At 53.5% G+C, this 57,671-nt stretch carries 51 protein-coding genes and 3 riboswitches (1 of these 54 running past the window's edge); of the genes, 23 read left to right on the plus strand and 28 right to left on the minus strand.

The window, feature by feature from the left end; genetic code table 11:
* A partial coding sequence (locus BN3772_RS14560) for an alpha/beta hydrolase (RefSeq protein WP_052380511.1) occupies positions 1 to 1,856 on the plus strand: 1,856 nt, incomplete at its 5' end.
* 69 nt (positions 1,857 to 1,925) lie between these two features.
* Here BN3772_RS14560 and BN3772_RS14565 read toward each other — a convergent pair.
* The gene (locus BN3772_RS14565; protein WP_042200293.1) at positions 1,926 to 2,981 is read right to left on the minus strand and encodes a lactonase family protein; all 1,056 of its coding nucleotides are present in this window, start codon (positions 2,979 to 2,981) and stop codon (positions 1,926 to 1,928) included.
* 245 nt (positions 2,982 to 3,226) lie between these two features.
* On the opposite strand from BN3772_RS14565, the gene BN3772_RS14570 reads away from it, so the two are divergent.
* The 3 genes from BN3772_RS14570 (at position 3,227) to BN3772_RS14580 (ending at position 5,479) form a co-directional block, all read left to right on the plus strand.
* Entirely contained in the window at positions 3,227 to 3,487 is a 261-nt protein-coding gene (locus BN3772_RS14570; RefSeq protein WP_042172355.1) for a GlsB/YeaQ/YmgE family stress response membrane protein, read from the plus strand.
* A gap of 201 nt (positions 3,488 to 3,688) precedes the next feature.
* Entirely contained in the window at positions 3,689 to 4,195 is a 507-nt protein-coding gene (locus BN3772_RS14575; protein WP_042200295.1) for a CcdC family protein, read from the plus strand.
* A gap of 321 nt (positions 4,196 to 4,516) precedes the next feature.
* Complete coding sequence (locus BN3772_RS14580; RefSeq protein WP_042200296.1) at positions 4,517 to 5,479, plus strand: L-lactate dehydrogenase; 963 nt, start codon at positions 4,517 to 4,519, stop codon at positions 5,477 to 5,479.
* Positions 5,480 to 5,559: 80 nt separating this feature from the next.
* On the opposite strand, the gene BN3772_RS14585 is transcribed toward BN3772_RS14580, so the two are convergent.
* Positions 5,560 to 7,590 (minus strand): methyl-accepting chemotaxis protein, encoded by a 2,031-nt coding sequence (locus tag BN3772_RS14585; protein ID WP_244444750.1) that lies wholly within the window; start codon positions 7,588 to 7,590, stop codon positions 5,560 to 5,562.
* 257 nt (positions 7,591 to 7,847) lie between these two features.
* On the opposite strand from BN3772_RS14585, the gene BN3772_RS14590 reads away from it, so the two are divergent.
* Positions 7,848 to 8,822, plus strand: coding sequence for a cation diffusion facilitator family transporter (locus BN3772_RS14590; protein WP_042200298.1), 975 nt, complete (start codon positions 7,848 to 7,850; stop codon positions 8,820 to 8,822).
* Between the two features lie 90 nt (positions 8,823 to 8,912).
* On the opposite strand, the gene BN3772_RS14595 is transcribed toward BN3772_RS14590, so the two are convergent.
* The 8 genes from BN3772_RS14595 to BN3772_RS14630 all read right to left on the minus strand — a co-directional run bounded on the left by BN3772_RS14595 (position 8,913) and on the right by BN3772_RS14630 (position 15,715).
* The gene (locus BN3772_RS14595) at positions 8,913 to 9,272 is read right to left on the minus strand and encodes an ArsR/SmtB family transcription factor (RefSeq protein ID WP_042200299.1); all 360 of its coding nucleotides are present in this window, start codon (positions 9,270 to 9,272) and stop codon (positions 8,913 to 8,915) included.
* A 119-nt stretch (positions 9,273 to 9,391) separates the two neighbouring features.
* A complete protein-coding gene (locus BN3772_RS14600) occupies positions 9,392 to 10,132 on the minus strand; it encodes an ABC transporter permease (protein WP_042200300.1) in 741 nt (246 codons plus the stop codon).
* A gap of 2 nt (positions 10,133 to 10,134) precedes the next feature.
* Positions 10,135 to 10,851 (minus strand): ABC transporter permease, encoded by a 717-nt coding sequence (locus tag BN3772_RS14605; RefSeq protein WP_042200302.1) that lies wholly within the window; start codon positions 10,849 to 10,851, stop codon positions 10,135 to 10,137.
* Positions 10,848 to 11,759 (minus strand): ABC transporter ATP-binding protein, encoded by a 912-nt coding sequence (locus BN3772_RS14610; protein ID WP_042200304.1) that lies wholly within the window; start codon positions 11,757 to 11,759, stop codon positions 10,848 to 10,850. Before BN3772_RS14610 ends, BN3772_RS14605 begins: the two co-directional genes overlap by 4 nt.
* Before the next feature lie 61 nt (positions 11,760 to 11,820).
* Positions 11,821 to 13,260 (minus strand): sensor histidine kinase, encoded by a 1,440-nt coding sequence (locus BN3772_RS14615; RefSeq protein WP_042200305.1) that lies wholly within the window; start codon positions 13,258 to 13,260, stop codon positions 11,821 to 11,823.
* The gene (locus BN3772_RS14620) at positions 13,257 to 13,931 is read right to left on the minus strand and encodes a response regulator transcription factor (protein ID WP_042200306.1); all 675 of its coding nucleotides are present in this window, start codon (positions 13,929 to 13,931) and stop codon (positions 13,257 to 13,259) included. Before BN3772_RS14620 ends, BN3772_RS14615 begins: the two co-directional genes overlap by 4 nt.
* 100 nt (positions 13,932 to 14,031) lie before the next feature.
* The gene (locus BN3772_RS14625) at positions 14,032 to 15,069 is read right to left on the minus strand and encodes an EAL domain-containing protein (protein ID WP_042200308.1); all 1,038 of its coding nucleotides are present in this window, start codon (positions 15,067 to 15,069) and stop codon (positions 14,032 to 14,034) included.
* A gap of 208 nt (positions 15,070 to 15,277) precedes the next feature.
* Positions 15,278 to 15,715, minus strand: a complete 438-nt coding sequence (locus BN3772_RS14630) for a pyridoxamine 5'-phosphate oxidase family protein (protein ID WP_042200309.1) — start codon at positions 15,713 to 15,715, stop codon at positions 15,278 to 15,280.
* Between the two features lie 237 nt (positions 15,716 to 15,952).
* On the opposite strand from BN3772_RS14630, the gene BN3772_RS14635 reads away from it, so the two are divergent.
* From BN3772_RS14635 to BN3772_RS14650, 4 genes are all read left to right on the plus strand, one after another.
* Positions 15,953 to 17,410 carry a hypothetical protein gene (locus BN3772_RS14635; protein WP_042200311.1) on the plus strand — a complete coding sequence of 486 codons (1,458 nt, stop codon included), beginning with the start codon at positions 15,953 to 15,955 and terminating at the stop codon, positions 17,408 to 17,410.
* Positions 17,411 to 17,481: 71 nt separating this feature from the next.
* A riboswitch (TPP riboswitch) is annotated at positions 17,482 to 17,592 on the plus strand.
* A 129-nt stretch (positions 17,593 to 17,721) separates the two neighbouring features.
* Positions 17,722 to 18,786, plus strand: coding sequence for an ABC transporter substrate-binding protein (locus BN3772_RS14640; RefSeq protein ID WP_042200312.1), 1,065 nt, complete (start codon positions 17,722 to 17,724; stop codon positions 18,784 to 18,786).
* 56 nt (positions 18,787 to 18,842) lie between these two features.
* The gene (locus BN3772_RS14645) at positions 18,843 to 19,133 is read left to right on the plus strand and encodes a thiamine-binding protein (RefSeq protein ID WP_042200314.1); all 291 of its coding nucleotides are present in this window, start codon (positions 18,843 to 18,845) and stop codon (positions 19,131 to 19,133) included.
* The gene (locus BN3772_RS14650) at positions 19,130 to 19,891 is read left to right on the plus strand and encodes an ABC transporter permease (protein WP_042200316.1); all 762 of its coding nucleotides are present in this window, start codon (positions 19,130 to 19,132) and stop codon (positions 19,889 to 19,891) included. The genes BN3772_RS14645 and BN3772_RS14650 overlap by 4 nt, the downstream gene beginning before the upstream one ends.
* A 1,181-nt stretch (positions 19,892 to 21,072) precedes the next feature.
* Here the strand turns inward: BN3772_RS14650 and BN3772_RS31275 are convergent.
* A complete protein-coding gene (locus tag BN3772_RS31275; protein WP_167336674.1) occupies positions 21,073 to 21,633 on the minus strand; it encodes a hypothetical protein in 561 nt (186 codons plus the stop codon).
* On the opposite strand from BN3772_RS31275, the gene BN3772_RS14655 reads away from it, so the two are divergent.
* On the plus strand, positions 21,578 to 22,354 hold the full coding sequence (locus BN3772_RS14655) for an ABC transporter ATP-binding protein (RefSeq protein WP_052380522.1): 777 nt from the start codon (positions 21,578 to 21,580) through the stop codon (positions 22,352 to 22,354). The two genes, BN3772_RS31275 and BN3772_RS14655, sit on opposite strands and share 56 nt — an antisense overlap.
* Before the next feature lie 96 nt (positions 22,355 to 22,450).
* Positions 22,451 to 22,606, plus strand: coding sequence for a hypothetical protein (locus tag BN3772_RS30670; protein ID WP_157643599.1), 156 nt, complete (start codon positions 22,451 to 22,453; stop codon positions 22,604 to 22,606).
* A 321-nt stretch (positions 22,607 to 22,927) separates the two neighbouring features.
* Here the strand turns inward: BN3772_RS30670 and nfsA are convergent, their stop codons facing one another.
* The 4 genes from nfsA to BN3772_RS14675 all read right to left on the minus strand — a co-directional run bounded on the left by nfsA (position 22,928) and on the right by BN3772_RS14675 (position 26,899).
* Positions 22,928 to 23,707: an oxygen-insensitive NADPH nitroreductase gene (gene nfsA, locus BN3772_RS14660; protein WP_042200318.1), complete on the minus strand. Its 780-nt coding sequence runs from the start codon at positions 23,705 to 23,707 to the stop codon at positions 22,928 to 22,930.
* Between the two features lie 30 nt (positions 23,708 to 23,737).
* Positions 23,738 to 26,191 carry a heavy metal translocating P-type ATPase gene (locus tag BN3772_RS14665; protein ID WP_042200320.1) on the minus strand — a complete coding sequence of 818 codons (2,454 nt, stop codon included), beginning with the start codon at positions 26,189 to 26,191 and terminating at the stop codon, positions 23,738 to 23,740.
* Positions 26,192 to 26,308: 117 nt separating this feature from the next.
* Positions 26,309 to 26,509, minus strand: coding sequence for a copper ion binding protein (locus tag BN3772_RS14670; protein ID WP_042172318.1), 201 nt, complete (start codon positions 26,507 to 26,509; stop codon positions 26,309 to 26,311).
* Between the two features lie 48 nt (positions 26,510 to 26,557).
* Positions 26,558 to 26,899, minus strand: a complete 342-nt coding sequence (locus BN3772_RS14675) for a metal-sensitive transcriptional regulator (RefSeq protein ID WP_042200321.1) — start codon at positions 26,897 to 26,899, stop codon at positions 26,558 to 26,560.
* 174 nt (positions 26,900 to 27,073) lie between these two features.
* Here BN3772_RS14675 and BN3772_RS14680 point away from each other — a divergent pair, with 174 nt between their 5' ends.
* The 6 genes from BN3772_RS14680 to BN3772_RS14705 all read left to right on the plus strand — a co-directional run bounded on the left by BN3772_RS14680 (position 27,074) and on the right by BN3772_RS14705 (position 33,414).
* Positions 27,074 to 27,661, plus strand: a complete 588-nt coding sequence (locus BN3772_RS14680) for a DUF5317 domain-containing protein (protein ID WP_042200322.1) — start codon at positions 27,074 to 27,076, stop codon at positions 27,659 to 27,661.
* Between the two features lie 268 nt (positions 27,662 to 27,929).
* Positions 27,930 to 29,768, plus strand: coding sequence for a bifunctional diguanylate cyclase/phosphohydrolase (locus BN3772_RS14685; protein ID WP_042200325.1), 1,839 nt, complete (start codon positions 27,930 to 27,932; stop codon positions 29,766 to 29,768).
* Positions 29,769 to 29,961: 193 nt separating this feature from the next.
* Positions 29,962 to 31,482, plus strand: a complete 1,521-nt coding sequence (locus BN3772_RS14690) for an MDR family MFS transporter (RefSeq protein WP_042200327.1) — start codon at positions 29,962 to 29,964, stop codon at positions 31,480 to 31,482.
* Between the two features lie 6 nt (positions 31,483 to 31,488).
* Complete coding sequence (locus tag BN3772_RS14695; protein WP_042200328.1) at positions 31,489 to 32,049, plus strand: PadR family transcriptional regulator; 561 nt, start codon at positions 31,489 to 31,491, stop codon at positions 32,047 to 32,049.
* 105 nt (positions 32,050 to 32,154) lie between these two features.
* Positions 32,155 to 32,385, plus strand: coding sequence for a hypothetical protein (locus BN3772_RS14700; RefSeq protein WP_042200329.1), 231 nt, complete (start codon positions 32,155 to 32,157; stop codon positions 32,383 to 32,385).
* Between the two features lie 51 nt (positions 32,386 to 32,436).
* Complete coding sequence (locus BN3772_RS14705; RefSeq protein ID WP_042200330.1) at positions 32,437 to 33,414, plus strand: aldo/keto reductase; 978 nt, start codon at positions 32,437 to 32,439, stop codon at positions 33,412 to 33,414.
* Between the two features lie 91 nt (positions 33,415 to 33,505).
* Here BN3772_RS14705 and BN3772_RS14710 read toward each other — a convergent pair whose 3' ends face one another.
* From BN3772_RS14710 to BN3772_RS14725, 4 genes are all read right to left on the minus strand, one after another.
* On the minus strand, positions 33,506 to 34,327 hold the full coding sequence (locus BN3772_RS14710; RefSeq protein ID WP_042200331.1) for a TasA family protein: 822 nt from the start codon (positions 34,325 to 34,327) through the stop codon (positions 33,506 to 33,508).
* Between the two features lie 90 nt (positions 34,328 to 34,417).
* Complete coding sequence (locus BN3772_RS14715) at positions 34,418 to 34,927, minus strand: TasA family protein (RefSeq protein WP_052380512.1); 510 nt, start codon at positions 34,925 to 34,927, stop codon at positions 34,418 to 34,420.
* Positions 34,928 to 35,020: 93 nt separating this feature from the next.
* A complete protein-coding gene (sipW, locus tag BN3772_RS14720; RefSeq protein ID WP_052380513.1) occupies positions 35,021 to 35,620 on the minus strand; it encodes a signal peptidase I SipW in 600 nt (199 codons plus the stop codon).
* A gap of 13 nt (positions 35,621 to 35,633) precedes the next feature.
* Positions 35,634 to 36,617, minus strand: coding sequence for a hypothetical protein (locus BN3772_RS14725; RefSeq protein WP_042200335.1), 984 nt, complete (start codon positions 36,615 to 36,617; stop codon positions 35,634 to 35,636).
* Between the two features lie 417 nt (positions 36,618 to 37,034).
* Here BN3772_RS14725 and BN3772_RS14730 point away from each other — a divergent pair, with 417 nt between their 5' ends.
* A complete protein-coding gene (locus BN3772_RS14730; RefSeq protein WP_042172297.1) occupies positions 37,035 to 37,376 on the plus strand; it encodes a helix-turn-helix domain-containing protein in 342 nt (113 codons plus the stop codon).
* A 209-nt stretch (positions 37,377 to 37,585) separates the two neighbouring features.
* Here the strand turns inward: BN3772_RS14730 and BN3772_RS14735 are convergent, their stop codons facing one another.
* A complete protein-coding gene (locus BN3772_RS14735) occupies positions 37,586 to 37,738 on the minus strand; it encodes an anti-repressor SinI family protein (RefSeq protein WP_081947430.1) in 153 nt (50 codons plus the stop codon).
* Positions 37,739 to 37,765: 27 nt separating this feature from the next.
* Positions 37,766 to 37,851: riboswitch (cyclic di-GMP riboswitch) on the minus strand.
* A gap of 473 nt (positions 37,852 to 38,324) precedes the next feature.
* Between BN3772_RS14735 and BN3772_RS14740 the strand changes: the two genes are divergently transcribed.
* On the plus strand, positions 38,325 to 41,192 hold the full coding sequence (locus BN3772_RS14740; protein ID WP_042200337.1) for a 2-oxoglutarate dehydrogenase E1 component: 2,868 nt from the start codon (positions 38,325 to 38,327) through the stop codon (positions 41,190 to 41,192).
* Between the two features lie 55 nt (positions 41,193 to 41,247).
* A complete protein-coding gene (gene odhB, locus BN3772_RS14745) occupies positions 41,248 to 42,543 on the plus strand; it encodes a 2-oxoglutarate dehydrogenase complex dihydrolipoyllysine-residue succinyltransferase (RefSeq protein ID WP_042200338.1) in 1,296 nt (431 codons plus the stop codon).
* 441 nt (positions 42,544 to 42,984) lie between these two features.
* Here the strand turns inward: odhB and BN3772_RS14750 are convergent, their stop codons facing one another.
* The 5 genes from BN3772_RS14750 to BN3772_RS14770 all read right to left on the minus strand — a co-directional run bounded on the left by BN3772_RS14750 (position 42,985) and on the right by BN3772_RS14770 (position 48,543).
* Positions 42,985 to 43,962 carry a hypothetical protein gene (locus BN3772_RS14750; protein WP_042200340.1) on the minus strand — a complete coding sequence of 326 codons (978 nt, stop codon included), beginning with the start codon at positions 43,960 to 43,962 and terminating at the stop codon, positions 42,985 to 42,987.
* A complete protein-coding gene (locus BN3772_RS14755; protein ID WP_042200342.1) occupies positions 43,923 to 44,534 on the minus strand; it encodes an RNA polymerase sigma factor in 612 nt (203 codons plus the stop codon). Before BN3772_RS14755 ends, BN3772_RS14750 begins: the two co-directional genes overlap by 40 nt.
* Positions 44,535 to 44,834: 300 nt before the next feature.
* Positions 44,835 to 46,091 (minus strand): L-lactate MFS transporter, encoded by a 1,257-nt coding sequence (locus BN3772_RS14760; protein ID WP_086074588.1) that lies wholly within the window; start codon positions 46,089 to 46,091, stop codon positions 44,835 to 44,837.
* 122 nt (positions 46,092 to 46,213) lie between these two features.
* A complete protein-coding gene (locus tag BN3772_RS14765) occupies positions 46,214 to 46,942 on the minus strand; it encodes a LytR/AlgR family response regulator transcription factor (RefSeq protein ID WP_042200343.1) in 729 nt (242 codons plus the stop codon).
* Entirely contained in the window at positions 46,939 to 48,543 is a 1,605-nt protein-coding gene (locus tag BN3772_RS14770; protein ID WP_209443657.1) for a sensor histidine kinase, read from the minus strand. Before BN3772_RS14770 ends, BN3772_RS14765 begins: the two co-directional genes overlap by 4 nt.
* Before the next feature lie 237 nt (positions 48,544 to 48,780).
* Here BN3772_RS14770 and BN3772_RS14775 point away from each other — a divergent pair, with 237 nt between their 5' ends.
* On the plus strand, positions 48,781 to 49,365 hold the full coding sequence (locus tag BN3772_RS14775; RefSeq protein ID WP_341872574.1) for a nucleotidyltransferase family protein: 585 nt from the start codon (positions 48,781 to 48,783) through the stop codon (positions 49,363 to 49,365).
* A 158-nt stretch (positions 49,366 to 49,523) separates the two neighbouring features.
* Here the strand turns inward: BN3772_RS14775 and BN3772_RS14780 are convergent, their stop codons facing one another.
* A complete protein-coding gene (locus tag BN3772_RS14780; protein WP_042200344.1) occupies positions 49,524 to 51,041 on the minus strand; it encodes a methyl-accepting chemotaxis protein in 1,518 nt (505 codons plus the stop codon).
* A 156-nt stretch (positions 51,042 to 51,197) separates the two neighbouring features.
* Positions 51,198 to 52,640 carry an NAD(P)/FAD-dependent oxidoreductase gene (locus BN3772_RS14785; protein WP_042200345.1) on the minus strand — a complete coding sequence of 481 codons (1,443 nt, stop codon included), beginning with the start codon at positions 52,638 to 52,640 and terminating at the stop codon, positions 51,198 to 51,200.
* Positions 52,641 to 52,731: 91 nt separating this feature from the next.
* A riboswitch (purine riboswitch) is annotated at positions 52,732 to 52,831 on the minus strand.
* Positions 52,832 to 53,045: 214 nt separating this feature from the next.
* On the opposite strand from BN3772_RS14785, the gene BN3772_RS14790 reads away from it, so the two are divergent.
* Positions 53,046 to 54,140 carry a GGDEF domain-containing protein gene (locus BN3772_RS14790; RefSeq protein ID WP_042200346.1) on the plus strand — a complete coding sequence of 365 codons (1,095 nt, stop codon included), beginning with the start codon at positions 53,046 to 53,048 and terminating at the stop codon, positions 54,138 to 54,140.
* 91 nt (positions 54,141 to 54,231) lie between these two features.
* On the opposite strand, the gene BN3772_RS14795 is transcribed toward BN3772_RS14790, so the two are convergent.
* Positions 54,232 to 57,345, minus strand: a complete 3,114-nt coding sequence (locus BN3772_RS14795) for an EAL domain-containing protein (RefSeq protein WP_052380514.1) — start codon at positions 57,343 to 57,345, stop codon at positions 54,232 to 54,234.
* Positions 57,346 to 57,631: 286 nt separating this feature from the next.
* Between BN3772_RS14795 and BN3772_RS30925 the strand changes: the two genes are divergently transcribed.
* Positions 57,632 to 57,671 carry the beginning of a hypothetical protein gene (locus BN3772_RS30925; protein ID WP_167336675.1) on the plus strand. 104 nt of this gene lie beyond the right edge of the window, so the window shows 40 of its 144 coding nt (coding positions 1-40); it begins with the start codon at positions 57,632 to 57,634; the stop codon falls past the right edge of the window.

The following is a 57,671-nucleotide window of genomic DNA, read 5'->3' on the forward strand; positions in this document are numbered from 1 at the left end:
GCCTGCTGCGCAGCAGGCGGACTGTCCCGGGTATTGTGCTGGCCGCGGTTATTCTGCTGGTTCCGCTTCCGCTGTACGGTGCAGGACTCAAAGAGCCTGCCGGGGACAGCATTACGGCTGCAGCCGGAGATGTAACTCCGGTTGACGCAGCAGACCCTGCAGCGCCGGGGAGCTACAGCTTCACGCACTTTACTTACGGCAGCGGGAAAGACCTGCACCGCTCCGGATATGGCGCCGAGGTGCCCTTAATATCAGGTTCTGCTGATGCCTCTTCTTACATTAAGAGCTGGCCCAAGCTGCGTACGATTTACTGGGGATTTGATTACACTGCGCTACCGCTCAATGCCCAGGTATGGATGCCTGAAGGCGAAGGCCCGTTTCCGCTGGTGCTGATGGTTCACGGCAATCATATGATGGAGGATTATTCGGAAGAAGGGTACGCGTACCTGGGTGAGCTGCTGGCCAGCCGGGGCTTCACAGCGGTATCGCTGGATGAGAATTTCCTGAACTATTCCGCCTGGTCCGGGATTCCGGATAATGACTTCAAGGTGAGGACCTGGATGATTCTGAAGCATCTGGAGCAAATCGGGGATTATGCGGAGCAGCCGGGCAATCCCTTCTATCAGAAGGTCGATTATACCAAAACCGCACTGCTGGGCCACAGCCGCGGCGGCCAGGCGGTTGCAATGGCTGCTGATGCCTCGCGCTGGTTCAAGGATGATCCTGTCCTGGCGGTCACAGACCAGTTCACCATCTCCTCCGTCATTGCCCTGGCTCCGACCGATAAAGCCATCGATGACCAGCAGGCCCGGCTGAAGGATGTCAGCTATCTGACACTGCAGGGCGCGCGGGACGGAGATGTGCATGATTTCTACGGTGACCGGCAATATATACGCTCCAGCTACTCCAGCGGCTCGCCAGCCTTCAAAAGCTCGCTCTATATCGCCGATGCCAACCACAGCCAGTTCAATACCGACTGGGGGTTATATGACCAGACCCTGCCGGCCGGCCTGTTCTTAAGCCGGGCGCAGATTATGGACGGGGAGCAGCAGCGGCAGATAGCCAAGGCGTACGTATCTGCATTTCTTGAGACTACCCTGCATGGACAGAGTGTATACCGGGATTTATTCCGCGATTACCGCAGCGGACTGCAGTGGCTGCCGGATACGGCTTATTACAGCCGCTTCCAGAGCGGAGACTACATCCCTGTAGCGAACTTCGACGAGGACCGGAACAAAAATACGGCAGCCGGCGGAACAGCGTCGGTGGACGGCCTAAGCTGGACTGAAGAAACCGCCAAGGACCGGGAATCCAAGAGCAAAGCAACCTATGGCCTTGTGCTTGCACATGATGCCGGAGCGGAGGAAGCCGGCTCTTACAGCATCACGCTTAAAGACAGCGTTGTCCGGGAGCTTGCAGAATCAGGTGCTGCCGGATTGACCTTCTCTATGGCAAACCGGAATGCCGACAATCCAGCAGAAGAAGATGCAGAACCGCTCGTCGCTGAAGCCGCTGCCCCGGCACCTGATGTCGAGGTTGAGCTGACCGACAGCAATGATGTCCGCGCCCGCCTGCCGCTGGATGAGGTGATGGACATTCTGCCGCTCCCGCAGACAGAATTCACCCTCAGCCCCTGGCTGGAGGGGAGGATCAGCGACGGCAAATACGGCGACCTGTCGGAAGCGGTATTCCAGACCTATGAGCTGCCCTTTGAAAGCTTCCTGACAGAAGAACCCTCCCTTAACACGGAGGAGCTGACCGAGATTACCTTCTACCTGCAGGAGGAAGGCGACCGGATTATGCTGGATGATATCGGCTTCTATACCGGGCATGATGGCCCCGGCGGATTATATTAGTCTGCTCTTATTCCTATAAGAAATACTCAAGGGCCTCCCGTGCAGCTATTCTGCAGTGAGGCCCTTCTTTTATTGCGGCAGAGGAATTACGCAGACCGGTGAAGCTGCTCCCAGCTCATATCCCGTAGGAATCAGGCGCCCGCTGTCATTATCAATCCGGAAAGAGACAATATTGCCGCTGTCCTGATTGGCGGCGAGCAGCATGCCGCCGATGATGGCGAAATTGCGCGGCGTCCGTCCGCCTGACTTCACCCAGTCGCCCGGCTTCAGCAGTCCCGTAGCTGTATCTATATAGAATAAAGCGATACTGTCGTGCCCGCGGTTGGATGCATACAGGAAGCGTCCGCAGGGTGACACATGAATATCTGCAGCAGTATCATCACTGCCGGCGGTATAACTCTCCGGCAGTGCGCTGATGCTCTGCAAAAGCTTCAGATCACCCTGCTGCTCATTGTTGGCAAACACCGTAATGGTGCTGTTCAGCTCATTAATCAGATAAATCCACTGCTTCGACGGGTGAACCGCCAGATGGCGCGGTCCTGAGCCCGGCGGCAGGTCAACCTCACGGTGTGTCACCAGCTTGCCGTCCTCAAGCCGGTAGATCAGCACCTGATCTATTCCTAGATCACATACCAGCACCCGTCCGCCGGTGCTGTCAGGAATGACAGAATGCGTATGAGGCGCATCCTGCCGGTCCTGGCGTATGCCTGAGCCTTGATGCTTTACCTGGCCGGACATGTCCCTGAGAGAACCGTCGGCATTCACCGGAAAGGCATTCACATTGCCGCCGCTGTAATTAGCAACGAATATGTAATCATCCTGCGGAGAGACTGACACATAGCAGGGTGCGCCGCCGTCTGTGCCTTTGCCTCCCAGCGGCTGCAGTGCCCCTGTGCCGGCTTCAACAGCAAAAGCATGAACCTCTCCCTCATCCTGCTCGCTTACAGCATAAAGTACAGTCCCTTTTCCGTTCAGCGCCAGAAAAGACGGATTCTGGATACCTTTATGCCCGCCCAGCACCCGCATCTCTCCTGTATCCTCATTCAGGGCTCCCAGCAGAATAGCTTCTTGTTCTTTGCTATTATAAGTACCAATATAAAATAACGCTTCGTCAGGCTGTTTCATGGCCGTATCTCCTTTGCGGTAAGCAGCAGCTTATTATTTGCACTTATTCACTTATTATATACCCTCTGCAGCGGATTCCGCTCCTGCTTCTATTCCTGTTATATCAGCATAACATGGTTATATACCCCTCACACAGCCTGTGTTAAACACCCATTAATACAATATTATCCACATGGTTTAAACGCATTGCTTGAGGTTAATAGTAGACATCGAAGTTAACACAAACCTAAAGGAGCTGAAGCAAAATGAGTTTACTATGGATGCTTATTGTAGGCGGCGTAATCGGATGGCTGGCAGGACTGATTATGGGTAGAGACATTCCGGGAGGCATTATCGGCAACATAATTGCCGGTATCCTTGGTTCATGGCTTGGCGGCATGCTGCTGGGCAGCTGGGGTCCTAAAATCAGTGACTTCTACGTCTTCCCGTCCCTTATCGGTGCGATTCTGCTGATCTTCATCGTCAGCCTGATCCTTCGTTCGGTCGGCGGACGCAGCCGTTCTTAAGCTGAATGAAGCATAGCCTGGCATCTGCCAGGACACATACCTAGACAAGAACCCGCCGGGGGCAGCCCCGGCGGGTTCTTTGTATATTCTTACAGACAATCGGCTCCGGCGGAATAGACGCTGCGGCACATTCTGTTTACAAAAGTTTTTCTGCTATAATGAAGAAATAAGTGACACAAATCACAGAGAGGAACGTGGATTATGGGCAATATTAACCCTTCGCTTCTGCATATAGGCTCTACGCTGGGAGCAGTGTTTATGGCGCTGATGGTTATTTTTATCCGCATGAAGGCAAGTGCTCGTCCAGTGACTATCCGCAAAATATGGATTCCGCCGCTGGGCATGTCAACAGGCTTCGCCATGTTCGTGGTGCCTGAGGTCCGTTTTCCCTGGTGGTGGGCCGTGCTTGCCTTTCTGGTCGGCTGGTTCATTTTCGCATATCCGCTGATACGCAGCACCAAATTCGAAGAGCGGGACGGCCTGATCTACGCCCAGCGTTCCAAGAGCTTTGCTTTTATTCTGCTCGGCCTGCTGCTTGTGCGCACCGTGCTTCATGAGTTCATCAACCGGTATATCTCCGTTCCGCAGTCCGGCGGCCTGTTCTTTATTCTGGCCTTCGGGATGATTCTCCACTGGCGGGTGTTCATGTATAAGCATTACAACCTTATCTCTCCGCCGCAGGCCCGCATCCCGCAGCCGCGGAGTTAAGGCTGTACTATCTGTATATTATACCCGTACCGATGCACGCCAGAGCATTCCTTTCCCCTTAAGGGACAGGGAATGCTTTTTTAGGTTATAGAGGACCTTGCGGCACCGCAGGTGAAGCAGGAAGATAATTTTACTTCAGGTTTGTCAACTTTTATCCCTTATCCGCAGCTCACGCATACAATAGTAATATACAACCGCCCGGATTTTTCAACTTGATGTCAGGTAACTTGCGATGAGATCAGGTAAAATAAAACCATACTTAACCTCCGGCTTCTACAGGCGGGGACCGGGTATTACTTTTAGAGAGTGGGGACAAGGCAATTGAAAACAAAATCGAGAAAAGTGGCAATCGTCGGCTCCGGCAATGTAGGCTCCAGCTGTGCCTATTCCATGGTCAATCAGGCGATATGCGATGAGATCATGATGGTCGACCGCACCTATGACCGTGCGATGGCACAGGCGCTTGACCTCTCGCATTGCATGGATTTCACAGGAACCAGAACCAAGGTCTATGCCGGTACAGCCGGCGACTGCGGCAGCATGGATGTCGTCATCCTCACAGCAGGTGCTAATCCCAAGCCCGGACAGACAAGACTTGATGTGCTGGATGCCGCCGCTGTTATCACCAGAGAGATTGTCACCGAGATTATGGCCGGCGGGTTTGACGGGATTTTTGTAGTTGCTGCCAATCCGGTTGATATCGTCACATATATGGTATGGAAAATTTCCGGGCTGCCGCGCCACCGCATTATCGGAACCGGCACCTCCATCGACTCCTCCCGCCTGAAGACACTGCTCTCCGATGTGTTCTCCATCGATCCGCGCAGCGTCAACGGTTATGCGCTCGGTGAGCACGGTGAATCCCAGTTCGTCGCCTGGTCGCATGTTACGATCGGCGGCAAGCCGCTGCTGCAGATCATGGAGCAGCACCGGGATCGGTTCAGCGGGCTTGATCTCGATGATCTTGCCCGTAAGACGAAGGATGCCGGCTGGGAAATCTTCACCCGCAAGGGCTCGACCCATTTCGGCATCGGCAGTGCGCTGGCTTACATCACCCGCTCCATCCTCAATGACGAGCACAAAATCATTGCCGTCTCCGCTATCCTTGACGGGGAGTACGGCCAGACCGGGGTCTGCGCCGGCGTGCCGGCCATTATCAGCGGCGGCGGTATCCAGGAGCTGCTTGAGCTGAATCTCAATGAGCAGGAAGCTGCCAGATTCAGCTCCTCCTGCGGCATTATCCGGGCCGGTATCGACAGCCTGCAGCTGGAGGAGACCGTATAGGCTCTGCCCGGCAACAGCAAGAACCCCCTCTATTCATAGCACTGCGCTATGGCGAGGGGGTTCTTTTTTATAACATCAGCTTAAGAGTATCTGCCGACTTCTTCCTTCAGCTCAGCCATCATGGCTGTGAGGGCCTCCGCTTCAGACACCACCTTACCCATCAGCTCTTTCTGCTCTACAGAAGCCTCAGCTACCAGCTCGGCGTTCTCTGCGGAAGCCTTGGCAATGGTCAGCATATCCGTAACAGATGCCGTAATCTCTTGCGTGCCTGCAGACATCTCTTCGTTAATAGCCGATACATCCTGGATCTGCAGGGAAACCTCGCGCATGGAGGACCTTATATGCTCGAAGGAAGCTCCTACGTGGTTCATCTTGTCCATTCCGTCACCAATCTCTGTAATGCTCTTGTCCATGGACGCTGCGGCATTTGCCGTGGAAGACTGAATTTGCCGGATGAGCTCAACAATATGCACAATCGACGTATTTGTACGCTCAGCCAGCTTTTTCACTTCATTTGCAACCACGCCGAAGCCGCGCCCGTGTTCGCCCGCTCTTGCGGCCTCGATGGAGGCGTTCAGCGACAGCAGCCCGGTCTGATTGGATATTTCAGAAATGACATCCACAATCTGTCCGATCTGCCCCGACTGCTCTGTGAGGGTTGCAATCAGCTCCGAGGTCTGGCCGGCAGCAGCACTGATTACCTTCATCTGTTCAAGTGTCGACTGAATCCCCAGATAACCCTGTTCCACCTCACTGTTCACGCTCTCCGCCTGGTCAGATACATTAACCGAGGATTCAGCAATCCGCTGCAGGCCGATCGCCATCTCTTCCGTAGCCCGCGCAGACTGCTCTGAGCCCTTGAACTGCTCTTCCATCCCGTGAGCAACTTCCCTGATAACTTCGGCAATCTCTGCGGAGGTGTTGGATGAATCATTGGCATATTTCAGCAGGCCCTTGGAGGAAATCGCAACCTCAGCCACTGCTGCGTCAATCATGCCGACAATACCGGACAGAGATTCAATCATTTCGTTAATGCCCTTGCTCATCACGCCGATTTCATCGTTTGAGGTGACAGCCACCCTTTCGCTTAAGTGTCCCTCTGCAACCTTTTTCACTACCTGGGAGATAGCAGTCACCGGTTTAACCATCCGTTTAGTCAAGTAAAGCGCCAGCAATACAACAGCCAGAATTACAACTACCAGGAAGATGACGGCAATCATCTGTGCTGATTTCACCTTGGCATAGATTTCACTTTCGGGCACGTTAATCATCAGCTTCCAGCTGGTTCCCGGAACGTTCTGGTAATAAGTAATGACCTGGCTGCCGTCTTCGCCTTTATAGGTTTCGGAGCCGCTTTGTCCGGCCAGAATTTTTTTCAGTGCTGCCTTCATTTCGGCTCCGCCGGCGTATTCCGCAATATTTTTTCCGATACGCTGCGAATCATAGTGGGCATAATAGGTTCCGTCACCAGATACAACATATCCGTATCCGCTGTCAGCAACCTTAATATCCTTGCTCATCTCAATCATCACTTCGGGTGTAACCGAGAACGCTATGGCACCGGCGAACTGCTTGTCTGCTCCGGTAACCGGAACCACTATTGAAATAACATACTTGCTTAGGGGCTCAAGGTAGCTCATATCCGCCACAGCCGGCTGCAGGGTCTCTTTTGCCTTCAGAAAATAGTCCGCTGTCCCCATCTCGGCTGTCAGACCCAGCATATTGGTCAGCAGCCCGTCCTTATTAATTACGCTGTAGCCCTCAGACTGCCTGTCACTGTCCTCAATCACCTTAATGGCCGGAAATATGGTAGCCGGATTTGAAGTGTCGAATTCGGGATGCTGCGCAGCCAGCTCCTGCACCGCTGTGGTTTTGGACATCAGCCATTCATTAAGACGGGAGGTGTTCATTTCCAGAATTGTCTTCGCGTTCGTTTCACTGTCCTCTTTGGTCACCCCGCCGAAATAGGCTGTAAAAAAGAGGGTAGACCCGAGTAACGGTATGATCGATATGGCCAAAATAATCAGAGACCATTTCCGCTGCATCGAGGCTGTTTTCTGCGTTTTTGCTTTCATTTTCATTTTTGTCCAAAGCTTCACTTCTTTTTCCACCTTTAGTCCTCCCAGCAGTATTAATTATCAGCTTCCATTTGCTGTAAATCTATACTGTTATATCGGCAAGAACAGACATTTTCCATTATATATAGCATTAAAAATAAGCCCATAGACCCACATTTTGGAATATAAAAAGGAGGTTTTTTCATATTTGCGGCATGCTAATGAAAACTATTCTTGCAATTATGCCCTGGCAGGAATAATATTAATATATGAGCAGTTATTCATATGTTTGAGAAGAAAGGGGTTTACTTATGAATCAGCACCGCCACGATCACGGCCATACTGGCCATACAGACTCTCATAATCATAGTCACGGGCACCCTCACAACCACTCTCACGGACATGCCCATTCCCACGCCCCGGCAGACCGCAAAGGCCTGCTGATCGCACTAATTATTACCGGCGGGATTATGATTCTGGAATTTTTCGGGGGATTGATTACCAACAGCCTGGCGCTGCTGTCTGATTCCGGGCATATGCTCAGCGATACCGCTTCGCTGGCTTTAAGCCTGGTTGCAATGATTTTTGCCGTCAGACCGGCCTCGGCCAGGAATACCTACGGGTTCTACAGGTTCGAGATTATGGCTGCCCTGTTCAACGGCGTTACACTGTTTGTCATTGCCGGGTTCATTATGTGGGAAGCCTTCAAGCGCATCGGATCGCCTCCGGAAGTAGCGAGCGGGACTATGATGATTATCGCCGCAGTCGGTCTGCTCGCAAATCTGGTCAGTGCATGGTCGCTGATGCGTAAAAGCAAAGGCCATGAGAACATCAATATCCGCAGCGCCTATCTGCATATTGTCAGTGACGCTCTCGGTTCTGTCGGTGCCTTGCTGGCCGGACTGATCATGTCCCTGTTCTCCTGGTATCTCGCCGATCCTATCATTAGTGTGGCCGTTGCCCTCCTAATTCTGCGCAGCGCCTGGGGCGTGGTGAAGCAAGCCTTTCACATTCTGATGGAAGGCGCTCCCGATTCCGTGAATACTGATGCAGTCCGTGCCGCACTCCTTACCCTTGATGGGGTTATAGAGGTTCATGATCTTCATATCTGGAGCATCACCTCAGGCCTGAATACGCTGAGCGGCCACCTGCTGATAGAGGAGCACCGCAGCCATCAGGATATTCTGCAGCAGGCTGTAAGACTGATTGAGCAGGAGTTCAGCATCCGGCATATTACGCTGCAGGTGGAGAATTCCGCAATGCAGCACGGAGACTTGCCAGTGTAGCCTGAACTGCAGATGGGTGACTCATACTATGCACAAACAACCGTCCAGGGAGTTAATCACCCCAAGGACGGTTGTTTGTCTGCAGCCAATCTATTCGTGCCGGATATGCTCATGCGTCTGCAGGAAAATCTGCTCAACATGCGCGTCGTTCAGTGAATAAAATACGGTCTTGCCTTCTTTACGGCGTTTTACAATCCGCAGGTTGCGCAAATAACGGAGCTGATGGGAGACCGCCGACTGCCCCATATCCAGAATGGAGGACAGATCGTGCACGCACAGCTCCTGCTGCGATAAGGCGTAGATCATCCGCACCCTGGTAGGATCGCCAAGCGCCTTGAACATCTCGGCCATTTTATCCGTGGTTCCCCGGTCAGGCATTGTGAGCGCCGCTGTCTCCGGCTCCGAGCCATTGCATGTGTTGTCGCATTCTTCAAGTGCTGCCGGTTCCATGCTTCCGCCCTCCTAGTTAGCTTTCTCCGGTCTTGCCGGTCCTTAATCAGATTCTCTACGATTAATTATAGAAAAAATGTCCGGGAATGTCCATGGAGAAGGCTGGGCGGAGCGGCATTTCAAACCGCCTTACGCTGGAAATACAGCAGGCCGCCGCCCAAAAATACAATCAGGCTGACGGATACTACCAGCATCAGCGTCTGCGCCGGAAGAACGAACGCCCCGAAGCTCTCGCCTCCGAAAGGGGACATAGCCAGCAGCGGCTGGACCCATGGATAATAAGGCCCGTATGTAGCCGAATTGACTACCAGAATATTGGGGAGGGTCAGGCTTACGTTGAGCGCCAGCGGTGCGCCGAAGCTGCTCCACCCCTGGGATACACCAAGCTGCAGTGCAGCAAGGGGCAGACAGGCGAACCAGCCGCCCAGCAGGCTTGAGATTAGCAGGGGCCAGGGAACTGCGCCCTCCGCTCCGCGGTACAGCCCGATACTAAGCAAGACAATAAAAAAGACCAGTTGGACGCAAGCCAGCAGCGCCATAATAATAGTGAATTTGGCAACATAAACCGCTGTCCTTGTTACAGGAAGAGACAGCAGCATCTTCCAGCCTCCGTCACTGTGCTCGGCCCGGCAGATGAGTGCCGCAAAGAGGCCTGTAAGCACTGGAAGAAATAATAGCGCATGCATCATTGACATGACATTCAGCAGCACCTGCCAGGAGACCGGCTCCCCGTCCTGCCGGATATCAGCCAGCGCTCCTACCGGCAATGCTACTAAGGGGCTGATGCTCACCAGCAGCCAGATAAAGGACCTCGACAGCTTCAGTCTCTCCGCCGAGAGGATTCTTATAAAGCCCCGCATGTTCAATCCACATCCTTTCGCGCGAAATGAACGGCTCCCGGCAGGATCATCAGCAGGCCGAGCAGCAGACCCGATGCGATGAACAGCCAGGGTGACTCTGCTTCCCAGGCTAGAACAGGCCAGTTAAGCGGCATCCATTCAGACAGATACATGGAAAAGAGGCTGAGCAGTGACAGCGTAATTCCTGCTGCCACCGGAAAGGTCTGATTGCGGCTGGATACAGAGAGCCACAGCTGCAGGGCAATTATCGGGAGTGCCCCGGCATAGGAGGCAAAGCCCAGCCTCAGGATGTCTGCATAGGGGATGGCCTGGATGCCGAAGCCGAGCAGCAGACCCAGAGCCAGCGTACCTGCGGACAGCAGCAGACAGGAGCAGACCAGCAGCAGCAGGCAGAGCAGCAGTTTAGCCATATATACGGCGGTCCGCGAGACCGGCAGTGCCAGCAGCTGCTTCCATGAGCTCATCTGATGCTCGACATTTGCAATCAGGGAGCAGACCAGTGTTCCGCCCAGGTACAGGGCAATCGGGACGAAGCCGGCTACATTGCTGAGCAGCCCGCCCCATAAATCAGCCTGGTACTGCTCCTTGAGATAATCATAACGGAGCCCGAAATTCAGCCCCTGCATCGCCGTAAGTCCCAGCGGCCCCAGAAAGACCAGAAACCATAGGCCTTTGCCGCGGATTTTGAGCCAATCGGCCGAGAGCGCCCGCCACATCATGATATACCTCCCTCAATAACCTGCAGGAAGAACTGCTCCAATGACTGACGGTGTTCCTCTACCCTGTAGACAGCATGCCCGTTCTCCACCAGCTCCCTGACCAGCAGCGCCACCCGTGCATCACTCATCCGGGGCAGAACGATTCTGCTCTCCTGCAGTGAGCCGCCGCAGCCACTTAGCGACGACAGCTTCAGCGCAGCCTCAGGCTCAGAGACGGTCAGCCGCAGCTCACCTGCTGCCTGCTCCTGCAGATGGGCAATGGTATCCTGATAGATCATGGTGCCCTGGCGGATAATGCCGACGGTATCAGCCATTTGCTCAATCTCGCTAAGCAAATGGCTGGAGACGAGGACCGTAATACCATATTCAGCCGGAAGCCGCTTGATCAGCGAGCGGATCTCCTGAATCCCGGAAGGATCAAGCCCGTTCGTCGGCTCGTCCAGAATAAGCAGCTCCGGGCTGCCCAGCAGCGCTGCGGCTATACCGAGCCGCTGCTTCATGCCGAGCGAGAAGCCCTTGACCGGCCGCTTCTCTTCGCCGGTCAGCGAGACAATGTCCAGTACCTCGGCAATCCGGGCCTTAGGCACATCCAGTATCCGGCGGATGGCCTCCAGATTGTCAGCAGCACTCAGATGCCCGTAGTAGGACGGCGACTCTACAAGCGAGCCCACCCGGCGAAGAATTTGCAGCTTATGCTTCCGCAGCTCCTTGCCGAATATTTGAATATCACCGGAAGTGGGCTGGATCAAGCCCAGCAGCATGCGGATGGTTGTTGTTTTGCCGGCGCCGTTAGGGCCCAGAAAGCCGTAGATTTCCCCCTGGCCGATGTTCAGATCCAGCTGCTCCACGGCGGCCCGGCCGCGGTATACTTTTCTCAAGCCGTTTGTTGTGATAACTGTTGATTTCATTAGTCGTTCACCTCGGTATTCAGCATAAAGCCCCAAGGTTAAAGCCGCAGCCGCAGCAAGTTTAAATTTTGTTTAAATTTCGCTCCTGCGGCAGATAGAGTATAACTGAAGTCCCCTCCGGGGAGCTGTCCGTCTTCCAGGCAAGCCCCATAGGCTGGAGCAGTAAACCGACGATTGACAAGCCGAGTCCTGCACCAGACGCTTCGGATGTGCTGCTTAGCCCCTTCCCCCTGTCCGAAATGATGATTACGCCAGTACCTTCGCGTATTTCTGAACGGACTCCTACATACCGCCCGCTGCCCGCGTGACGCACAATGTTCTGGAAGAGGTTATCAAGAATCCGCCGGAACCAGCTCTCATCAATATTCCGGTACACCGGCTCCTCCTCCAGTTCAATTTCCACCTCAAAGCCTTCTTTCTCCCATAGCGGATACCAGGCCGCTGCGCTTTCCCGAACAATCCGCAGCACATCCTTACGTTCTGCCTTAAGCGTCATCCGGCCGCTGCTGAGCAGGTTGAAAGCCAGCAGATTATCAATCAGGCCGCTGAGGCCTTCCATCCGTTCATCCATCAGCGCAATGGATTCCCGCCCGCGCTGTGACATTTCTTCTTTACCCAGGACATGGAGATGGCTGCGTATCACGGTCAGCGGAGTCCGCAGATCATGCGACAGATTGGCCACCAGCTGCTTGCGCAGCCCTTCTTCCTCCGCCTCACGGCGGCGGCTGGCCAAAAGCTCCGCTACCATGTAATTAAAGGCTTCCTCCAGCCGGCCTATTTCATCGGCTTTGCCGGGTTCGATAGGCCGGGGAATGCCGGCACCCCCTGTGAAGCTCATTGCTGTCTGCAGACGCAGCAGACGCTTGCGGATTCTGGTAAAGAACAGCCAGGAGGCCGCAGCGAACAGTCCGAAAAAGATCAGCAGAAACAGGATATACCACGAACCCAGACTCTGAAAACGGTAGGCTTCAGTAATCTCAGCCGGGATCTGCATCACCATGAAGCCTTTGCCCGCATCCGCACGGTCGCCGACAAAAGCGACAATGGCCAGCGGCTTCCGCATCGCCGCCTCCTTCATGAAGGCGATGGCCTCAGGCGCATTCCACTGCGCAGGGATTCTGTCTGTACCCAGCTGTTCCTGAAGCTGCGGATCATCCGGGGAATGAATGAACCGGGTCTGTCCCTGACTGTCCACCCAGAACACTGCGGCCAGCGGATAGCTGCCGCTTAACTCCTTAAGCCGGCGGTCAACCGCTTCCGCCGTCTGCCCCGATAGCTCCAGCGCCTCCTGATGCCATTGCTTCTCCAGGACACTGATGTTGGAATACAGCTCATATTCCTCCGGGGGCTTATCGGCTGCCGAGATACTGAACAGGTTATAGCCCGCAAAGGTAAGCGGAATGCCGACAGGAATAAACAGCAGGGCACCCATGATGATTAGCAGATACCTTGAGAGCAAGGATTGCCGGCGCCCGTTCTGCTCCTTACTCCTGCTGCTCATGCCCTCACCCGGTAACCGATCCCCCGGACCGTCTCAATGATCTCCGGGGCAGCCGGATTAAGCTCCAGCTTCTCACGCAGATAGCGGATATGTACCATCAATGTCTTATCCCCTTCAATATAAGCCTCGCCCCAGACAGCTTCATAGATCTGTTCTTTGGTCAATATCTGCCCGAGATGGCGCAGCATAAAGGTAAAAATCTGAAACTGCTTGCCGGTGAGCAGAATCTCCCTGCCCGTTGCAGCCTCTTGAATAACATTGTTGCCCTCATAAACAATAAGATGCTTAAGGGCAAGCGCTGCCGGCTCGGCAGCGCCGGTGCGCCGTAAAAGAACCTCAATCCGGGCAGCCAGCTCATCGGGATGGAACGGCTTCGTCAAATAGTCATCCGCGAACTCCAGACCCTGCAGCTTGTCGTCTATGGAGGTGCGGGCGGACAACATCAGAACCGGCAGGCCGGGATAGGCCCGCTTCAGACGTTGTCCGACAGTGAAGCCGTCCAGCCCTGGCAGCATGACATCCAGTACAGCCAGCTGGCAGCCTGCTGCCGCTTCTATGGCACCCTCACCGCTCAGCAGCCAGCGGACTGCGTACTTTCGTTCGCGCAAATCTGCAGAAACGGCGTTTCCGATATCCCGGTCATCCTCCACATACAGCAGTGTAATGCTCATAGTACCTCCTTTTCTTATTGCAAAACATTCTAAGTTCGTAAATAATCCCCGGGCCGGCGGATAGACCGCATGTGCTCCGGGGAATATGTACATCGTATGGTTATGCGCTGAATCCGAAGTCGGCCGGCGGCTTGTCCAGCGGCTTGCCGAAGAGATAGCCCTGGGCAAGCTCGATGCCGATATCCCGGCAATACTGGAACTCCTCGCGCCGTTCTATGCCTTCAGCCAGCACGCTTGCCCCGAAGGATCCGGCACGGCTCATAATATCGCGAATCGTATTCTGCTTGCGTTCATCCTGATCACAATAGCTGATCAGATTGCGGTCAATCTTCACATAATCCGGCTGGAGGCTGGACATGACCTCCACAGTCGAGTAGCCTGCACCGACATCATCCAGCGCGACCCTCATTCCCTGTCTGCGGTATTCGGCAAAAATCGCCTGCAGATGATTCATATTGCTGATCTTCTCTGTCTCAACCACCTCGAACACGAAGTCCTCCGGGTCCTGATTCAGCCTGGCAATCGTTTCAAAGGTATGGGTAAGACAAAAATTAGGATTATAAATAGATGACGGCAAAAAATTAACGAAACGCTTGATGCCTCTGGGCAGCAGTCTCGCACTGGTCTCAATCGCTGAGATCCGGGCGGCACGGTCTAAGAAAGAATGAAAGCCGGTTTGGCGGGCAATCTCAAACAGCTCGTAGGGCTGGAATGCGCTCCCCTCAGGCAGCGGCCTCAGCAGCAGCTCAAAGCCGATAATCTCTTCGGCAAAGTTCACGATAGGCTGCATATGGCTGGTAAAATCATGATTGGAAATGATGGAAATAAGATTGTCATTGGCAAACCTTATTTCTAACTGCTCCAGGGAAACCCAGCGCTCTGCCGTCATCCTGCCTGACCTGCCGCTGATGCACAGCCTCAGGGAAGTACCGGCTTGCTTTTGCAGCAATTCAAGCAGCCTCAGCAGCTCAAAAAGCGCTTCTCTGGAAGCATACGTGATCATTCCCGTATTCTTCACTCCTGTAAACTCTACTCCTGAAGCTCTTAACGCGGAGGCAAGTACAAAGGTACACGGTTTAAACCGGATTTCCCCCTCATCCTCCACCGGCTCTATTGCAGAGCAGTCCCTACAGTCCATAGACATCCTCCCTCGCATCAAATGTCGAACCTTTAGTGAAGCCATTATATCATGATTTGCCAATTTCCAGCCATGCGGCGGCACAAAATGACATCCTTAACTGTTTCTTGCAGACACGTGCTATTCACCGCTAAAAAGCCACCCGCTGAACCGGAGTCCGCAAGTGGCTGTATTCTTCGGTCTTCTAATGAAACTCTCCCGCCAGCTGTTATCTTCCTGCTGAAACGGAGGGCTGCCAGACGCCGTGCTCTTTATTTTTACCCATATATTCAATCCTTGTCGGCTTCAGCTCAAGCACTACATAATCCGGGTCCTCCGGTCCCTTGAACCATTCCTCCAGCGATTTATTCCAGATTTTGGAGCGCAGGCCGTCGTCCTTGCTGACATCCACCCTGGCTTCAATCTCCAGCACATCCTTGCCGCCGCCCTGCTCATATCCAAGCAGCAGAAAAGCATTCGGATTATCCTTCAGCTCCTCCACCTTATGTGTCTTGCGATTGGTAGCCAGATAAATATCCAGTCCGTCATGAAATACCGCCATATAACGCACCTTAGGTTTGTTGCCGGCCTCGATCGTGCCGAAGGACCCGAACTTGTTGTCATCCAGCGCCTTGATGATAGTCTGCTCCAGCTCATTGTTATTCATGGACGAAATAGCTCCTTTCAGAAATCACGCAGATATACATTTAAATATCCGCATTCACAGTTTGGATTTAGCATAGAATTAATCGTGCTTATTATAGTGTACCCCCTTCGATGACATTGAATCCGGGACAAAGCGATGAACAGACACCGCTGTACCGGTTCTGCTTAGCGTGGCTGTCTGCAAGTTAGGGTAATACTACACATGGCGATATTCTGATAAATAAGGTGGAACCCGCTTATGAATAGGCTTGAGGCTGAAGCTTCCGAACCGATGTTACATACTGTACTGCTGCAATTTATTTTTCCTTTCTCCATTAAAAACGGTGAGGATGACAAGCTGATCCGGCAGCTTAAGCAGGACGGCTTCACACGTTTCTTTCTGGACAACAAGGAGCTTGAGGATGCTTATTACGGAGAAGGATACTGCGTTTCACATGAAAAAATGGAGCGCAGCTACCTCCCCTTCGCAGCCCATGTACTGTTTCCGCGGGAAAAGGACAAGGACTCCTTCCGGCGCTTCTCCAAGGCACACGACCTCCCCTGCAGTCTGGAAATGCCCGGCCACTCCATCGCCTTCCGTGTGCTGTCGACCGATATGTTCCTCTGCCCGTTCCAGCTGGGCTTTGTGACCATAAGGGTCCGCATTGAGGAGGATACGCTGCCGTTCAGTGTGGCGCTGGAATTCGCAGACCGGTTCCGCACCCTGGAGGACGCCAACCTGCAGGATAAGGGGACCTCCGTTCATTACAGTGACAGCTCCTATGATGAGGTCGAGGATTTTGTATTTGATTACCTGGTGCCTACCCTGAAGCCGTTTCTGGACCAGTCAGAGCTGGACGGCGCTTATTTCGAAACCCTGCCCTTCTTTGTTGATGAGCGGATGATGGTACAGGGATTTTACGGTTTGGAGCGCGGGGAGGAGCAAGAAATCGGAATGGAGCTGAAATTCCGCGCCTCCCAGCTGGATGGTCTGGACCAAAACGGCCAGCCTTATATGAGTGCCAGCAATCCCGACTATATAGCAGACTATTGCAGGGAGCATTCCTATAACCGCTGGGGTCCGGATACCTGTTACATGACCAATGAGCAGACCTTTTGCTGTCTGAGCAAGGCTAAGCCGGAGATTGCCGTCCAGCTGGCTAACCAGATGTACGGAGAGTATTACTACGGGCTGCTGCTGAGCCTTTTTCACAAAATCGTGCTGCTGAAGCTGTCCAATCTGCATTCCCGCCTGCGCATTGACCGCGACTACGATGAAATCGAGAATCTGATCTTTCTGATCAATAAGTTTTCGGCCAGATTCTATTTTATCGAGCTAATTTCGCAGTCGCAGGGCCGGGAGATTTTTTTCCAGCTGCGGAAGGTTTACGGCAATGATGCCTTATTCGGTGAAGTGAAGATGACCCTGGATGACCTGTTCCAGTATCAGGATAAATTTCAGGCTAAACGCCGGGATACGCTGCTCATGATCCTTACTATATTTACGGTGGTCAGCGGGATTTACGGGATGAACCAGGTCATTGAGGACTTGAAGGCTCCGATTGACTGGAGCAAGCTGCTGGAATACTCGCCCTTTGAATATCTCGCGCTGTTCGTCACGTTCACAGGGATTTCAGTCAGCATTTTCATGACACTGAAGGAGCTGCGGAGCAGCATCCGCAGCCGCCGCCGGAAGCGTTATTACTCCAAGGAATAGGGAGATTGCTACTGGACAACCCCAGGCGGTGCGTCTATAATACAGCGTAGAATAAGCAATACCCGATAACTTCATAGAACCAGGGGTGCTGGAATTGGCCGGCTGAGATTGTATCCCATAAGATACTGACCCTTATACCTGATCTGGATAATGCCAGCGTAGGAATCTTCAATTGCTCCCCGGCCCATTGAGGCTGGAGCCTGCAGCCTTGCGCAACTGACTGGCGTCCCGATGAATCGGGGCGCTTTTTTTGCATATCAGATTTAGAAAAGAGAAGACTAGGGATTGCTGGAAGGAGTGAATAAAGGGAAATGGGAGTCAAAAAAAGCTTAATGCTCAGCCTGACCTGCATGCTGGCTCTGGCCATTGCCGGATGCGGCAGCAACGGGGCAAACGAAGGTAACGGAGGGAGCACAGCCGGGGGGAAAGCTTCTCCGGAAGCTTCTGCCGGAACAGCTGCGGATGCACCGGCTGAGCTTACCAAGATTAAGGTCGCACTGGACTGGACGCCGAACACGAATCATACCGGCCTGTATGCGGCCAAGGAGCTGGGGTATTACGAGGAAGAAGGCCTTGATGTAGAGATTGTCCAGCCGGGCGCAGCCGGAGCCGATACGATGGTGCTTTCAGGCGAGGCAGCCTTCGGGATCAGCGCCCAGGAAGCACTGACGCTGGCCCGCCTGCAGAACGTGCCGCTTGTATCCGTTGCCGCCATCATTCAGCATAATACTTCCGGGTTCGCTGCACCAAAGGACCGTAATATAACATCTCCTAAAGATTTTGAAGGCAAAACCTACGGCGGCTGGGGTTCGCCGGCTGAGGAAGCAGCCATGAAAGCTATCATGGACCCTGAAGGCGGGGACGTGAAGAAGGTCAAGCTGGTGAATATTGGCGAAGCTGATTATTTCACGGCCGTGAAGCGCGACATTGACTTCGCCTGGATCTTCTACGCCTGGACCGGAATTGAGGCCGAGCTGCGCGGCGAGCCGCTCGATATGCTCTATCTCAAGGATTACGCGCCGCAGCTTGATTACTACACGCCGATCCTGACGACCAGCGAGAAGGAAATTGCCGGACGCCCGGAGCTGGTGAAGGCATTCCTCAAAGCGACGTCGAAAGGGTACCAGTACGCGATTGACCAGCCGGAGGCGGCAGCCGATATTCTAATCAAGGCCGTGCCGGATCTTGATCCGGAGCTTGTCCAGGCCAGCCAGAAATGGCTCAGTCCCAAGTACAAGGATGACGCTGCCCGCTGGGGTGAGCAGAAGGCTGAAATCTGGCAGAATTACGCCGACTGGATGTATGGCCTGAAGCTGCTGGACCAGCAGCTTGATGTAGAGGCTACGTTCACTAATGCATTTTTGCCGGCGGAGTAAGTTCATATTGAGCGCTGGCTGATATCCAATACATTATATTGAGAGGATTGATTATTGTGGCAAACACACTGCTTAGCATTCAGGTTATCCCGAAAACACCGAACGGCGAGGACTCCATCCCTTATGTAGATACAGCAATCGAAGTCATTCAGAGATCCGGCGTGAAGCATCAGGTAAATCCGCTGGAAACAACGATGGAGGGTGAAATTACCGAGCTGCTCGAGGTGGTCCGCCAGATGCACGAAGCGCTCGTAGCTGCAGGCAGCCCAAGCATCATCTCCCAGATCAAAATCGCCCATAACCCGAATGGCATCAGCATGGACAAGCTGACGGAGAAGTACCGGTGAGATCAGCCTTCAGGCAAATATGGCCGCCCTTAGTGGCGGTCATATTGTTTCTGGGGATCTGGCAGGCTGCGGTATCGTTATTTACCATTGATCCGTTTTTTCTGCCGGGTCCGGGCGCGGTCGCCCGTGCTTCCGCAGACAATGCCGCCAGTCTCTGGTCGCACACGGCTGCGACGCTGCGCCTGACCCTGATCGGCTTTCCGATCGGCGCAGGGGTCGGACTGATCGTAGCGCTGCTGCTGCATCTGGTGCCCTGGCTGAAACGGGCCATCTACCCGCTGCTGATCCTCAGCCAGAATGTGCCCTCCATTGCGCTCGCGCCGCTGCTGGTTATCTGGTTCGGCTTCGACCTGCTGCCGAAGATTATGCTGATCATCCTCGTCTGCTTCTTCCCTGTCGCCGTCGCTGCCATGGGCGGCCTTGCGCAGAGTGACCGGACGATGATGAATTATATGAAGATGGCCGGTGCAAGCAAGTGGCAGATCTTCACCAAGCTGGAGCTGCCCGGCTCCCTGCCGGCCCTGTTCTCCGGCCTCAAAATCTCCGCCACCTATGCTGTAATGGGCGTGATTGTCGCGGAATGGATCGGCGCCGACAAAGGACTCGGCTACTACATGCTGCTCCAGAAGTCAGCCTACCGTACAGCTAATCTTTTTGTCGCCATCACTATTATCGTCTTACTGAGTCTGGTGCTGTTCGCAATCATCGCTGTAATCGAGCGGTGGCTGGTGCGCTGGAAGCCGCGGCAATCGGATTGAGGACAGTTCCGGCTGGTGTTCAAGCCGGCCCTAGAACCCGTATAGATATGTTTGTTAAACCATTAAATCTGTACGGGAATCCGCCGTTAGCGGGCTATCGTCAGCTATATCGTCGCTCCAGCCAAGGGCTTCGGCAGAATTAGGTGGATTTTCGCCTGTTAATTTGCTTCGGTCAGGGTCTGGAGCGGGTTTAGTTGGATTTTCGCCAGCTAATTATACCCTTTCGGCCTAACAGCAGCGTTTCGGGCGAGATTAAACTGCCTTTTTCCACCTAACTGCCGATGTTAGACGAATAATGCGTGATTAGGTGGACTTTTTCCCACTAATGCTGGGACGGGCGCTGTTTACTCATAAGTCTTTGCTGAGGCGCTGGTGGCTGGCGTTGTGCTGGTGCTTGACGGTATAGAGCTGAGCTTTCAATTGAGCCATAAACAGGGTAGACAAGTTTGTTCAACTATCAAGCTTGTGCGAGAATCCTCCGTTTGCGAGGTATCGTCAGCTATATTGCCCCAGCCAGGGTCTTCGGCAGAATTAGGTGGATTTTCGCCTGTTAATTCGCTTCGGTCAGGGTCTGGAGCAGGTTTAGTTGGATTTTCGCCAGCTAATTATACCCTTTCGGCGTAACAGCAGCGTTTCGGGCGAGATTAAACTGCCTTTTTCCACTTAACTGCCGATGTTAGACGAATAATGTGTGATTAGGTGGACTTTTTCCCATTAATGCTGGGACGGGCGCTGTTTACTCATAAGTCGATGCTGAGGCGCCGGTGGCTGGCGTTGTACTGGTGCTTGGCGGTATAGAGCTGAGCTTTAGATTGAGCCATAAACAGGGTAGACAAGTTTGTTCAACTATCAAGCTTGTGCGAGAATCCGCCGTTTGCGGGGTATCGTCAGCTATATTGCCCCAGCCAGGGTCTTCGGCAGAATTAGGTGGATTTTCGCCTGTTAATTTGCTTCGGTCAGGGTCTGGAGCGGGTTTAGTTGGATTTTCGCCAGCTAATTATACCCTTTCGGCCTAACAGCAGCGTTTCGGGCGAGATTAGGCTGCCTTTTTCCACCTAACTGCCGATGTTAAACGAATAATGCGTGATTAGGTGGACTTTTTCCCACTAGCCATTAGGTTATCCATAAATATAGGCTACACCGCCGCTGTATGCGGACTCCACCCCAGAAAGGAGGGATTTCTACATGCCTAACTCATCACATAAAGGAGCATCTCCCGGGAAACCGCTCTCCCGGGGCACGGGGACAACGGATGCTGCCGCCTCGACAGTACGGGAAACTGCTGCCTCCTCGGAGCCAGCTACTGCAGTTGCTACGAGCTCTTCAGCACCGGTAACCGCTGTCTCGTCGGCGCCAGCTACTGCAATCGCCACGAGCTCTTCAGCACCGGTAACCGCTGCCTCCTCGGAGCCAGCTACTGCAATTGCTACGAGCTCTTCAGCACCGGTAACCGCTGTCTCGTCGGCGCCAGCTACTGCAATTGCTACGAGCTCTTCAGCACCGGCAACCGCTGCCGCCTCGGCGCCAGCTACTGCAATTGCTACGAGCTCTTCGGCACTGGTAACCACTACCTCGTCCGCGCCAGCTACTGCTATTGCCACAAGTTCTTCAGCACCGGCAACCGCTGCCTCTTCAGCACCGGCATCAAATACCGCCGGCACAGCACCCGGCGCAGCTGCACAGGGCCTGCCGCCGGCGCTTGAGGTCCGCGGCGTCTCCAAAACGTTCAGACGCGGCCGCAAGGAGACCCGCGTACTGAACGAAGTGTCCCTGACGGTCGAGCCGCAGGAGTTCGTCTCGATCCTTGGCCCGTCCGGCTGCGGCAAAAGCACCCTGTTCCATATCATCGGCGGCCTTGAGACGCCGGATACCGGAACAGTCCGCATGAACGGCAGCGCCGTGACCGGTCAGCGCGGCGAGATCAGCTACATGCCGCAGCAGCCTGCGCTGTTCCCATGGCGCAGCACCCTGGACAACATCCTGCTCGCCGGCGAGCTGAAGGGCGAGCCGCAGGCCGCCGCACGGGAGAACGCCCGCCGCTGGCTGGAGAAGGTCGGGCTGGGCGGCTTCGAGCGTGCTTACCCGCACATGCTGTCCGGCGGCATGCAGCAGCGGGCAGCCTTCTTGCGCGCCCTGCTGGCGCCGCAGGAGCTGATGCTGCTGGATGAGCCGTTCAGCGCGCTGGATGCGCTGACGCGCAGCGACATGCAGCGCTGGCTGCTGGAGCTGTGGGAGGAGAACCGCCGCTCCGTGCTGTTCATCACCCACAACATCGAGGAGGCGCTGCTGCTGTCCAGCCGGATCTACGTCTTCTCCGGCCGGCCCGGCTCCATCCTTCATACAGTAGACGTTCCTTTTCCCCGGCCGCGCCGTGATGAAATTACCGATACGCCTGAATTCCTGCAGCTCAAGCGCCAGCTGTCACAGTGGATGCGGGAGGAGCAGGCAAAGAGCAGGACATAGCAGAAGGACAGCGATCCGGCTGCACCGCTGCAACGATACACGCTTGTAATACCCCAAGCCCCGCCACCTGTTCCAGCAGGACAGCGGGGCTTTTTGGTGCTATCAGCCGAGCCCGCCATGATGCAGCAGTTCAAGGCAGATAAGCATCTAGGCAAGCGTATCAAGCTGTCCGGGTTCCAGAAAACAGCCGAAGTCAGCGGAGCCAGCGGCTGTTGGATGAGAATAGATAATAATCTTGGAGACATTGTATAGTTTGACAATATGAGCAACCGGCCAGTAACGGGGGATAGCGAATAGAATAGAATAGAATAGAACCACTGTGCCATCGTTCTGGACGTGCCGGACAATAGGTGCCGTTGTATCCTTCGGGATCATTCAGGGTAACGCTAATTGCTGCCATGTCCATTCATATGATGGCCCTGTCTCACTTTGATCAACCAGAACCCTCCGTTCTTTCTGAACAAGTAAGATAAGAATAAGCATGGCCCCCGGCATTACCGGTATACCATGCTTTTTAACAAATCCGCCCATCTCTGCAATCCCGGCAGTAGTCCGCCCTGATACCGCAGCGGCCTAACGCTTCATGAAGCCTTTCTCCTGCAGAAAATCCTTCAGGTGCAGACGCGCAGGCTCAGCGAGCCGCTTGGCCATCATAGCTGACCACGGGGCGCTGCTCTGTCCGCCGGTCCGTTTATGCATGTAGTCACTGCTTACCTTGTCGTAGATTTCAACCTGCGACGCCGTTGTTTCTTTGTCGTAGCCGTTGTAGTGCAGCACCGCGGACAGCGGCAGGCGCGGACGCAGACCGGATTCACCGGCCGGGGTACCGAGGCACATACCAAATACCGGATAGACCAGCTCCGGCAGGCCGAGCAGCTCGGATACAGCAGCGCCGTTGTTGCGGATGCCGCCGATGTAGACGACCCCAAGCCCCATGGACTCTGCAGCAACCGCCGCATTCTGCGCAGCCAGAGCAACGTCAACGGTGGCGACAATCAGGTTCTCTGTTGTATCCTCATAGGTTTCTGCATCGCCCAGATGCGGGCGGACTGTCTCCTTCAGCCGGAAGAGATCGGCGCACCACACCAGAAACACCGGACATTGTTCAATATAAGCCTGATTGCCGGAATAGGCGGAGAGCCGGGCCTTAAGTGCAGCGTCAGTCACAGCTATGACGCTATAAGCCTGCACATTGCTGGAGGTGGAGGCCATCTGCGCCGCGCCGATAATGGCGGCAAGCTGCTCATCAGTTACAGGAGTGTCCAGGTACTGGCGTACTGAGGCATGCTTCATTAACAGCGATAGGGTCTCGTTATCCGGACTGCCTGCCGCAGCCTTTTGTTCATCACTCATGGTTAAATCGCTCCTTATTCCTGCCGCCGGCTACAGCTTCACCCGCTGCAGCCGCAGCGCATTGAGTACAACCGACACGGAGCTGAAGGCCATCGCGGCTCCTGCGAGCCACGGTGCCAGAAAGCCCAGTGCGGCTATCGGTATCCCAATTGTATTGTAAGCGAGCGCCCAGAACAAATTCTGTTTGATATTACGCATGGTCTTGCGGCTCATCAGAATCGCATCGGGGATGCTCATCAGATCACCGCGCATAAGCGTAATGTCTGCCGCTTCCATGGCAATGTCCGTACCGGTGCCGATGGCCATTCCTGTATCGGCGGTAGCCAGCGCCGGCGCGTCATTGATTCCGTCGCCGACCATTGCCACCTTCACCCCGCCGCTCTGCAGCCTGCGGATTTCATCCGCCTTGCCTTCGGGCAGCACCTCTGCCAGCACGGTGCGGATTCCGGCCTGTTGGGCAATAGCTTCTGCGGTCAGCTTATTGTCACCCGTTATCATCACTACCTCAATGCCCATCCCATGCAATCTGGCTACCGCTGCCTTCGAGGTCTCTTTGATGGTATCGGCAACAGCCACAATACCGGCGATGCTTCCGTCCACAGACACCAGCATCGCGGTCTTGCCTTCCTGCTCCAGCTTCTTCATCAGCGGAGCCCACGGACCGGGATCTGCGCCGCTCTCCTCCATCATCCGCCGGGTGCCCACCAGCACTGCCGCTCCGCCAACTGCCGCCGAGATACCCCTGCCCGGTACAGCCTGGAACTGCTCTGCCGCCGGGAGTGTAAGCCCGCGTACAGCCGCGCCGGCCACAATAGCCTCAGCGAGCGGATGCTCCGATAGCTTCTCTGCTGCCGCAGTAACCGCCAGCAGCTTGTTCTCCGCCAGCTCCTTGCCGTGCGCGGGAATACCGGTAGTGGTCAGGATATCCGTCAGCACCGGCTTACCGCTGGTCACCGTACCGGTCTTATCCAGCACAACAATCCGGATGTCCCTGGCCGCTTCAAGATGCTCACCGCCCTTAAACAGAATGCCGAATTCGGCAGCCCGGCCCGAGCCGGCCATAATTGAGGTCGGCGTCGCCAGGCCAAGCGCACAAGGGCAGGCGATGACGAGCACGGCGATGGCTTTTTCCAGTGCATCGGCAAATTGTCCGGGTGCCCCCCAGAGGTACCAGATGAAGAAGGTTACTACAGCGATACCGACCACGATGGGCACAAAAATACCAGAAATTACATCGGCAATCCGCTGAATCGGCGCTTTCGAGCCCTGCGCCTCCTCTACCACACGGATGATCTGCGCCAGGGCAGTATCGCGTCCTACCTTACGGGCTTCTATCTTGAGCATTCCGTTTTTGTTAACCGTAGCCCCGATAACAGGGTCACCCGGCTTCTTCTCCACCGGGATGCTCTCCCCTGTCAGCATCGACTCATCCACAGAAGACAGACCTTCCAGAACCTGCCCGTCAACCGGAATCTTCGCACCCGGCTTCACCATGACAATATCCCCGAGAATAACCTCTTCTATAGAGATACTGATCTCTTCACCGCCGCGGATAACCAGGGCGGTCTTGGCCTGCAGCCCCATCAGGCTGCGGATGGCATCGGAGGAACGGCCCTTGGCAAGCGCCTCAAACCATTTACCTACCAGTATAAGGGTGATCAGGACTGCACTCGTCTCATAATACATGTCGACCGAATGGCTCATCCCGCTCATGCCAAGAGAGTCTATGGTCAGATACAGACTGTAGAAATAGGCCGCCGAGGTACCGAGCACAACCAGGACGTCCATATTGGCACTGCCGTTCTTCAGCGCCTTATAGGCGCTCACATAAAACTGCCAGCCGATAAGGAACTGGACAGGGGTCGCCAGCACAAGCTGGAACCAGGGATTCATCAGCAGGTCCGGCGCCGGAATCCAGGCAGTGAAGGAGAAATGGCCCACCATAGCCCACAGCAGCGGAAAGGAAAGAACCGCCGAGATGATCCATTTATTCCGCTTGCGTATTATCTCCTGCCCCCGCTGGTCGGCTGTTTCCCTCCGGTCCTGCTTCAGCGACGCCTTATAGCCGATGCTGCTGACCTTCTCCATAATATCGGCCGTGCTGACATTACCCGGTGTATATTCAACATGTGCCGTCTCCAGCGCCAGATTCACATTCACCGACGCAATGCCCGGCATCCGGCCGAGCACCTTCTCGATCCGTGCCGAGCAGGCGGCGCAGGTCATGCCTGTAATATCGAAATCCGCCGATTCCTTAAGCGTATCGTAACCGAGCGAACGGATCTTCTCTTCAATCTGCGGCAATCCGGCAACTGCAGGATCAAACCCCACTGTCGCCTGCTCCAGTGCAAGGTTCACATTAACCTGCGATACCCCCTCCATCCGCGACAGCCCCTTCTCAATCCGGGCTGCACAGGCGGAGCAGGTCATGCCTGTAACCTGCAGCGTAGCCTGCTGCCGGCCCGCTTCTGCACTCTTTTCCATTGGCCAAACACCTCCATATACCCCCTCAGGGTATCATTCTGAGAAAAATAAAAGGCATGGATGCCACCGGACCCCGTAACGGGTCCCGGCTCCAGGCCTTTATTGCCGGAATCCGGCTTACACCACGTCGTATCCCTGATCCTCGATGGCTTCTTTAATAACATTAAGGCTTACTTTACTCTCGTCATACTCCACAGCCACTTTCTTGGCCTGCAGATCCACCTTGGCAGCAGCGCCTACGCCGCTTACCGCTTTCTCTACAGCACTGACACAGTGTCCGCAGGACATTCCCTCAACCGTTAAAGTTACATTTGACATGGTAAACCCTCCTATAAAATGTTGTTGCGGCGATTAACCTGTAATGCCCTATTTCATGAGCTTGTTGACCGTAATCAGCAGCTCGTCGATAACCTCATGCTCTCCGGCCTCAATCCGCTCCACGATGCAGCTGCGCATATGGCCTTCCAGAAGCTGCTTACCGACTCCGCCGAGCGCAGCCTGAACGGCTGCCAGCTGGTTAAGCACATCATCGCAGTACGTATCGCGCTCAATCATGCCTTTAATCCCGCGGATCTGTCCTTCTATCCGGTTAAGCCGGGTAGCCAGTCCGTTCTTAAATTCCTCGGAATGGTGGCTCTTGCGCACACCCGGAGCATGACAGCTGCTGTCGCAGGCTGCAGGAGTCTGCTTCTCTTCCTTTGGTGCCATCTAACATACCTCCCTGTATCCTGGCTGCAAACTAAGCTTAACATACCCCCCACGGGTATGTCGAGGAAATTATTTATGCAGTAAAAAAGGATTTTGTTTAAATGACAGCGAATACCCATGAAGAAGCCAATATTTACATATTTTCTAATCTGAATTAGAGGCAGGTAAGCTTTAATGGTTTACGATGGCATTATTATCGGTTTCATTGCCGGCTTATTCCGTGGCGGACTTAAGCACGGCCTTGTCCAGTTCAGCAACATCCGGCTTAAGTCAGGCTGGATCTTCCCGCTGCTGCTGGTATTCCAATTTTTGATGTTTTATATGCAGGAGCGCTCGTCCACTGTAGCCGCAGCCAGCGGATATATCTATATCGCTGTGTATGTGGTAGGGCTGATTTTTTTATGGTTGAACCGGCACAACAAAGGATTCTGGCTGATTATGATAGGCGTATTCCTGAATTTTCTGGTTATGCTTGTCAACGGAGGAAGAATGCCGGTATCCTACGAGGCGGCGTCCGTTCTGGACCCGATCTATCTGGAGATGCTCAAAAGCGGCGATGCAGTTACCAAGCACTACCTGCTTGATGCTTCGACGCGCCTGGCCTTTCTGGGTGACATTATCCCCCTGTCCAGCCCTTATCCGCGTACGCAGGCTATCAGTATTGGTGACGTGGTAATGAATTTCGGAATCTTCCTGTTCATACTTCACATTATGACACCTGCCGCCACAACCCGGACTACGCAGCCTGATATGCAGGGATAAGCCGCTAACTGATTATATGAAGGGAGGATTCTTCTGTGAAAAAGAAAGTGGAAGGCATTAAATATTCCCGTCTGGCGATCAATGCTATTATCGTAGCGTCTGTTGTTGTCGCTCTGACTTCAGGCTTCAAGATTGGCGGACTATAATATGATCTGCATCGAAACAGGTGGGACCTTCCGCCTGTTTCTTTACATTACGGCTATTCAATTATTCCTAAAACCATTATTATGTACAAAGGAATATTCTGATAATGTAAAGAGGGGTCCTCATGTCTAAACTTAAATCTTTTGTTGCAACGCTGGATTCAGGCCACATGTATGCACTGTCCGTATGCCTGATCGGCATTGGGCTGTTTTCATATAGTAACCGCTTTGAGTTCCTCCACTACTCCACCTCCACCTGGGTCTGGGTTTATGCAATGACCAGCGCCTGCCTTATTCTTAACTTCTTCATGATCCAGCTTCCGCCGGAAGGCAATGAGCAGTCGATGGATTCCTCGGTGTATCTGGCTTGCATCTTCATATTCGGGCCCGGATTTACACTGACCGTCCTGCTGCTGAACTGTATATTTTTTGCTGTCATAGACCGCAGCACACGCTGGTGGAAGCATCTGACTAACTTTTTTATCTACTCCACTATGATCATTGTATCAGGCGCCTGCTTTCATTACCTCGGAGGAAACCCCGGTCCGCTTGTGAACACTCAACTATTCACTTATCTCATAGTACTAGCCGTTTATTTTTCTACTAACACCCTGCTGGTTGTTCTTTATTATTACATTTTGTACCGGGCTACTCTTTACGAAACGATTAAAGGTATGATCAAAGATGCAATGTTCGTTTATCTGTGCACTTTAGTGCTTTCCCTCGTGTTGACGGTGCTGGTCTATCACAATCAGATTCTCGGGCTGCTGCTCTTCATGGCCCTGGCGGTGCTGCTCTGCCAATCCTTCAAAAAGCTGTTTGCCATGTACCGCAGCATTGAGGAAAGAGCCAACACCGATCAGCGGACGGGGCTGTTCAACCACAGCTATTTTGAAGAAGTTCTGGAACAGGAAATTCAGAAATCACGGTCTTCCGGCACGCCCTTATCGCTTGCTATGATTGATCTTGACGACTTCAAAAAATATAACGATCACTTTGGCCACCTTCAGGGGGACAAGCTGATCTCCTTTGTCGGGGAGCTGCTGAAGACCGAATCCCGGAAATCCGGTACGATCGCAGCAAGATACGGCGGTGAGGAATTCACGCTGCTGATGCCAGGCTATGACAGCCAGCAGGCCCGGACCTATATTGACCAGCTGCGTATAAAGCTCAACAACAGCCGCTTTGAGGGTGTTGAGATTTTCCCGCTTGGGTGCCTTGCCTTCTCAGCCGGGGTTGCCGCCAGCAGCAGCGACATCCATGATAAGTCCCAGCTCGTCGACCATGCCGATCAGGCACTCTACTACTCCAAACGCCAGGGCAAAAATACCGTCCACACCTACGGGATGCATTCCCCGCTGGAGCAGGAGCTGGACTTCAGCCAGGATGTGCGGGATATCGAGCAGCAGCTCAACCTGTTCATGTACAAGGACATGGAGACGTTCCGCCATTCCAAACGCGTCTTCCGTTATGCGATGGACATGAGCGACATTCTGGACATGGATGCCATATCCAAACGGAATTTCACTCTGGGGGCGCTGATTCACGACATCGGCAAGCTGGAGATCCCCTGGAGCATCCTGAACAAAACAGACAAGCTCGCCCCCGAGGAATGGGAAATGGTAAAGTGGCATGTCACCTGGGGCAAAAAAATGGCGCTGACCAACGACAAGTTCAAGGAGCTTGCTCCTTATATTGAACTGCATCATGAACGCTACGACGGCAAAGGTTATCCGTACGGCTTCAAGGGTGAGGAAATTCCCCGCCTCTGCCGGATGCTTACGATAATTGACTCCTTCGATGCCATGACCACCGAACGCCCGTACCAGCCGACCAAATCCTTCGATGAAGCGGTCATTGAGCTGCGTGCCTGTGCCGGAAGCCAGTTCGATCCGGAGCTTACGGAGATTTTTATCCAGTATTTAGAAACCAGAGAGCCCCGGCACGGAAGTGCGGTGATGTAGATCACCGCCGTCCGCCGGACGGCTCTTTTTTATGAGCAGCTGCTTCCTTCCCCTCTTCCATTGTTCGCATACATCCCCTCAGTTACGCCCATACTTTCTACTGAATGCCGAAAAATAATTGTTGCTACCCTATTCAAATTTGAATATAATAAGGTCTGTTTCTAGAATGAACGTGAAAAGGAGTCTGCGAAGCATGCATACTAAAGAAAGTAATTTAAAGCTCGTGGTTGTCGGCCTGCTGCTGGGTATACTGATGTCCGCAATGGATAATACCATTGTAGCTTCAGCTATGGGCACCATCGTATCGGAGCTTGGCGGTCTCGACAAAATTGTCTGGGTTACCTCCGCATATATGGTTATGGTCATGGCCGGCACACCGATTTTTGGCAAGCTGTCGGATATGTACGGCCGCAAACGGTTCTTCATCTTCGGCCTTATCGTGTTCCTGGCAGGCTCTGCCCTGTGCGGAACGGCAGCCAGCATTACACAGCTCAGTATTTACCGGGCTATTCAGGGAATTGGCGGCGGTGCACTGATGCCGATCGCTTTCACCATTGTGTTCGATATATATCCGCCTGAAAAAAGAGGGAAGCTGACCGGACTCTTCGGTGCCGTCTTCGGTATCTCCAGCGTCATCGGGCCGCTTCTGGGCGCGTACATTACCGATTATCTCAGCTGGCAGTGGGTATTCTACATCAACCTGCCGATTGGCATCGTCGCCTTTATCCTGATTATGACGTCCTATAAAGAATCCATCTCTCATGCCAAGCAGCGGATTGACTGGGGCGGCGCTTTTACGCTTGTCGGCTCGATCATCTGCCTGATGTTCGCCCTCGAGCTTGGCGGCAACCAGTATACCTGGGATTCCGCAACCATTCTCGGCTTGTTCGCCGGCTTTGCCGTGCTGCTGATTGCCTTCATCTTTATTGAACGGTCGGCGTCGGAGCCCGTAATTTCATTCGCGATGTTCGGCAAACGGTTATTTGCGACCAGCAGCCTGATCGGTCTGTTCTACGGCTCCACCTTTATTGTGGCTACAGTCTATATCCCAATCTTCGTGCAGGGTGTTAACGGCGGCTCCGCTACCAACTCAGGGCTGATCCTGATGCCGATGATGATTGGTACCGTGCTCGGAAGCCAGACGGGCGGGCTGCTTACCACCAAGACCAGCTTCCGCAACATTATGCTGCTCTCCGCAGTGTGCTTCCTGGCAGGAGTATTCTGCCTGAGCACGTTGTCACCGGAAACCTCGCGGCTGATGCTGAATCTCTTCATGCTGCTGACCGGCTTCGGCGTCGGCTTCTCCTTCTCGGTGCTCAGCATGTCTTCGATCCATCATTTTGACATCCGGCAGCGCGGCTCTGCGACCTCCACCAGCACCTTCATGCGTTCACTCGGCATGACGCTCGGGATTACAATCTTCGGGATTATTCAGCGCAACAGCTTCACGAACGGCCTGAGCAGCGCTTTCGGCAACAGTGAACAGGCGGCCTCCTTCGGCAGTCCGCAGGCAGCGCTGACTCCGGAGGCCCGGGCCAATATTCCCGCTGACGTACTGGGCAAGATTACCGGCTCACTGTCCGATTCCATCTCCCATACCTTTATGTGGGCGCTGATTCCAGCGGTGCTCGGGGTAGTGTTTGTCATCCTGATGCCCAAAGACCGGCTGACACTTAAGCCGAAGACAGTTCAGCCTTCAGGCGACCTTGGGTAACCCGCAATGTCGATGAAAATGGTAATTCTCGGCCTGCTGCAGGAAAAAGACATGCATCCTTATGAGATTACACTCATTATGAAGGAGCGCATGTACGACCAGATGATGAAGCTGCAGATGGGTTCACTCTACTATGCTGTCGACAGGCTGGCTCAGGAGGAGTACATTGAAGCCGGGGAAACGATCCGCAGCAATGACCGCCCGGACAAAACCATTTACCGGATCACCGGTAAAGGTAAAGCCCTGTTCGAGCAGCTGATCCTGCAGCAGATCAAGAAGGTCGAGCTGGTCTACCACCCTCTCTACATGGCTCTGGCGCTGTCGCGGTATATAGACCAGGAGAAGGTGGAAAAGGTGCTGGAGGAACGTATCCGTGAGATTGAGCATCAGGTCAATTATGCTTATCAGGTATACGAGGAGCATATTTCTGTTGTTCCCCGCTCGGCACTGCACCTGATGTACGGCCGGTACGAGCACAGCCTCACCGAGCTGAAATGGCTGAAACGGCTGTACGCGGATGTTACGGCACGTAAGCTTAACGATTTCGGCACACCGTTGTCACTATAGATAAGTATGGTCAAGGGGCCCTAAGGGGGCCTCTTTGCTGTTTAGTAACACCTGAAACGGTGTATTAACGTGCAAACTATTCTTTAAGAGAGCGAGGAATTCCATATGGACGCGGAAAAAGAGTCCCTGAAGCAGCGCAGGCTGCAGGGCGACGAACGTGATCACCCTGAGCAGTACCCGACAGACAAGCCAAGCCTGTTCGACCTGCATGAGAGCGAGCAGCATGTTGATCCTATCCCGGTAGAGGACCTGACGCTGGAGAAGCAGGAGGAGAAGGATAAGGAAGGTACGAAGCACCGCTCCTCCAGTGACAAAAAGTACCATACCGGCTTCTGAGGGTGTACAATATCCCTGAGCTGTTATTCCATTGTGACGGAGGGATCATTTTTGCTGAAAACGCTACCACTTAACACACGGGGAATCCCTGCCAGCCGGATCGCCCTGGGCTGTATGGGCCTCGGGGGAGGCTGGGATCATGAGCCGCTGACTGCGGATAATATCCGGCAGGGACATGAGGCGGTTGAAGCCGCACTGGCAATCGGCATTAACTTTTTTGACCATGCGGATATCTATACCCGCGGGAAAGCGGAGAAGGTGTTCGGCCAGATCTTCAAGGACCGGCCCGGGCTCCGCGAGGAGATGATTATCCAGTCCAAATGCGGCATTAAGCTGATTGAGCCGGGAGACACAAGCAACACATTTGATATCTCGGGAGAGCATATCCTGAGCAGTGTTGACGGCACCTTAGCCCGCCTCGGTACAGACTATCTTGATATCCTGCTGCTGCACCGGCCCGACCCGCTGATGGACCCGGAGGAAATTGCAGAAGCACTGCGTCAGCTCAAACAGTCCGGTAAGGTCCGCCACTTCGGCGTCTCCAACATGAGCGCCGCCCAGATCAGGCTGCTGCAGCACTATTGCGACGAGCCGTTCATTGTCAACCAGCTGCATATGAGCCTGGCCAAAATCAGCTGGCTCGATGCCATGATCAGCGTGAACCGCGAGCCCTGGAAGGACATCACCTTCCCTGAAGGTACGGTTGAATACTGCCGCATGGAGAATATCCAGCTGCAGGCCTGGGGGCCGCTGGCCCAGGGCAGCTTCAGCGGCCGCTCCCTTGAGGGCCAGCCGGAGAATGTAGTGCAGACAGCAGCATTGGTCAGCTCGCTCGCCGGACAGAAGAACACGACACCCGAAGCCATAGTATTAGCTTGGCTGATGACCCATCCGGCAGCGATCCAGCCGGTAATCGGCACCGTGAATCCCAAGCGGATCGCTGCCTGCGCGGGAGCGGACAAGGTAGAGCTGTCCCGCAAGGAATGGTATGAGCTGTATATAAGCTCGCGGGGGGAGAAGCTGCCTTAGGCGCTAATGGAATCCACCCGGCTGCAGCATGAAGAGCGTCACCTCCGGTTGATCAGGCCGGAGGTGACGCTCTTCTGCGGTTATGCCGATATCAGTTATTTTTCACCTGCTCAAACGTATTCTTGAAGGTGAAGTTTACGGACTTGCCCTGAATGGCATCGTTGTCGAAGGTAAGGCCGGTATCGTCAACAAAAGTTACATTATAGGCAAGGTGCATGGTTTTTTTAGCCGGAAGAATCAGATTCGGAAGGCTGGCATCACGCCCTGCGCCTCCGTTATACAGGTCCTTAAGAGAGCCCACATAAGCATCCGATACACTGACCTCCACCGTCTGTCCGTTGTTATTCACGCGATAAGTCCAGTCAAGCACAGCTTCTCTGGCAATTGCAAATGCCTCCTGTCCGCTGCGCGCCATCGCTTTAGTGAAGCTTGGGCCGTTAATCAGAGTTTTGAATAACTGATCCGCAGCCTCGTTCACTTGATTGAGCGCATCAGCATTAAGCGTAACACCGCCCGGCGTTGCCAGTGCAGCTACGGTTACTACCGCCTGCTCGCCAAAAGCGAGCGCAGCAGCCTGCTGATCGGATGATCCCTCCGGAAGCGCCACCAGATCAGTCAGTTTCGCATCCAGTGTTCCGGTGTTCTTGATCAGCATTGCACGGGTATGGGTATCCTTTGGCGCCCACAGCCCGGTACCCATACGGCCTGCATCGGAGTCGTTAGTATAGAACATAGGCCCTTCTACCGGAACGTCATTGCGGTGGGTAGTGAGAGACAAGGTGCCGGAAGCAAAGGTGCTGCCTGTATTTTGGGCAGAGCTGGTAAACAGGGCATAGGTTCCCCCGCCGATTGCGGCACAGAGCAGGACTACGGATGACAGTGCGGTAATGAGCAGTTTTTTCTTTTTCATCATGATAATAAGCTCTCCTTAGGAAAAGGGGGGCATCCCCCCTTTAAAATTTTTGTATGAATATAAAGCCGCTATGACAGACCGGTCCGGCGGTTAATTATTCTTAGTCTGCTCTGCGTCCACCTTAATGCTGGCTGTTCCGGATTTGCCCTGATACTCATTGCCGGCATCTTTCGGGAACTCCACTTTGACATAGATGGTCTCAGAAGCGCCGACAGCCAGTACACGGTCCGTCGCGGTAAGCGCTATAGTTCCGGCAGCATCCGAGTACACCTTAATCGTGACCGGGTGGGTACCGCCGCCCAGATCGCCGCCGACAGCCAGTGCCAGGTCGTAACGCAGCTCAAGCGTACCTTCATTGCTTACTACTACAGGCTGAATGCTGGAGTCGCCCGGAGCCCAGTTGGTCAGATTAAAATACTTGGCGTATGGAGTATCCGTATCTTCTTTATCCAGTCCGATCTTGAGCGTGCCGGCGGCAAAGGTATTGCCTGTATTCTGTACCGAACTCGTAAAGATCGCGAAGGACCCTCCGGCAATTAAAGTAGCCCCCAGTGCAGTAGTTGCCATTGCCATTGCCATTGTCTTTTTAAGATTAGCCATTGTAATTTGTCTCCTCCTGGTCTCCATGCATGGAGAATATAATAGAATATTTATTGAATCTTCCCTAACCGCATGAGCGCGTTGAGGGAAGCATCAACCGTTCGTTACCGGCGGTGAGTCACCGGCTGCCGCCTGCGGCTCTGCAGAATCGTCATCCATCCGCATAATCGCTCTAAACATCGTTACAATTGATGAGATCACCAGATAAACACCGGGAATCAGAATCACAATAATGATGCCGGCGGTCGATTTCACCCAGTTCATGAGAAACCCGACCCAGGGAACCGTGAAGTCGGCATAGCTTGCAACTACATTTCCTGCGGGAATCGGCGAAGGGTCCTGTGCGTCGTTATTATCGCCTTTGGTGATATAGGCAAGCTCAGCCCCGGTGCCGCTGACGCTTACAATCCGGTGAGTGATCAGGCTGCCTGATCCATCCAAAGCCTGGTAGGTAATAACGTCCCCCGGCTGAAAGGCGTTCTGCCCGGCTTGATCCCTGACCGGATTAACTGCTATGATAGCGCCGGTCTTAATTCCGGGTTCCATCGAACCGGATAGGACAGTCAGAATTTCCTTGCCCAGAATCTCCGGTGTTCCGCCGTTCATTCTGCTGGTTACCGCTGATATCAGCACGACCAGAAACAGCGCCATCAAAACATACATGAGTATATTGCGGGTCCATTTGAGAATCACTTCAGGCATCTCCTTATTTGAAATCTGTTTTGTTGTGTCCTATTGTTACGGTTATGCCGTCAGCATTCGTCTCCGTCACAGGTGCGTCCGGATCAGCCGGTGCGCTCACCCCGGGATTGGCCGCTTCCTCAGCCTCAGGCTTAGCCTGCTCTTCTCCGGTATCGGGCTTAGCTGTTTCCTCCGCTTCGAGTTTCGCCTTCTCCTCTGCTTCGAGTCTAGCTTTCTCCTCCGCTTTGAGTTTGGCTTTCTCCTCTGCTTCAAGCTTGGCTTTCTCTTCGGCAGCTTTTAGCTCCTGTAGTACGTCCGCTGCCTGGGTATACAGCTGTGAAGTTTCATCAGCATAAGTTCCGGCTTGCGAGGCTGCTGTCATCGCCTGCTGGTAGGCTGCCTGAACATAGGTATCTACCCGTACAGTTGAAGCGAGCTCTCGGACCATCTCCTGAAATTCGACTATGCTCAGATTAGCCTGAGCCAGCAGCTGCTCGAATACAGAAGTATCCGTGTGCTGCGCCGCCTCCAGCTGTTCAAAAGTAACCGCAAAGGAGTCCAGCCGTAGCCTTATCTCCTCTCTCTGCTGTGCAAGCTCCTGCTGTGAACGCAGGGAGTAAGCTTCGAGCTGTGCCAGCAGTTCAGCTGCAGATGCGGCAGCTCCGCGTGCCTGTTCAGCAGCCTCCTGCATGCCGCTCATTTGTCCTTCTGCCGCTTCAGAATCCGCATTTGTATCCGCGATGTCTGCGAACACTCCTTTGGCCGCCTCACGCTTCAGAACAGCCCGGTTCATCGCTTCACTGGCCTGATTTGCCAATTGGTCCACCGTTACCGGAAAAACAAAGGCGCTTGTAATACCCGATTCTGCCGCTGCACTGCCGGTTATAAGCGCATAGGTCGGTGAAGTGATCTGACCGATGCCATAGACTGAGATCACTACAATTCCCGCAAGCTGCGGAAGGATTAACCGGCGGTTATTTTTCTTGCGCGAAGTTCGTGAAAGCCTCACAGGAGCCTCTCCTTTGGCAGTCCGCACATAGCATGCAGACTAGTTCGTCTATCAGTCATTTGATCTTTATGAAGAACATATACTGTTCGTTATAAAGAACCTTGGCATAAGTATATGTCATGTTCCTGCATAATTTAAACCCTCATTTTTAAGCAAATTCGTTATAAAGAACGTTTTTGGCGGTCATTATCTCCTTTATACGCTGATTCGCTCATGTTTTCGTGCTTTTTAGAGAACAACCTTAGGGATTTCGGATTTTTTTAACGGGTATAGTGAAGCTGCTTCGGGGAGTGAAAGTGAGGTGAACCATAATGAAAACATTCTGAACGGGATTCATACATTGATTCAGGTAGTGCTTTGTCCGTTGTAGGGTTATTTGCTATACTGTTAACAAAAAGTGCGGAGGGGCGTTTAACTGTGCCGGAACATTTAGGAAATCGCATTCATCAGCTCCGCCTGGAGAAGGGCCTGTCATTATCCGAACTGGCGGATAAGGCGGACGTAGCGAAATCATACCTTAGCAATGTAGAACGAAATATTCAGTCCAATCCCTCTATTCAATTCATTGAGAAAATGGCCGATGCGCTACAGGTATCTATTCATATCCTGCTGTACGGGGAGCCGCTGGAAGCGCAGGAGCATTCACTCGACGGTGAATGGTTGCGCCTGGCACAGGAAGCTATGGCTTCCGGGATAAGCAAGCGGGAATTCAAAGAGTTCCTCGACTATCAGAAATGGCGGCTGGAGCAGAAAGATTAGGCTGATATTATCCCCGGCATTCACAGCAACCCCACTATATTCTTTCTGACATGCCAAAATAACCCCACCAGGTGGGGCCTTAACATGGATGCTGACGCAGTTACTTTGCGGGGACCCCGGAAACATATACATTCTGATTCTTCAAAAAAAGGGCGCAGCCGCTTTCGCTGTGCCCTTCTCTGTATGTAACATCCGGATGACCCTCTGTATTACATCGCCTGCAAAGCCCTTTCACTCAAAAACCGGCGGATCTCCTCCGCCTTGAGGCCGGCCTGTCTGGCCGCCATCATTAAATACACCCATTCCAGATCCAGATCACCCGTCTGTAATTCTCTGTCATTGCCCTGGTTGGACTTATCCAAGAAATCTCCTCCTAAGATTATACGTCCCCAGGCAGTCCGGCCATCATAGTATTTCTACATTAGATCCGAGACTTTGTGCCCCTGTCTTTCGTCCAGGTTTACCCTTTACTGGACCCTTTACAAGAAAGGATCTGGCTAATACCAGCTTATAGATGTATGAAACCGCTATCTGCAATAACATTATATAGCATCCATCTAACAAAGTGTGTCGATTATTGGAAATATTTTAAGGGAATATCTTCGGAATTAACGATTCATTTTGTAGTATTTTGATTAAACTATATGAAAACTGTGCGCTATGCCCTGAATCTTTTGAAGCTTCCGGACCCTTCTCCCAGAAAAGAAATATAGACTTCTTTCACCCCGTTCCCCTCACTCCAAGCAGTTGTTTGCATTTATAGTGGTTCTGGATGAATTCCCGCCTGAATCATACCGTTTTGCGAACGGTACAGCACAAAGTATGAATTGATTAGCACGCTCTAAAGTAGCACAATAGAGGTGCAATGTAACCGCAAACATATCAGCCCCACCAGCCGCTGGTGTTTTTCTGGCGCATGTGGGGTTCATCCGTTAGGAGGATGTATTCATGGCAGCCAAAGGACCCTATAATGAATCCGTTTGGAGCAGTTATCACGGACCGAATCTGGGCTATATTCAAGACAAGTACGAACAGTTTATCAAGGATCCTTCTTCAGTAGAACCTAATTACCGCGATCTTTTTACTACTAACGGGCCTCCGCCGATGACACCGTTACCCGAGCAGGCTCCGCCGCCCGCAGTAACCGGAGATGCCGAATGGCTGAAAAAGGCTGTAAGAGCCTCCAAACTGATCGCTAATATTCGTATACATGGCCATCGCGCCGCCAATATCGACCCGCTTGACCGCGGAGAGAACCCGATGGCCCAGTGGCTGGACTTCCGGACTTATGACCTCACCCGTGAAGATCTCACAGCTATGCCCGCCTCACTCATCTGGGAGAATGCGCCCGCCGACGTCAAAACTGCCTGGGATGCGGTGCAGCGGATGCTGCAGGCTTATACTCAGACCATCGCTTACGAATTCGGTCATGTGCATGATGAGAAGGAGCTGCGCTGGCTGAACAGCCAGGCTGAGTCACTGAGCTCTCCTGCTCCGCTGAATAACGAAGAGCGCAAGGAGCTGCTGAACCGGCTGATTCAGGTGGAGCAGTTCGAGACCTTCCTGCACAAAACCTTTGTCGGCCAGAAGCGTTTTAGCCTTGAAGGCAACGATGCGCTGGTGCCGATGCTGGATGAGATTGTACGTGCTGCCGCACACGACGGTGCCGAGCATATTCTCATGGGGATGGCCCACCGCGGACGGCTTAATGTACTGGCTCACATTCTGGGCAAGCCTTATGATATTATTTTCTCAGAGTTCCATCATTCTCCTAATAAAGAGCTGTTCCCTTCCGAAGGCTCCATGGGGATCAATTACGGCTGGACCGGGGATGTCAAATACCATCTTGGCGCAGACCGGGCCGTACGGCACGGGGAAACGGTACGCACCCGGATTACGCTGGCCAACAACCCGAGCCATCTGGAATTCGTTAACCCGGTAGTTGAGGGCTTTACCCGCGCAGCTCAGGAGGACCGGAGCACTCCGGGATTGCCTAAGCTGGATACCAGCAAGGCTATAGCCGTGCTGATGCACGGTGATGCCGCATTTCCCGGTGAGGGCATTGTCGCGGAAACCCTTAATATCGGCAAACTGAAGGGTTATCAGAACGGCGGTACAGTGCATATTATCGTCAATAACCGCATCGGCTTCACTACAGAGAGTGAGGATTCACGCTCCACCCATTATGCCAGTGACCTGGCCAAGGGCTATGAAATCCCGATTGTGCACGTTAATGCCGATGATCCGGAAGCCTGCATCTCAGCCGTCCGTCTGGCCAGCAGCTACCGCAATCAGTTCAAGAAGGATTTTGTAATTGATCTGATCGGCTACCGCCGCCACGGACATAATGAAATGGATGATCCCGAGACAACCCAGCCGGTTGTCTATGGTAAAGTCCGCAATCATCCGACGGTCTACAGGCTGTATGCCGAACGGCTGCGGGATGAACGAATTCTTACAGCGGAAGATGTAAAACGGATGAGCGCAGACTCCGAAGGCGTGCTGCAGGCTGCCTTTGAAGCCATGAAGGCCGGCAAGCATAAGAATGGCGACTCCAAAACATCGGTGGTGCTTGAGGCAGAATCCAAAGCTCCGCGCTCTACAGCCGTTCCGCTCGGCACCCTGCAGGAGATCAACAGCGAGCTGCTGACTGCACCAGCAGGCTTCAAGGTATATCCGAAGCTGGAGCGGATTCTCCAGCGCCGCAAGGATGCGCTGAAGGACGGGGAACGGGTCGACTGGGCTCTGGCCGAGACGCTGGCCTTCGGGACGATTCTGAAGGACGGTACTCCGATCCGCCTCAGCGGACAGGATTCGCAGCGCGGCACCTTTGCCCACCGCCATCTGGTGCTGCATGACAGCGAGACCGGGGCTCTTCATTCACCGCTGCATCAGCTCAGCTCCTCCCGCGCTTCCTTCGGGGTGTACAACAGCCCGCTATCAGAAGCCTCGGTGCTTGGATATGAGTACGGCTATAATGTTTTTGCGCCTGATACCTTTGTAATCTGGGAAGCCCAGTACGGCGATTTCGCCAATGCCGCCCAGGTCATCATTGACCAGTTCATCTCCGCCGGGCGGGCCAAATGGACACAGCGCAGCAATCTCGCGATCCTGCTGCCGCACGGCTACGAAGGCCAGGGGCCGGAGCATTCCAGCGCCCGGCTGGAGCGGTACCTGCAGCTCTCTGCTGAAGAGAACTGGACGGTAGCGAACCTGACCAGCGCCGCGCAGTATTTCCATCTGCTGCGCCGCCAGGCCGCCCTGTGCGGGCAGCCGGACGCCCGTCCGCTGGTCATCATGGCTCCGAAGAGCCTGATCCGCAACACGCGCAGCACATCCCCGGGAACGGAGCTTGCCTCCGGCAGCTTCCAGGCTGTGCTTCCTGAGCCGCTGCTGGGCAGCAAGCCGGCTGAGGTTACGCGTCTGGTTATCTGCAGCGGCAAGGTGGCAATCGACCTGCAGACCGAGCTCGAAGCAGCAGGCGGCCGTGACTGGTCCTGGCTGCATATTCTCCGGCTGGAGCAGCTTTATCCGTTCCCGCAGGCCGAACTGGCGGCACATCTGAACAGCCTGAGCGCTCTGCAGGAGATTGTATGGGTACAAGAGGAGCCCAAAAACATGGGCGGCTGGAGCTATGCCGAATCCCGGCTGCGGGATATCTCTCCGCAGCAGGTAAGCGTACGTTATATCGGCCGTCCGGAACGGTCCAGCACGGCAAGCGGATATGCGGATGTCCATACCTTCGAGCAGCGCCGCATAGTTACAGAAGCCCTGAAATTGAACTCGCAAGTACAAGCGCCTGTACCGTCCTCCTGACCGGAGGACGGTGTCATCATAACGTAAACTATGAAGTTTAGGGAGGTAACGGCCTGTGTCCGAAATTAAAGTACCCGATCTGGGCGAGTCCATTTCCGAAGGAACGATCTACAAGTGGCTGGTAAAAGAAGGGGACACTGTCGGCCAGGGGGATGTGCTGGCTGAGCTTGAGACCGACAAGGTGAACCTGGAGATCAGCGCCGAGGAGGATGGCGTAATCTCCGCCATCCTCCGCCAGGCGGGCGAGAATGTCGCCGTCGGCGAAGCGATCGGCGTGATCGGCAGTGCCGGCGCGGCTGCCGATAGCAGCGCTGGCGGCAGCGCACAAGGGGGCAGCAGTGCAGCGCCTGCTGCTTCTCCGGCAGCGGAGGCACCCGCTGCCGCTGCACCGGCTCCGGCCGCTCCCGAAGGCGCGGCCGGCAGCACTGCGGCCCTGGCTACGCCGGGGGCGCGCAAGCTTGCGCGGGAGCGGGGCATCGACCTCGGCGAGGTCACTGCCCGCGACCCCATCGGCCGGATTGCCCAGGCCGATGTGAACGGCCATGGCGCAGACGGCCAGGCGGCCGATGCGCCAGCGGCACCGGCGCCGCAGACCGCGCCGGCTGCAGCGAACAAGCCCGCTGCGGCTAATGCAGCGCCGCAGGACGGCAAAGCCGTAGAGCGCAAGCGCATGTCGCGCCGGCGGCTGACCATTGCCAGCCGCCTGGTCGAGGCGCAGCAGACGGCGGCGATGCTGACCACCTTCAACGAGGTGGACATGTCGGCAATTCTGGACATCCGCAAGCGGCGGAAGGATGCCTTCAAAGAGAAGCATGATGTCGGACTCGGCTTCATGTCCTTCTTCACCAAGGCCGTGATCGGCGCACTCAAGACCTATCCTCTGCTGAATGCAGAGATTGACGGCGAAGAGCTGCTGATCAAGAAGTACTATGACATCGGCATCGCCGTTTCCGCCAAGGAAGGCCTGGTCGTCCCTGTCGTCCGCGATGCGGACCGGCTCAGCTTCCCGGAAATTGAGCGCCAGATTCTCGGGCTGGCCTCCAAGGCCCGCGCCAACACGCTCAGCCTGCAGGAGCTGCAGGGCGGCACCTTTACAATTACCAACGGCGGCGTGTTCGGCTCCCTGCTCTCCACGCCGATCCTGAACACTCCGCAGGTCGGCATTCTCGGCATGCATAAGATCCAGCTGCGTCCGATCGCGCTGGACGAAGAAACCACCGTCAACCGGCCGATGATGTACATCGCCCTGTCCTACGATCACCGGATCGTAGACGGCTCGGAGGCAGTAAGCTTTCTCGTCAAGGTTAAGGAGCTGCTGGAAGATCCCGAGGCGCTGCTGCTGGAGGGTTAAGCCTTCCCAGCCGCAACCGAGGTTTCAAGGCGGGATGCCGGAATACGGTCGTCTTCTAATCAATGGCTGTCCAACGGTGTTTGTTGATTATAACTACACGTCCTCAGAACAGACGGGCTATACACAATACGATAGAGGGAGGCAGGAACATCCAATGTTCCTGCCTCCCTTTCTACTCATCGTCACTTTCCCGCCATCAGCCACTTTAGTGGGATTTTCCCCTTTACTCCGCCCCATCTCACCCGCCAGCAGCCAATCCCGGTGAGCCTCCTCCAGCCTTCCCGTTCATCAACCGCAACCGCTCCGCCTCGTGTGCCTCCTATATCCTTTACCGTACAGACTCACGGCGCCGCATCAAATAACCCGGACCGCTGCAGGCGGAACCGGGTTACCCTTACCATCCTTTTCTTTTCACAACTCTGCAAGCCGCTCAACTTTGCTTTACAACCCGCCCTTAATGAGCTCCCCGGCCAGCTTCAGAAGCTGTTCCTTGTTCATTACCCGGTCGCCCCAGGAATTCAGCTGGATATAGGCATCCTTCGGCTCATTGTACCATGTCAGGTAAAAAAATGAATTCGGCCCGTAATCAATATAATTATAGATGACCTCCCTGCCGTCTACTTTGAGTTTCTCCGCTTTATCTGCAGGCTTCTGAGGAACCATCATATTGCCGCCGTTTATCATAAAGGCCCAAAGATTAATGAAAGCTCCCCCTTTCATATATTGTGCATTCAGCGATCCGGTTTCAGTCCAAGGCATCACCTTCATAAATAAATTACGCGTCTTATCCTTTTTGGCTTCCCCGATCAATTCGCTCAATGCCTGCTGATAGACCGGGTCGTTATCTATTACGTCCTTAGTTGGATATAGAGGCTGTATTTCACCGTATTTAAAACCATACCCTCCCGCTGTCTCCGGCAGAATGAACGGTGAGCTCTTAGCCTTCATCTGATCAAGGAATGCAGAATATTCGGTGATCCGCTGCTGCTTATGTGTAAACTGCAGCATGCTTCCTCCAGTATTAATTGGCTCTCCTCTAACAAAATACACAATCTGCTCTCCCGGTTCGGCAATATTCATCAGCTTCGGTGCATAGTCATGGTAAGGGGATGCCCCCTGCAACCGTTCTCCTTCTGTTTTTAGAATATGCTGTATCTTAACCTCTCCCGCCTTGTTGCGGATCTGAATATATTCCGAGGCTGCATAAGTTGTTGCTGTAATTAGCAGCGCCACTGCCAGCATCCCTGAGGTTGCAGCTGTTTTGCCGGCAAATCGGATTCCGCCCCGTCTCCGGCCCGGTCCGGTCTCCCTTACGCGCGCCATCACCCGGTCCGTGACGTTAATAGCCTGCAGCTGCTCCTCAGAAACTGCAGCTCCCTTTATATCTTGGTGCCCGCTATGGAATCCGGTTCGATCCATGAGATCCCCTCCTCTGTCTTCATCGTGCTCCTTACCTTCTGCTTGATCCGTTCCATCCGTTTGTGCAGTGCATTGGGACTGCTGCCGAGAATCTGCCCCATCTCCTGAAAGGTCAGCTCCTCAAATACCCGCAGCACCAGAATATTCCGTTCCTCCGGAGACAATAACCCGAGTGCCGCTTCAAGACCCGGGTTAAACAGCCGCGACTCCATAAACTGCTCTGCACCCGCAGCCGCTGTCTCCGGCCGGAACAGACGCAGAATACGCTCCTGCATCCGCCGCCTGCGCAGCAGATTCAGACAATGATTACCTGCAATCCGGTACAGCCAGGCGGAGAAGCTTACCTCCTTCTTGTACGTTCCGATAGACTGGTAAGCTTTGACCAGAATATCCTGTACCGCATCCTCAGCATCCTGCCGGTTACCCAGCATACGGCAGCAATACCGGTACAGCGGCTGCTGAAATTGTCCGACAATCCAGGCATAGATCTCCCTGTTCCCCTGCTGGACCTGTGCGACCACTGCCTCCACCTGCTCCCTATCGTGCAAATGCTCCTGTAACGTTGCCAGCACCTCCTTACTTTGTATATCTCTATAACACTTACCTCGTCCAAAAAGTGCCTGCCTCCGGCAATTTATTTTCCTCTATATGGATTGAACTTGATAATCCGGTTCCTCCTGGTACGCTTGTCTACCCCTGTTATAGCATTTCGACCGGCAGCCCCACAGTCCTTCCCCATAGCATGGGCATACCAAAAAGAGATATCTGCCGCCGCATAAACGGAAGCAAATATCTCTTTTATGGGCTGCTCTATAAAGGCAGCATCTTCTTTGTCTGTATACTTCTTAAGCCGACATGTTGCTTATATATGGTTAAGCCGTATGCCGTGAAGGCTTCAGGCTCATTCCCTTTTCACTCGGCTGTCCTTGTCCCGGCGCTTTCAGGGATACTGCGATGAGGCAGGCCAGGATGCACAGCAGGCCGATGATGATGAAGGTGGGCTTGAATCCGCCGAGCAGCGCTGCAATGAACGAGCCGGACAATGCGCCGATGCCAAAGCCCTGATAGACAACGCCATAGTTCTTGCTGTGGTTCTTCAGTCCGAAGAAATCGCTGACGATTGCCGGGAAGACGGTAATGTTGCCTCCGAAGCAGAAGGCAATGGCCGCTACACAGGTGAAGAACAGGCCGTAGTTCAAGGTGGCATAGCTTAAGGTAAACATTGCTGCAGCTGTTACAGCCAGGGTAATGCTGAGCAGCTTCAGCCGGCTCATCCGGTCGGACAGTGCGCCGAGAATCAGGCGTCCAGCCGTGTTGAAGATGGCAATCATCGCTACGGCATTGGCAGCCGCGGCCACATCCAGGCCGGCCAGTGTCACGCCGATGTCCTTCACAATACCGATCAGGTAAAGACCGCTCATGCAGGCCGTGAAAAAGATGACGAACAGCAGATAAGCTTCCTTGGTGCGCAGCATTTCCTTTACCGTATAGTCTTTGGCCGGTATTGCTGTACCTGCTGCCGCCGCTACGCCGGAGACAGCCTGTGCCTCAGCCGGAGCCGGAGCTTCCCGCACCAGCATAGAGCCGATAACAATCATAATCATCACAATCATGCCCCAGTACAGAAAAGCACCGGATACTCCTTGAGATTCAATCAGGCTGCCGTTAATATATTTGAAAATCAGGCTGCCCGTACCGTAAGCCCCTACGGACACCCCGGAGATCAGCCCTTTATTCTTAGGGAACCATTTAATCAGATTAGACAGCGAGGTTATGTACGCGGTTCCGTCCGCATAACCCACCACTACGCCAGCCAGCAGATAAAACATCGGCAGGGAGCTGGCCTGCGAACTTAAGATCAGGCCAAGCCCCAGCATAATCCCTGCAGCAGCAGTCAGTCTGCGGAGGCCGAACCGGTCCTGCAGCTTCCCCGCGAATAAGGTCGCGAAGGCCAGGGCAAAGCTGGTAATGGAAAACGTTATTGAAACAGAGCTGAGCTCCCATCCGAACTTGCTGACAAGCTGTGCATTGAACAAACTCCATGTATAAATGGTGCCGAGTCCCATTTGCATGATCACTGTGCCTAGAACGATAAGCCATTTTTTATTGCCTGGCATAGCTGTAGTCATGGATGATTCCTTCTTTCTCTCTGAAGTCGCTTGAGGTCTTCTTTGCCTCCTCATTGTAGCGAAATAACGCTTTCTTGAGAGAAATCCGGAATGAGATGACGGTAATGGGGAATGAACTGCCGCTAGAGGCGCATGATCTGCCTGAATTCCTTCACCTTGCCGCGGCTTACAGGCACTTCAGCATCCAGATCGCGCAGCCGCAGCAGATAAGTATTATTGAACCAGGGGATGATTTCCTTGATCTTGGACAGGTTCACAAGATAGGAGCGGTGACAACGGAAAAAGCGGTCCTGCGGCAGCCGGCTGTGAAATTCGCTGATGCTGAGCGCCATGCTGTATTCTTCACCCTTAGTGATTACGCTTGTCGTTTTTTCCTGCGCTGAAGCATAATAAATCTCGTCGGCATCGACGACGATGATCTTTTCATTCTTCCACAGATTCACCTTATCGCTGAGCTTAACGCGCTCTTCTTCGCCTTGCCGCCCGCGCGACGCAAATGCCCCCTCCAGCTTGTGCAGCATTGCCTTGATCCGTGTTTCGCTGTAGGGCTTCAGAATATAGTCAAAAGCCTCGATCTCGAATGCCTCGGCTGCATGTTCCTTGTACGCGGTAATGAACACAATATAGGGCTTAACGGAGAACCGGCTGATATTCTGGGCCAGCAGCACGCCGTCAATGGAGGGAATATTAATATCGAGAAAAATCACATCGACCTCTTCAGTCTGCAGATATTTCAGCGCATCCAGCCCGTCCTCAAATTCGGCGGCAACCCGGATGCTGCTATGCGTTCCTATCAGAAAAGCCAGCTCCTGCCTGGCCAGCTCCTCATCCTCCACAATTATCGCTCTCATCGCTGCTCCTTTTTGACGTCAAAATAAATGTCCGTCCCTTTATCAAGCCTCCGGATAGTCAGACCCTGGCCGTAAATCAGCTTCACCCGCTGGTGTACATTGTACAGTCCGATTTTGTTGTCCGGCATACTTCCGCTGTAGACCCGTTCAATCGTCTCCTCACTGATCCCGGCCCCGGTATCGGCAATGCCGACCCGCACCGCCTTACCCTGGTCTTTTACCGAGATGGTTACTGTGCCCTGGCCCTTCGCCTTCAGAATACCGTGCACGATTGCGTTCTCCACCAGGGGCTGAATAATCAGGCTGGGAATCCGCACCTCGACCTCGTCGATATCATACTCCACCGCCAGCCGGCTGCCAAAGCGCGCCTTCTCGATCTCCACATACTGCTGCACCTGCTGCAGCTCACGCCGGATATCAATGAACTCATCAGTCAGCTCCAGATTGTAGCGCATATAGCCGGACAGATTGACAATCAGCTCGCGTGCCTTGCCCGGATCGATCCGGATGGAGGAAGCAATCGCATTCAGCGCATTGAACAGAAAGTGCGGATTGATGCTGGTCTGCAGCGCCTTCAGCTCCGCCTTGTTGGCCATCTCCTTGATCCCTTCGACCCGCGACACCTCCATCAGCGTTGAGATGATCTGAGAGAGGCCGACGGCCATCGCCTGCAGGGAATAGGTGATTTTGTGGGCTTTGGTGTAATAGATCTTCAGTGCCCCGGTCACCTCACCCTTCTCCTTGAGCGGAATGATGATCAGCGAGCGGATCGCCCGGTTCATATATTCCGTGTCATCATCCCGGATTGTAATTTCTCCGCTGCTGATCGTTTTCTTGGTCTCCTCGCTGATAATGTCGTCTGTCTCGGTATAGTACTCCTCCCCGACGCCGACATATGCGCGGATATGACCGGTATCGGTAATGGCGACAGCATCAGCCCCGATATCATCCTTAATAATCTCACAGATGATCCGCAGCGACTGGGGATTGATGTTCCGGAAATACGGCAGCGTTTTATTGGCAATATCCAGCGCCAGCTTGGACTGCTTAGCGGCAATCCGTTCCTTCTCCCCTTCTACACTCTGCACCAGCATGACAATGAAGCCCACACAGATCTGACCGGCAATCATCGGAAAAGCAATCTTTGACACAATGTCCGCACCCAGTGAAGCCGGGTTAGCCATCGCGAGGATCAGCACCATCGTCAGCGCTTCACATGCCATACCGGCCAGAATACCGGCAATCCAGCGTTTGTCCGGCGAAGTGCGCTTGTAGATCACTCCCGAGACCACCCCGGCTGTGATACTGGTAATCAGGCAGGGCACCGAAGTAACACCGCCGATATCGATCAGAAACCGGTGTATGCCCGAGATCAGTCCGGTAATCAGCCCTACCCAGGGTCCGAAAAGAATACCGCCGGCTACGATGGCAATGATCCGCACGTTCACGAGTGAGCCTTCCACGTTAATTCCGGTATACGTCCCCAATATGGCAAACAGGCTGAACACCACTGTCACCATAACGAGTTCCTGCGGAGCATATGCCCCTTTTATAAAAATCTCTTTAAACCGCGGCAGCCGGGTCAGCACGAACAGGCACATCAGCAGCAGCGCCGCCCGCTCAAACAATTGCAGCAGAATCGTCAAATTATAGTGCACGTTCACGCCTCCAAAGGTCAATCTAAAGGTCCATTATAGAGTCTGCCCCTTCCCGTTAGCAATCTGACATCGCCGCTTCCCTCATATTCGTCTGCCGCACGAAGTCATATAATAAAAGAATGGCTGTCACCGCCTGCAGGCTCTTTGCGCGGCGAATCACGTTATGGAGGTGCTTCTCTTTTGCCGATTACTAATGAAATTACTAATGAACAGGATTTGCTCCAGGCTGTACAAAAAGACCCGTGGATGATGGATATACTGACTGCCGTGAATACCCTTGGACTGCCGGACTGCTGGGTCTGCGCCGGATTTGTACGCTCCAAGGTATGGGATATCCAGCACGGCTTCAACAGCAGAACGCCGCTTGCCGATGTGGATGTTATCTATTACGATCCGGCTGATCTGCGGGAAGAGACAGAAAAGCTGCTGGAAGCCCGGCTGCGGGCGATAGACAGTGCCATTCCGTGGTCCGTGAAGAATCAGGCCAGAATGCATACCGTTAACAGCCTGCCGCCATACACTTCCTCTACAGACGGAATGGCTAATTTCCCTGAGACGGTAACCTCACTGGGACTGGCCCTTACTGCGCAGGGTGAGCTGCTTCTGGCTGCCCCACATGGAATTAATGATGTTATCAGTCTTGTGGTCAGGCCTTCCCCCCGGTTCAGCTCCGACCCGTATTTACAGGAGGTCTACACGCAGCGGATCATCAAAAAGAACTGGCAGGCCGTATGGCCTCAGCTGCGGATTATTACCGCACCGTGAAGTTAACCGGTCTGCAGATAGTTTCTTCTGCCAGCCGAAAAACAGCAGCCGCTCCCCCAGGGGAACAGCTGCTGTATCAACGCGCGTCCATTCTTTTCTCCCGCTGCACCGCAGGCAAGCTGCCGGCCTGCAGCTGCGGGCCTGCAGCTGCGGGCGCCTTATACCGCCAGGTCAATCCCGATTACACCAACCGTATCTCCCTGGCTGTTCTTAATTGCCCGCGACAGGGTAATGCAGGAGCGCTTGGTAATGGCTGAGACATACGGCCGGGAGACATATTCGCCCTCAGCCATCGCTCCGCTCCACCAATCCCGCCGCTTCGCATTCATCAGTCCGGCTGCAGGCTCGGAGAAAATAAACGTCCCGTCCGTACGGTTAGACCAGATCGCCTGCACCTCCGGCACCCGCTTCATACAGGCAGTAAGTACAATCCCGTGGTTTGCTGAATCCGGTACATACAGCTCCTGTCTGGCCGACAGCTCCTGCAGCACCATTTGCATTTCCTCCAGCCGCCCTGTATACCCGTCTGCTGTGACAGCATTTTCTCCGGCTATCTGGCTCACCGACTGCTGCAGAGCCTGAGACTCACTCAGCAGGCTGGCGCTGATCTCATTAAGCTGGCCGATCTGTGATCTCTGCCGCGTTACCTGCTCAAGGGTCAGGTCTACTCCGGCGATCGTTTCATTGACAATACCGACAGCGCCCTTCAATTCACCGGCTGCCGCTTCGATAAGTCCACTTTGCCGGGAGGCTGCAGCCACTGTATCAATCACTGCAGTTCCGACCTCTTCCATTCTGGCCGATACATCGGAGAGCCTAAGCTTCACCGTCTCAACCTCATGCACACCATGAGAGACTGCCTTTTGCTCTTTAGCCACCGAGTCCAGCACCTGCCGGACTCCGCTGTTAATGTCCAGCAGCACCTCTGACGAACGTTCCACCGAGCTTCTGCTCTGGTCTGCCAGCTGTCTGATTCTTGCAGCAACCACAGCGAATCCCCGCCCCTGCTCTCCGGCCCTTGCTGCTTCAATGGAAGCATTGAGCGCAAGCAGGGAGGTCTCATTCACAATTCCTACAATTAAAGAGTTAATCTCCTCCACCACCGCAATATGTCCGCTAAGCACAGTGAATTCATCCAGCATATCACCGCTTCTCTGCTGCAGCTCGGCCATAACCTCATCTGTATTCCGGAGTGAGCCGACCATGTCTGCCATGCCCCGGCTGGCATCATTCATGCTTGCTAAGAGCCGCTCTGTCAGCCTGCTGATCTGTGCAGTCATTTCAGCCGCACCGCCCATTGTCGCAAAAGCCCCCTCAATGTTAGCTTTGGCTTCATTGCTCCGGATCTGCAGGTCTACCTCGTAGGCATGGGAGTAATCTGCTGTCTGCTGCAGCCCCTCAGTATGGCGGCTGATCTCCTCAAGCGCGCCGTGGAGCCTGTCTGAGGTAACTACAATCTCATTGCCGAGCCGTTCAATCTGATCCCTGGCCTCTTCCAGCTGTCTGTCTCTATACATTCCGGCGCGGTATGTATTCCATACGAGCCCGCCAAGCGCTGCCGCCAGCACCAGAAACACCAGCCTATGCAGCCAGCTGATCTCAATCCACAATCCGTACAGACCAACCGCCAGCAACAGCAGAACGGCCAGGACATTTCCACTCCGGAGAACCCGCATTTATACTCCCACTCCACTCTATTATGTTATGTATTCTAACATTATATCAGTGTAGTTAAATAAAGGAAGTATTTTCATCACATTATAAAAGAGCCGTCCCTTCTGCAATAGCATGCATCAAAGGACAGCCCGTTAGTTAATCAGCCTGCTTCAAGATTAGACGTGAACCGCTGCCCGCTCCAGCATTCCGCGGGCAATCCACACTCCGGCGGCACCGGCCTGGGCCAGTCCGCGGGTAATTCCGGCGCCGTCCCCGCCGCAGTACAGTCCGGCAATCTCCGTTTCCAGCTGTTCTGTCAGCTTAGGGTGGGCAGAATAGAACTTCGCCTCAACGCCGTAGAACAGCGTGTGCTCGGAAGCAATGCCCGGCGTTACTTTTTCCAGTGCCTCCACCATTTCAATCAGGCTCTTCATAGTAATGTAAGGCAGGACCAGACCGAGATCACCCGGAACGGCTTCTTTCAGCGTCGGCTCAAGGAACCCTTCCTTAATCCGGGTCTCTGTAGAACGGCGCCCGCGCAGGATATCTCCGTACTTCTGGACGATTACACCGCCGTTAGATAAATCATTGGCCCGCTTACAAATCTCCCTGGCGTATTCATTTGGCTTATCAAACGGTTCTGTAAAGGTATGTGAGACAAGCAAAGCAAAATTCGTATTTTTGGAGCCCAGCGCAGGATCTTTATAGGAATGTCCGTTGGCTGCCATGACCCCGCTGTGATTCTCTACAACAACGTGGCCTGACGGATTACTGCAGAACGTCCGGACCCGGGTGCCGACAGAGGTATTGAACACAAATTTGCCTTCATACAGATGCTCATTGATCTCGCGCATCACCACATCGGAGGTTTCGACTCTGACCCCGACATCAACCTGGTTATTGTACATCTTCAGCCGCCGTTTCTTCAGCACTTCAGTCAGCCAGGCGGAGCCGTCACGGCCCGGGGCGATCATTACATTATCCGCCTCATGGATTTCTCCGTTCTTCAGCGTAATCCCGGTAATACGGTGGGAGCCATTTTCCTTAACAGTAACAATGTCCTGAACCTCGGTCTTGAACAGCATTTCAATCCGTGTTTTCAAATATTCATAGATGGATTTAAGAATTTCGAGATTCTGCTCGGTGCCCAGATGGCGTACCTGTGCACGCAGCAGCTTGAGACCGGCGGCATAACCGCGCTGCTCAATGCTGCGGATGCTGTCCGTCGTCGGATCGGTAATGGCCGGGGTAGCGCCATGCTCAAGGTTAATGGCATCCACATATTCGATCAGCTCCAGCACCTTGGATGGTGCCAGGTAGTCCGTCATCCAGCCGCCGAATTCTGTTGTTATATTGAACTTGCCGTCGCTGTAAGCGCCCGCGCCTCCAAAACCCGCCGTAATGGAGCAAGCAGGCAGGCAGCCTGCAAATTCCTTGCGGCCGGATGCCGGCGGACACAGCTTGATTTTCTCTTCAAGGATCGGGCAGCTGCGGCGGTATATATCATGGCCTTTATCTACAAGCAGTATCTTCAGGTCCGGTGCCTTACGGGTCAGTTCATAGCAGGCAAAGATTCCGGCCGGGCCGGCCCCTACAACAATCACATCATATTTACTCATCTGTTCTCTTGTCCTCCCAGGAAGAAACGCCGCAATTTCTTTCGCCGTTTCTGTGATTTACACACAAAAAAATCCCGACTCTTCATAGGTATGCAGAACGCACCCTATTCGTAGCCAGGAATTTACGGTTCCCTGTAGAAACCCCCAAACCTTATCTCCGGGGATATACGAACAGCTTCACTTTATTTTATGAGCCAATAGGAATTCTACAGAAATCACCCGAATGTGTCAAGGCATTTCCGCATATATAATTCGTGTTTTTGATGTAAAAATGATATCATCCATTGTAAATGTGTGTGTAATTGACCAAAACACGAACATTATAATCTTCACAGGAAATGGGAGGATCAGCGGTTTTTTTGTCGAATATATAGTGATATTGCCACTGGAAATGAGGAAATGTGTATGCACATCCCACCGCCAACTCCTCGCCAAAGCTACTGGAACCGGGTACTCCTCAATACCTTCTGGATGGTTCTGCTGGTATATTTGGCAAGTCAGCTTTTCATCTCACTATCCATGTGGGGCCATAGACCTGAATTCACGGACAGACAATATTTTGTCATCCATATACTGATACCTGATTCCGTCATCCTCATCCTGATCCTCACTCTGGAGTCCATCTATAAATGGAAGCCCGTACTCTCGGAATTTGCGATTGTCGCCGCAAGCCATATCTACGCCATCCTGATTATCACCAATCTCAGCAGTGAATATGAGGTCAAGCCGCTTATCATGCTGCTGCCTCTGCTGGTATCCATGATTTATCTCAAGGGCAGCTATATGAAGGCTTCCTCGCTGATCTGTCTGCTCTATACCGTTATGCTGTTCATTAACACTCCGGTTTACGAATATACACTGCGGATTCAGCATATTATGATCGCCCTGATTTTTGCCGGAACCTCACTGGCCGGCTTCGGAGTAATCGGGCGCGGGAAGGATCTTATGCAATCCCTGGAGGATTCTGTGAAGTCGGAGCAGGACCTGCGTATCCAGAATATTATCATGGACCGGCTGTCCAAGATTGATCCGCTGACCGATCTGTATAATCACAAAACCTTCCACGAATATCTGGGCTGGCTGATTGACCACCAGCAGAATAACCCGTTTCCGATGCAGCTTGCCGTTCTTGATATTGATAATTTCAAGAAGGTGAATGACCAGTACGGACATTGGGTGGGAGATATTGTGCTCAAGCAGGTCGCAGCTGTTGTCCTGAAGCATATCGCCACTGATGATTTCGCCGCCCGGTACGGCGGCGAGGAATTTGTGGTAATCCTGACTGCCAAGCAGCTGGATGAGTCCTGCAGTATTATGGAGCAGATCCGGATAGGTATAGCCACGATGCCGGTTGAAGAGATGAACGGAGAGTCTGTCACCGTGAGCATCGGCATGCATGACTTCTCGGTACGCGATACCAAAAGTGATACCTTCCAGCAGGCAGATGATGCCCTGTACAAAGCCAAGAAAACGGGTAAAAACCGGATTGTCCTGCAATAATCCATTGATTCTTATATACAGTAAAATAAAACGGATCTGCACAGTACGCAGATCCGTTTCATGTATGTAAACCTCGCCGGCTTTGCGCTTATCAGCCGGGCAGCTGCTCCAGAAGCTCCCATACTCCCCGCGGCGGTACGGGCCTGCTGATCAGATAGCCCTGCACCTTATCACAGCCTGATTCGTGCAGGAAAGCCAGCTGGGCGGCATCCTCCACTCCCTCGGCTACTACATCCAGCCCCATTTTATGGCCCAGCACAATGATCGTCTGAACAAAGGATTCGCTGTATGCCTGATCGGCCAGGGAGTCGATAAAGATTTTGTCCATCTTGAGCGTAGAGATCGGCAGCTGCTGCAGATAGCTCAGGGAGGAATAGCCCGTCCCGAAATCATCGAGGGCAATCCGGATACCGCGTGACTTGAGGAATTCCAGCTTGCTGACCGTGCTCTCAAACGATTCCATAAAGATCGATTCTGTAATTTCCAGCTCCAGGCAGCTTGGCGTAAGCCCGCTTTCCAGCAGGCTGTCCAGCACCACTTCAACGAAGTCATCCTGCAGCAGCTGAATGATAGAGATATTGACGGAGATTTTGTAGAGCTTGCCGGTGCGCTCATGAATACTCTTCATAAAGCCGCAGGCTTCACGCAGCACCCATTCCCCGATATAGATAATCAGCCTGGAATCCTCAGCGATCTTGATGAAGGAGAGCGGCGATACGAATCCGAGCACAGGACTGTTCCAGCGGATTAAGGCTTCAAATCCTGTTATCCGGCCTGTCTTAATATCTGCCTGCGGCTGATAATGCAGCTCAAACTCATTATTGTTCATCGCGCTGCGCAGGTGCTTTTCAATATGCATCCGTTCATTAAACGGGGTGTGCATCGATTTGTCGTAGATAACATAGGTGCCCTTGCCTTCTTCTTTGGCCCGGTACATTGCCACATCGGCATTCTTAAGAATCTCTTCCGTTGTCTCTCCGTCTTCCGGATAGAAGGAGATACCGATGCTGACAGACACATACAGATTGCTCTCTCCGATCAGGAAGGATCTGCGGAAAGCGCGCATAATCGCCTCTGCCAGATTGAGCACCGCTTCACGCTCGTCCGCATCCTCGATAAAGACCACAAATTCATCGCCGCCAAGCCGGGAGAGCATCGCCTTGCCCTGGAGCAGCGACTGGAGCCGTTCACTTGCCTTGCGGATCAGGATATCCCCGGATTTATGGCCCAGCGTATCATTGATATATTTGAAATTATCGGTATCCACGAACAGCAGCGCCGCCTTACCGCCGGGCCTCCGGAAGTAGTTCTCCATTGCCTCAAGCAGGGAGATGCGGTTAGGCAGATTGCTGAGCGAATCCATATAGGCCAGCCGGTGCATATGCTTCTGATTCTCCAGCAGCATATCATATTGCTCTACAAGCTCCTGCTGGGTCGCCGTAAGCTGCTCATAGGTGGCTTCCAGCTCCTGATAGCTGTTATTCAGCTTGAGTTCAACCTGCTTACGTCTGCTGATATCAATCAGCGAGCCGTTGAAGAGCTTCAGCTTGTCAGCAGGATCAACGATGGCCTTGCCCCGGACTTCGAACCAGATATAGCGGTTGTCTTTGGTACGCATGCGGTATTCGGTCTCATAGATCGGAGTTCTGCCGGTTAGATGCGCCTCTCTAGCCTTATCCGCTGATTCCTGGTCTTCCGGATGAATGATGCTGAGAACCCCTTTTTCAAACCCGTTAACCTCATCCTCTGTGTACCCCATGACCTCATACCAGCGTTCCGAGAGCTTGTAGAACCCGGTTTCCCAGTTCAGCTCCCACATATAGGCACCGGACCCCTCAGATGTCAGGCGCAGGCGGCGCTCACTTACACTCAGCCTGTATACCTGCTCCTGCAATTCCGTCTCTGTTGCCGTTAACTCTTCATATGTAGATTCCAGTTCCTCGTAGCTAAGCTGCAGCTTCAGCCCATTCTGCTTGCAGTCGTCGATATCCAGCCCTACCAGCAGGTAGACATCCTCATCCTGGGCATCCATTCCTTTGATCAGTGTGGTGCGGATGGAAAAAACCCTCGCCTCCGGCGAATGCTCAGGAAGCTTCAGCTCAACGTTGTTGACAAAATCCTGATAGACCGCCCGGTTCAGCAGATCGTGGAGCAGTGAGACACCGCCATTCAGCTCCTGCAGCTCGCCGAGCTTCCTGCCCAGCACCTCAGTCTCCTTCAGTCCGGTCATTTTCTCTGCAAACCGGTTAAAGCGCATGGTCCGCTGATCCCCGGTTACCGCCCACACAATCATTCCGGTATGCTCAATTACATCCTCAAAAAATTCCTGTTCCTCATAAATCGTCCTTCTCAGCCGCCGGATATACATCCTCATGGATACGACCCCGAAAAGAAGAATACACAGGCCGATTACAATACCGAAGATGATCCGGTCATTAATCATGGCATTGTAGCCTGCAGAATGAGTAAAGAAGTACTGCTGGTATAATTCCTCGAACGCCCCTGACCGCTGCAGCCGTTTCAGCCTTGCATTTATGTAGGGAACAAGCTCCGGAGAAGAGGTGCTGACACCATAAGCCACATCCACCGGGTACAGATTGCTTAGCTTGCGGATAATATTACCGGTCAGGCCGCGTTCGACAATCAGATAATCGACAACCCCCTGATTTTCGAACAGCAGGTCAATCTCGCCTCTTTCAAGTGCGTTAAGCGCATCCGGTACAGTGGGGTATTCTATGTATTGGGAGATTCCCGCCTTACTCTGCAGCAAAGCAGCGGTATATTGGCTTTTGCCTACGCCTACCTTGTAATTTGCCAGCATGTCCAGCGTTACTTTGTCCTTGAGCGCCTGCCGTGAATATACGGAGATGTAGCTTTTAAATACCGGTGTGGAGAACAGAATATCCTTCTTCCGCTGCTCCGTTACAGCCATAAGTCCGGTGGTGTCAATCTCCCCGGCTGTAAGCAGCTTGATAGTCTGCTCCCAGTCTCCGGTGCTGTAGCGGATCTGATATTCCTGTTTCTCAAAAATCATGCTGGTCAGGTCGATATCGAACCCGGTCAGATACCCGTTCTGAATATACTTAAACGGCGGATAATTAAGTTCTGCCTGGTACTTAATATCCTGTCTTTCAGCGTGAGCGGCAGCAGGCGGTGCCAGTATAAGCAAGATGCTAATCAGAAGCAAAAATTTACACCGCTTCATCGCAAATCTCCTTCTTCCCAAAAATCGGCTAGGGGTTTGGTAGTCAAGATTCATTCGACAAAATCTGGTAGGATTCCTGCCGGGTTCCCGCTAATTGTGATAAAATGTGCAACTGCGTTTGTTTTAGGACCGCTTTTTTCGGAAATACAGATAGAACCTTTAAATTTGTATTGCTTTTTGGGAGCAGAATGTGGATAATAACATTAACCAGTGATAATGATTATCATTATTAAATTCAAACTATTCATTCACTTCACTATATTGAGTCAAAGGAGACTGAACACCCATGAACGCAGCCACTACCCGGACAGCACTACAGGTTGACG

Origin of the sequence: Paenibacillus camerounensis (assembly GCF_000723885.1) — a bacterium.
GTDB lineage: Bacteria > Bacillota > Bacilli > Paenibacillales > Paenibacillaceae > Paenibacillus_AQ > Paenibacillus_AQ camerounensis.

Excerpts from the sequence above, each read along its gene's own strand:
- BN3772_RS14565 (WP_042200293.1), bottom strand. The coding sequence starts at position 2,981 with ATGAAACAGCCTGACGAAGCGTTATTTTATATTGGTACTTATAATAGC.
- BN3772_RS14570 (WP_042172355.1), top strand. The coding sequence starts at position 3,227 with ATGAGTTTACTATGGATGCTTATTGTAGGCGGCGTAATCGGATGGCTG.
- BN3772_RS14575 (WP_042200295.1), top strand. The coding sequence starts at position 3,689 with ATGGGCAATATTAACCCTTCGCTTCTGCATATAGGCTCTACGCTGGGA.
- BN3772_RS14590 (WP_042200298.1), top strand. The coding sequence starts at position 7,848 with ATGAATCAGCACCGCCACGATCACGGCCATACTGGCCATACAGACTCT.
- BN3772_RS14595 (WP_042200299.1), bottom strand. The coding sequence starts at position 9,272 with ATGGAACCGGCAGCACTTGAAGAATGCGACAACACATGCAATGGCTCG.
- BN3772_RS14600 (WP_042200300.1), bottom strand. The coding sequence starts at position 10,132 with ATGCGGGGCTTTATAAGAATCCTCTCGGCGGAGAGACTGAAGCTGTCG.
- BN3772_RS14605 (WP_042200302.1), bottom strand. The coding sequence starts at position 10,851 with ATGATGTGGCGGGCGCTCTCGGCCGATTGGCTCAAAATCCGCGGCAAA.
- BN3772_RS14610 (WP_042200304.1), bottom strand. The coding sequence starts at position 11,759 with ATGAAATCAACAGTTATCACAACAAACGGCTTGAGAAAAGTATACCGC.
- BN3772_RS14615 (WP_042200305.1), bottom strand. The coding sequence starts at position 13,260 with ATGAGCAGCAGGAGTAAGGAGCAGAACGGGCGCCGGCAATCCTTGCTC.
- BN3772_RS14620 (WP_042200306.1), bottom strand. The coding sequence starts at position 13,931 with ATGAGCATTACACTGCTGTATGTGGAGGATGACCGGGATATCGGAAAC.
- BN3772_RS14625 (WP_042200308.1), bottom strand. The coding sequence starts at position 15,069 with ATGGACTGTAGGGACTGCTCTGCAATAGAGCCGGTGGAGGATGAGGGG.
- BN3772_RS14630 (WP_042200309.1), bottom strand. The coding sequence starts at position 15,715 with ATGAATAACAATGAGCTGGAGCAGACTATCATCAAGGCGCTGGATGAC.
- BN3772_RS14635 (WP_042200311.1), top strand. The coding sequence starts at position 15,953 with ATGAATAGGCTTGAGGCTGAAGCTTCCGAACCGATGTTACATACTGTA.
- BN3772_RS14640 (WP_042200312.1), top strand. The coding sequence starts at position 17,722 with ATGGGAGTCAAAAAAAGCTTAATGCTCAGCCTGACCTGCATGCTGGCT.
- nfsA (WP_042200318.1), bottom strand. The coding sequence starts at position 23,707 with ATGAGTGATGAACAAAAGGCTGCGGCAGGCAGTCCGGATAACGAGACC.
- BN3772_RS14665 (WP_042200320.1), bottom strand. The coding sequence starts at position 26,191 with ATGGAAAAGAGTGCAGAAGCGGGCCGGCAGCAGGCTACGCTGCAGGTT.
- BN3772_RS14670 (WP_042172318.1), bottom strand. The coding sequence starts at position 26,509 with ATGTCAAATGTAACTTTAACGGTTGAGGGAATGTCCTGCGGACACTGT.
- BN3772_RS14675 (WP_042200321.1), bottom strand. The coding sequence starts at position 26,899 with ATGGCACCAAAGGAAGAGAAGCAGACTCCTGCAGCCTGCGACAGCAGC.
- BN3772_RS14680 (WP_042200322.1), top strand. The coding sequence starts at position 27,074 with ATGGTTTACGATGGCATTATTATCGGTTTCATTGCCGGCTTATTCCGT.
- BN3772_RS14685 (WP_042200325.1), top strand. The coding sequence starts at position 27,930 with ATGTCTAAACTTAAATCTTTTGTTGCAACGCTGGATTCAGGCCACATG.
- BN3772_RS14690 (WP_042200327.1), top strand. The coding sequence starts at position 29,962 with ATGCATACTAAAGAAAGTAATTTAAAGCTCGTGGTTGTCGGCCTGCTG.
- BN3772_RS14695 (WP_042200328.1), top strand. The coding sequence starts at position 31,489 with ATGTCGATGAAAATGGTAATTCTCGGCCTGCTGCAGGAAAAAGACATG.
- BN3772_RS14700 (WP_042200329.1), top strand. The coding sequence starts at position 32,155 with ATGGACGCGGAAAAAGAGTCCCTGAAGCAGCGCAGGCTGCAGGGCGAC.
- BN3772_RS14710 (WP_042200331.1), bottom strand. The coding sequence starts at position 34,327 with ATGATGAAAAAGAAAAAACTGCTCATTACCGCACTGTCATCCGTAGTC.
- BN3772_RS14715 (WP_052380512.1), bottom strand. The coding sequence starts at position 34,927 with ATGGCTAATCTTAAAAAGACAATGGCAATGGCAATGGCAACTACTGCA.
- BN3772_RS14740 (WP_042200337.1), top strand. The coding sequence starts at position 38,325 with ATGGCAGCCAAAGGACCCTATAATGAATCCGTTTGGAGCAGTTATCAC.
- BN3772_RS14750 (WP_042200340.1), bottom strand. The coding sequence starts at position 43,962 with ATGGATCGAACCGGATTCCATAGCGGGCACCAAGATATAAAGGGAGCT.
- BN3772_RS14760 (WP_086074588.1), bottom strand. The coding sequence starts at position 46,091 with ATGACTACAGCTATGCCAGGCAATAAAAAATGGCTTATCGTTCTAGGC.
- BN3772_RS14765 (WP_042200343.1), bottom strand. The coding sequence starts at position 46,942 with ATGAGAGCGATAATTGTGGAGGATGAGGAGCTGGCCAGGCAGGAGCTG.
- BN3772_RS14770 (WP_209443657.1), bottom strand. The coding sequence starts at position 48,543 with ATGTGCCTGTTCGTGCTGACCCGGCTGCCGCGGTTTAAAGAGATTTTT.
- BN3772_RS14780 (WP_042200344.1), bottom strand. The coding sequence starts at position 51,041 with ATGCGGGTTCTCCGGAGTGGAAATGTCCTGGCCGTTCTGCTGTTGCTG.
- BN3772_RS14785 (WP_042200345.1), bottom strand. The coding sequence starts at position 52,640 with ATGAGTAAATATGATGTGATTGTTGTAGGGGCCGGCCCGGCCGGAATC.
- BN3772_RS14790 (WP_042200346.1), top strand. The coding sequence starts at position 53,046 with ATGCACATCCCACCGCCAACTCCTCGCCAAAGCTACTGGAACCGGGTA.
- BN3772_RS14795 (WP_052380514.1), bottom strand. The coding sequence starts at position 57,345 with ATGAAGCGGTGTAAATTTTTGCTTCTGATTAGCATCTTGCTTATACTG.